Here is a 51,331-nt window from a genome sequence, read left to right as displayed (position 1 = left end):
AACCAAGAGGGACACCGATGGTTGGGGAGTTGGCCATACGGGGGGGGGGACGGGGGGGAAAGATTTCTGCCGACCCTCTCCGCCCCCCCGCCCCCCGCACACTCGCGCCGACGCTCGGGCTCGGGCTCAGGCTCAGGCTCAGGCTCAGGCGAGCTTGGCGACCTCGGGGTGGTCGGCCAGCCAGGCGCGGACGGCCTGCTGTTCCTTGCCCTTCCCGGATTCCTGGATCTTGGCCTCCAGGCCGGTCAGCTGGGCCTCCGTCATCTTGAAGGAGCTCAGCCACTGGGCGACCTTCGGCTCGTCGGCCGCGAAGCCCTTGCGGGCGACGTTGTGGATGCCGTCGCCCTTGCCCCAGGCGCCCTGGGGATCCTCGAGCTTCGTCAGCTCGTAGGAGGCGTACGCCCAGTGCGGCGACCAGAGGACGACCGCGACGGGCTCCTTCTTCTCGTAGGCCCGCTTGAGCTCGGCGAGCATGCCCGGGGTCGATCCGTCGACGACCTTGTACTCGCCGTCGAGCCCGTACTGCGGCAGCACCTTGTCCTTGAGGAGGCCCATCGCGCCGGCGCTGGGCTCGATGCCGATGATCCGGCCCTTGAACTCCCCCGCTTTGCCCTTCAGGTCGGCGAGGGTCTTCACGTCCTTCATGTAGGAGGGGACGGCCAGCTCGATGGAGGTCGGCCCGTACCAGGTGCCGAGGTCGTCGAGCTTGTTGCCGTACTTCTTCCAGTACTCGGACTGCGTGGTCGGCAGCCAGGCATCGGTCTGGAAGTCGACCTGCCCCCCGGCGAGCCCGGTGAAGAGCGCGCCGAGTTCCAGCTGCTTGGCCTCGACCTGGTACCCGCGGCGCTCCAGGAGCTCCTTCCAGAGGAACGTGGAGGCAATGCCCTCGTCCCACGGGATGTAGCCGATGCTGAGCTTGCGGCCCTTGCCGATGTTCTCGACACCGGCCCCGCCGACGGCGTTGACCTGCGATTTCCCGGAGTCGCCGAAGATTCCGAGGCCGCCGGCGACCAGGGACAGCACCACGGCCGAGGCCACGGCGAAGACGGGCTGCGGGCGGTGGCTCCACACCTTGGCGGTGCCGGTGGCGGCGGAGCGCGCCTTGGCGAGGGCGCGGCGGCCGAGCGGGGAGACCTGGCGGCCCAGGGCTCCGGTCATCCGGTCCAGGTACATGGCGAGGATGACGATGGAGATGCCGGCCTCGAAGCCGAGGCCGATGTCCACGCTGCCGATGGCCCGGTAGACGGCGCCGCCGAGGCCGCCGCCGCCGACCATGCCGGCGATGACCACCATGGACAGGCCCAGCATGATGACCTGGTTGATGCCCGCCATGATGGTGGGCAGCGCCAGCGGGAGCTGGACCCGTACGAGGGTGTTGCGCGGGGTGGTGCCGAAGGCTTCGGCGGCTTCGACGAGTTCGGCGTCGACCTGACGGATGCCGAGCTCGGTCATCCGGACGCCGGGCGCCAGCGAGAAGATGATGGTGGCGATGATGCCGGGCACCACGCCGACCCCGAAGAAGATGATGCCGGGGATGAGGTAGACCATGGCCGGCATGGTCTGCATGAAGTCCAGGACGGGCTTCAGGGTGGCGCTGACCCTGTCGGAGCGCGAGGCCCAGATGCCCATCGGGATCGCGAAGACCAGCGTGACCAGGGTGGCGACCAGGACCAGCGCGAGCGTGGACATGGCTTCGGGCCACAGGGCGACGGAGTCGACGAGGGCGAAGCCGGCGAAGGCGAGCAGGGCGGCGAGCAGACCGCGCAGCCACCAGGCGGCGACGGCGAGGATGCCGGCCAGCAGCAGCGGGTTCGGCGCGTTCAGGACGGCTTCGATGCCGTCGTAGAGCCCGGTGACGAGCGCGGCGATGGCGTCGAACAGCCAGGACAGGTGGCTCTGGAGGAAGTCGACACCGCTGTCGACCCAGGATCCGAGGTTCAGGCGGGGCATCAGGCAGCCACCTCCGCGCAGTCCAGCACGGAGCGTCGCTCGTCGCCGATGAAGGCGACGAGGCGGCCCTGCGGGACGGAGCCGACGACGGTGCCGTCCTCGGCGGTGACGGCGACGGCGTGCGGGACGCGGGCGCTGACGGCGCACACGTCGGCGAGCGGGGTGCCGGCGGAGACGGTGGGGCAGCCGCAGTCGGGCCGGCCTCCGGGGTCCCCCGTCATGACGGCGTCGGCCGTCAGCACCCGCGAGCGGTCGACGTCCTGGATGAACGAGGCGACGTAGTCGTCGGCGGGGCGGGTGAGGATGTCCTCGGCCGTGCCCTGCTGGACGATGCGGCCGTCGCGCATGACGGCGATGGAGTCGCCGAGCCGCATGGCCTCGTTGAGGTCGTGGGTGATGAAGACGATGGTCTTGCCCAGGCTCTTCTGGAGTTCGAGCAGCTGGTCCTGCATGTCGCGGCGGATCAGCGGGTCGAGCGCGCTGAAGGACTCGTCCATCAGCAGCAGGTCGGCGTCGGTGGCCAGGGCGCGGGCGAGGCCGACGCGCTGCTGCATGCCGCCGGACAGCTCGTCGGGCCAGGACTTCTCCCAGCCGCCGAGCCCGCAGAGGGCCAGCGCTTCGGCGGCCCGCCGTTCGCGCTCGGCCCGGGGGACACCCTGGACCTCCAGGCCGTAGCCCGCGTTCTCCAGCACGTCGCGGTGCGGGAACAGGGCGAAGTGCTGGAAGACCATGCTGATCTTGGTGGAGCGTACGCGGCGCATCTCGGCCGGCGAGAGTGCGGTGAGGTCCTCCCCGTCGAAGAGGATCCGGCCCGCGGTGGGCTCCAGCAGGCCGTTGAGCATGCGCAGCAAGGTGGACTTGCCCGAGCCCGACAGACCCATCACGACGAAGATCTGGCCGGGCTCGACCCGGAACGAGGCGTCGATCACCGCCGCCGTCGTTCCCTCGGCGCGCAGCTCGTCGCGGTCGGTCTCGCCGCTGTCGAGCGCGAGGACCGCCTTGGCGACGGCCGCGCCGTTGTCGGGTCCCTGACCGAACACCTTGTACACGTGCTCGGCTATGAGCGTGGACACATACACCCCAAGGGTCGTACCGGAGACGGCCCACCGGCGTGCGTGCGGCCGGCGGGCCGTGGAGCGCGACGGGATCCGCCCGTCATCCGCGCCCCGGCCGCTGTCGGCCGGCGGACGGGTCCGCTCCAGACAGCGCTACTGCCCCTGCTTAACCCTTGCAAACGGTGAAGTGAGTCATGTCACTTACGCTGCGTCGCCACCCATATCCGCGGCTGCGCCCGTGCAACCGGATTCCGCTTGCTGCGGTGACCCGGCTCCGGACCGTTCCGGGTCGGCGAGCATCGAGGCCCGCAGATGGTCGAGCACCCGGGTCAGGAGGCGCGAGACCTGCATCTGCGAGATGCCGAGGGCGGCGCCGATCTGGGCCTGGGTGAGCTCCTCGCCGAAGCGCATCGACAGCATGCGGCGCTCGCGGTCGCTGAGGCGTTCCAGCAGCGGCGCCAGGGTCTGGATGTCCTCGACGCGTTCCAGCGCCGGCTCCTCGGCCCCCATCGTCTCGGCGAGGCTGTGGCCCTCGGTGCGGCCGTCGGTCCGTTCGGAGCCCGGGGCGTCGAGGGAGCCGCTGGTGTGGCCGTTGGCGGCGACGAGCCCCTCGATGACCTCTTCGTCGGTGAGCGAGAGGTGGGCGGCGAGGTCCGCGACCGTCGGCGGCCGGTCGAGGAGCGCGGTCAGCTCTTCCTTGGCCTTGGCCAGGTCGATCCGCAGTTCCTGGAGCCGGCGCGGTACGCGGACCGCCCAACTGGTGTCGCGGAAGTGCCGTTTGACCTCGCCGGTGATGTACGGCATGGCGAGGGAGGCGAACTCCACCTCGCGGGCCGGGTCGAACCGGTCGATGGCCTTGATCAGGCCGATGGTGCCGACCTGGAGCAGGTCTTCGAGGTCGCCTCCGTCGCCGCGGGCGCGGAAGGGCCGGATCGCGAACCGGACGAGCGAGATGTTCATCTCGATGAGGGTCTCGCGGACGTACCGGTACTCGGAGGTGCCTTCGTCGAGCTCGTGGAGCCGGCGGAAGAACAGCCGCGTCAGCTCGCGCGCGTCCGCGGGGGCGACCTCGCGGGGCTCCGCGATCCGGGGCGGCAGCACGGTGGGCGCCGGCTCCACGCCGGCTGGGCCGGAGGGTCTGCCGGCGGCGGGGCCCTGCACGGGGCCGACCAGCCGGCCGGCGCAGGGGCCCGGACGGCGACCGGTCCGGGGACTCGGGAGGGAGCCCGGAAGGGAGCCCGGAAGGGACTCTGCGCGGGGGCCGGGAAGGGGGCCGGCGGTATGGGAGAACGGGGCGGGTATCGGCACGGGGTCGCTCCTTGGGCTGGTCGGCTTGCGGCGCATGACCTTGATGGGCGTTCACCCTAGCCGGTTCCGCATCCGTTCCCCAGTTCCCTTCTTCCTAGATCAACCGGGCGGATCCCGGCCGTATTTGCGGCAGGGATCCGTTCCGGTCGCACATCGGCCGTCCGGCCGCAGTTCCCTCGGCCGTCCGGTCAATTCCCTTCGGCGGCGGGCCCGGTTGCCGCGCCGGAGGGGGCTTCGGGGGCGGCTCGGGCCGTGGCGCCCGAGGTGGTGCGGAGCGCCCGGATCAGGGCCTCGACGCCTGCCTCCGCCTTGGAGCGCGGGCATCCCACGTTGAGGCGTACGAAGCCCGGGCCCTCGGGCCCGTAGGCGGTTCCCGGCATGATCGCCACCTTCTCGGTATGAATCAGCTCACGTTGGAGCACCTCGTCGGGGACCGCGAGGGGCCGGAGGTCGATCCAGGCGAGGTAGCCGGCCTTCGGGGGCTGCCAGTCGAGCGCGGGGAAGGCCCGTACGAGGCGCTCCCGCACCATGTCCAGGTTCTGCGCGACGTATGCGTTGAGCGCGTCGAGCCACGCTCCGCCCTCGCGGTAGGCGGCGATGTGTCCGGCCACGGAGAGGACGGCCGGGGAGGACAGTCCGTCGGCGTCCTTGAGGAGGGTGAGGTAGCGCTCGCAGGACTCCGTGTCGCCGAAGATGCCGTAACTGCCGGTCAGTGCCGGGATGTTGAAGGACTTCGAGGCGGAGGTGACGAGGGCCCAGCGGGCGCCGGGGCGGCCGTGGAGCGCCCAGGGGCGGTGCCGGTGGGGGGCGTGCGCGAGGTCGGAGTGAATCTCGTCACTGATCACCGCGACCCCGTGGCGTTCGCACAGCTCCGCCATCCGCTCCAGCTCGGCCGCGCTCCATACGTGGCCGGTCGGGTTGTGCGGGGAGCAGAGCAGCAGGACGGTGGTGTCGGGGCGGGCCAACTCCCGCTCCAGGGCGTCCTCGTCGTGGAGCGGGACTCCGCGCATCTCCCGGTCCCGGGCCGCGAGCAGCCGCGGGAAGGCGTCGTAGGCCGGGGTGTGGACGACGACCCCGTCGCCGGGCGAGGACCAGAGGTCCAGGATCCGGCCGAGCTGGTAGAGGACGGCGGGGGCGTAGGCGATGCGCTCTGCGGCGATCGGGGTGTCGTAGCGGACGGCGTACCAGTGCCGGACGGCTTCGAGGAACTCCTCGTGGCGCCAGCGGGAGTAGCCGAGGACCCCGTGCTCCAGGCGGCCGCGCAAGGCGGCGAGCACCTCGGGGGCGGTCTCGAAGTCCATGTCGGAGATCGTGAAGGGAAGCAGGTCCGGGGCGCCGAAGCGGTCCTCGACGTAGTCCCACTGGGTGCACCAGGTGCCGTGCCGGTCGACCGGCGCGTCGAACTCGTACGGGGCGGGGGCGTGGATGTCGGCCATGGGTCAGCCGACCGGGGTGAGCTTGGCGAGGGCGTCCTTCACGGACTGCACCTGGGGACCGATGACGACCTGCACGTTGTGCTCGTCGAGCCGGACCACGGCGATGGCTCCGAGCTTCTTCAGCCGGACGTCGTCCAGCAGGGCGGCGTCGCCGACCGTCATGCGCAGGCGCGTGATGCAGTTGTCGAGGGCGTGGATGTTGGCCGGTCCGCCGAGGGCTTCCAGGATGGCCACCGGGTCGTACTTGCCTGCGACCAGCTCGGTCTTCGGGGCGTCCGCGTCGAGAGCGGCGTCCGCCGCACCGGAGTCCGGGGAGCGGGTGGCCGAGGAGCCCGAGGGGTCCGAGGGCTCGTCCTCGCGTCCGGGGGTCTTCAGGTCGAACCGGGTGATCGCCCAGCGGAAGAGGAAGTAGTACACGGCGAACCAGATCGCGGCGATCACCGGGACCAGGTACCACTTGGTGGTCGTGCCCTGGAGGACTCCGAAGACCAGCAGGTCGATGATGTTGCCGTCGGTGTTGCCGATGTACACGCCGAGGACGGCGGAGACCAGGAAGCCGAGGCCCACCAGGACCGCGTGGATCAGGTACAGCCACGGGGCGATGAAGAGGAAGAGGAATTCGAGCGGCTCGGTGACTCCGCCGACCACGCACGCGACGACACCGGAGACGAGCAGCGCCTTGATCTCCGGGCGCATGGTGCGCTTGGCGCAGTGGTACATGGCCAGCGCCGCGCCCGGCAGGCCGCCCAGGTACGCGGCCATCTTGCCCTGGGACAGGAACTGCGTCGCGGTGTGCGCCGCGCCGGAGGGGGTGGGGCAGGAGAGCTGCGCGTAGAAGAGGTTCAGGGCTCCGCTGACGTTCTCCCCGCAGACCACCCCGGCGCCGCCGGCGTCCGTGAAGCGGAACAGCGCGACGAGGATGTGGTGCAGTCCGATGGGGCGCAGCAGTACCTCGCCCATGCCGAAGAAGAAGGGGCCGAAGACTCCGGCGTGCGCAATGCCCGTGCCGACGGAGGCGATCCAGCTTCCCAGGGTGGGCCAGACGAGCGGGACGAGCAGTCCGACGATGCTCGTGGCCAGGGCGGAGACGATCGGTACGAAGCGCAGACCGCCGAAGAAGGCGAGCGCGTCGGGCATCTGCTTGGTGCGGTAGCGCTTGTGCAGCAGGGCCACGATCACACCGACGGCGACCGCGCCGAGCAGTCCGGTGTCGATGGACTTCACGCCGAGCACGTCGGCGATGCCGTAGTGCGCGATCTCGCCCTTGTCCTCGAGGTCCACGCCGCGCGTGGTGAGGAAGAAGTTGACGGCGAGGTTCATGGAGGCGAAGCCCACGAAACCGGAGAAGGCGGCGACGCCCTTGTCCTCCCGTGCGAGGCCGAGCGGAATCGCCATCGCGAAGAGGACCGGAAGGAACTTGAAGGCGACCAGACCGGTGTTGGACATCCAGGTGAAAGCCAGCTGGAGGGGTTCGTTGTCCAGGAAGGAGAGGTTCTGCAGGACGGCCGGGCTGGAGAGCGAGGAGCCGACGCCCAGCATGATGCCGCAGAAGGCCAGGAGCGCCACGGGCAGCATGAAGGTCTTCCCCAGTCCCTGGAGGAATTCCCAGAGCGCTGCCTTCGTCTTCTTCATGGTGGATCTTTCGTCCGGAATCGGCGGGGGTCTCGCATAAAGATTCCGTTCTGTAAACGGACGGCGCTAAGAGGAGAAGGGCCCCAATCCATAAGGCCCGATGCCTCCCGCGCGGGCCTTTGTGCGGCCGCTCGTACGGGTGCCCGTACGGGTGCCCGTACGGGCCTCTTGTGCAGAGCTTGTGAACGCAGCACTCTGAGCGGACGACTCAGGGGGGTCATATTTCATGATCATGCGATCGCACTTACTGCGGCGGTACGGAGCCGTGTTCGCACTCGCCTCGGCACTCGCGCTCGGGGTGGACACCGGCGCTTCGGCCGCCTCGCCGCCGGAGGGGGAGGTCCTGTACGCCGGAGAGCCCGGAACCGTCGGCGACAGCTACCTCGTCCTGCTGGACCCGGCGCGCGCGCAATCCCGTACGGAGCAGGGCCGGGCGGTGGTCGAACGGTTCGGCGGCGCGGTCGGCCGGACGTACGAATCGGCCGTCAACGGGTTCTCCGTCAAGATGACGGAACGTCAGGCACGGCGGCTCGCCGCCGATCCGGCGGTGACCACGGTGGCGCAGAACCGGAAGATGCGCCTGGACTCCACCCAGCCGAGCCCGCCGTCCTGGGGTGTGGACCGGATCGACCAGCGCAGGCTGCCGCTCAACGATTCCTTCACCTACGCGACCTCGGCCGGCCTGGGCGTGACCGCCTACGTCATCGACACCGGGGTCAACATCGACCACCAGGACTTCGGCGGGCGCGCCCGGTACGGCTACGACGCCATCGACAACGACTTCGTGGCCGACGATCTGCACGGGCACGGTACGCACGTGGCCGGGACGGTCGCGGGCAAGACCTTCGGCGTGGCCAAGAACGCGAAGGTGGTGGCCGTCCGCGTCCTGGACTGGAACGGCGAGGGCACGACGGAGCAGGTGGTCGCCGGGATCGACTGGGTCACCCGCAACGCCGTGAAGCCGGCCGTGGCGAACATGAGCCTGGGCGGGGACGCGAACACCGTGCTGGACGCGGCCGTCCGCGGCTCCATCGCGTCCGGGATCACCTATGCGGTGGCCGCCGGCAACCAGAACAAGGACGCCTCCACGCACTCGCCGGCCCGGGTCTCCCAGGCGCTGACGGTCGGGGCGACGAGCGTCCACGACGCGCGCTCCTCGTACTCCAACTACGGTCCGCTGGTGGACCTCTTCGCCCCGGGCGACTCCATCACCTCGGCGGCCTACTGGAGCAACGAGTGGGACGCCGTGATGTCGGGCACCTCGATGGCCAGCCCGCACGTGGCGGGCGCGGCGGCGGTCTACCTGGCACTCCATCCGACCTACACCCCGGCCCAGGTGGCCTACTACCTGAAGGCCAAGGCCACCACGGGAGCCGTGCTCTCGCCCGGCAAGGGCTCCCCGGTGCTCTCCCTCTACATGGGGAACGCGCCGAACAAGGCGCCCGGCAAGCGCTTCGCCAACGGCACGAACTACAACGTCGGGGACCTCAAGACCATCCAGGCCCCGATCACGGTCAGCGGGGTACCGGGCGCCGCTCCGACCCAGTTGGACGTGGAGGTGTACGTCAAGCACCCGGACTCCGGGACCCTGCGGATCGACCTGATCGCGCCCGACGGGTCGGTGTACCCCATCAAGGACGAGTACACGGACTGGGGCGAGACCAACCTCACCGGCCTGTACGGGGTGAACGCCTCGTCCGAGACGGCCAACGGGGTGTGGAAACTGCGCGTGTTCGACGCCTTCTCCGGGAACACCGGTTACCTGGACGGTTGGGCGCTGCGCTTCTGAACAGCGCTTGAGTACGGAACGGGCGGCGCGCTCCGGGGCTGAGGGCCCCGGAGCGCGCCGCCGTTCGCGGTGGCCGGATCAGCCGTTGGGGACCGTGTCCACGAAGGCCGTGCCCGCGGTGCGGTAGCCGCCGACCTTGGCGGCGACCTGGGCCGGGGTGAGGACCTGGTCCTTGACGTGCAGGACGTAGTCGACCTTCTGGTCGTAGGCGCGCGGGGTCGAGCCCGGCTGCCCGTTGAGGTCGATCAGCCACTGGTTGAAGTTGATCGACATGCCCCGCTCGGGCAGGTACTTGGCGTCGTGCGTGCCGAAGACCTGGCCGTCGATGTAGTAGGTGATGGCGTTGTTGTCGATGGTGAGCACCAGGTCGTGCCAGCCCGCGTAGCTCGTCCGGGACTCGGTGTGCTGGTTGACGGCCACCCACGGGTCGGCCTGGTACGTCTCCCACGACGTGGTGTAGAGGATGTTCGAGGGCTCGCCCCAGCCGCCGTTGGGGAGGTACTCGAAGTCGTACTCCGAGTAGTCGTCGGCCAGCGGGGCCTTGAGGTCGTTGATGGGGAAGAACGTCTGCACGAGGTGGTCCCCGTCCGGGCCGTACTTCGGGGCGTCGGAGAACTTCACCCGCGCCGCGTACGTGCCGTTCTTGAACTTCATCGTCTTGGTGAGGATCTCGGTGTGCTTGGTGCTCTCGCCGGTGCCGGCCGTCGAGGTCTCCAGGTTCATGATGGTGTTGCCGCCCTCGGCCGCGAAGGTGACGTTCTCCGGTGCCCAGGTGGCGCCCGGGACGCCGGGGCCGCCCGCGTTGGAGCGCACGCTCCAGCCGTGGGCCCCTATCGCCGGGTCGGTGGAGGAGGTGTAGGTGAAATCGTCGAAGAGGGTGGCTCCGGACGGTCCCGGGTCGGTCGGGGTGGGCGTGGGAGTGGGGTCGGTCGGAGTCGGGGTCGGCGTCGGGTCCGGGACGTTGCCCCCGGGCGCCGTGCCCCAGACGGTGCCGGTGCCCAGCTTGGCGGTCACCTTGTCCCAGTCGGCGTACGCCGTGCGGGTTCCGTCGAAGGAGTAGTCGTCGGACTGGCGCAGCGTCTGCCAGTCGGCGCGGTAGAAGCGCAGCTGCATGTCGCCCGTGTCGGCTCCCGGGGCGAGGCTGCCGGCGCCGCCGGTGAAGGCGATCTCCAGGTAGCGGTCGGCGGTTGCCGTCGGGGTGGCCATGGTGTGGAAGGTGCCGGTGATGTTGGCGCAGCCCTTGACCGCCCAGGAACAGGCGTACCGGTACTGGGTGTCCGGGCCGTCGGCCTTGAAGTAGTAGCGGAAGGTGACCTGGTTCAGGGAGACGGTGCCGGAGCCGTTGTTGACCACCTTGAACCAGGGCTCCACCTGGTCGGCGGTGGCCCCGGTCGCGCTGGTGCGGTACTGGACCTTGACGGAGTCGGCCGCGGCGTTGGCGGGCAGGGCCGTCAGCGCGGCCGAGCCGAGACCGGCGGTCAGGGCGATGGCCAGGGCCATGGCCATACGGCGCTTGCGGAAGGGGGTCCGGCCGGGGGCGTGGCTCGGGGCGGCGGTCGGTTCGTGGCTCGGGGTGTTCATACGGCGTTCCTCTCGGGGTGGGGGGAGGGAAGGGATCGGCCGCGCACGCCGAGGGCGGCGAGCCGGGTCTGGTGGTGGCCTTGGCGGCGCAGGAAGTCCGGCCAGTCGCGGTGCGCCGACCAGGCGGTGTCGGCCAGGGCGCACAGCCTCGGGAAGGCCAGGTATTCGAGCTCGGCCGGGGTGCGCGCGTACTCGGTCCACAGCTGCGCCTGGGTGCCGAGGACACGGCGCGCGGCCTCGGGCTCCCAGTGCGCGGGGGCCGGGTCGTTGTCGTAGACGCCGCGCAGGTCGAGCACGCCGCCGTCCTGGCCGCGCGGTTCGCCGGGGTCGGCGGACTGCGGGTAGTCGAGGTAGGTGGAGCGGTAGGGGGTCATGATCACGTCGTGGCCGCGCAGTGCGGCGGCCCGCCCGTGGTCCGCGTCGAGCCAGGCCAGGGCCGTGAAGGGGGCGGGCAGTTCCGTGCCGGTCCCGGTCCAGCCGAGCGGGCGGCGGCCGAGCCCGGCCAGGTGCGCCGCGACCTCGCCGAGGAACCAGCCGTGGAGGGCGCCCGGGCCGGCCAGCCCCTCGGCGGCGATCCGGGCGCGGGCGGCCGAGGAGGCCTCCCATTCCGTGCGGGGGCATTCGTCGCCGCCGAGGTGCACGTAGGGCCCGGGGAACACGTCGGCGACCTCGTCCAGCACGCCCCGGCAGAAGTCGAGGACGGGGTCGTGTACCCCGAAGACGTTCTCGCAGACGCCCCATCGGGTCCACGTGTCCAGCCGGACGCCGGGCCGGTTGCCGAGTTCGGGGTAGGCGGCGAGGGCGGCGCGGGCGTGGCCGGGCATCTCGATCTCGGGAACGACGCTGACCCCGCGCCGGGCCGCGTAGGCGACGAGCCCGGCCAGTTCCGCGCGGGTGTAGGCGCCCTCGTGCGGGATCCCGTCGCCCGCGGTCTCGGCGCGGCGGCCGCCGATCTCGGTGAGCCGGGGGTAGGCCGGGACCGGCATCCGCCAGCCCTGGTCGTCGGTGAGGTGGAGGTGCAGGACGTTGAGCTTGTGCAGCGCGAGCAGGTCCACGAAGCGGCGTACGTAGGCCACGGGCTGGAAGTGACGGGCCACGTCCAGCAGGGCCCCGCGCCAGGCGAACCGCGGCCGGTCGATGATCCGTACGCAGGGCAGCGACCAGCCGGAGGCGGGCGTACGGGGCTGCGTGCCCCCGGCGGCCGGCGCCCCGTCCGTCGGCTCCCCGGCGGCCAGCGCCTCGGGGGGCAGCAGCTGGCGCAGGGTCTGGACCCCGTGGAGCAGCCCCTCGGGGCGTGCGGCGCGCAGCAGGACGGAGTCGGGGCGGACGGTGAGGACGTACCCCTCGGCGCCGAGCGGCTCCTCTCCGAGGCCCCCGGGGGCGGGGTCCCCCGGGGTCAGGAGGAAGGTGATCCGGCCGTCGGGGTCCGGGGCCAGCGGCAACCCGGTGGCGGGGGTGAGCAGTTCGCGCAGCAGGCCGGCCGCCGCCTCGGCGCCGGGGCCGGCGCGCAGGCCGGTACGGCGGTCCAGGGTGAAACGGCCGGGCAGGGCGGTGACCGAGTCGGGGCGCGGGACGAGCCCGAGGTCGGGGTGGAGGGAAGCGGCGGCGGCGGTCACGGTCTCGGAGATTCCTCACCTGGCTGTTCCGTCAACTCCGTCAACTCATCCGAAGAGGAGTCGAGTTGACCAACTGACCAATTGGTTAGCTGAGTGGCTAGAAGGTGACACGGCCCGAGTGCGCCGTCAACCCCGTACGGGCGGAAAATTTTCCGCGGACTCCTCGCATCCCCCCTCCCCGAGTGGTTAGATGCACATGACCAGTTGGACAGGTGAGCAGAGAGAAGTGGGGGCGGGCCATGACGAAGGACGCAACCGACTCGTCGGGATCCGTACTCAAGCGCGAACGGGTCCGCGAGCACCTGCTGGGGCTCATCGACATCCGGCGGCCCGGCGACGCGATCCCCTCCGAACGCACCCTGTGCGCCACCCTGGAGGTCTCCCGTCCCACCCTGCGCGCGGCGGTGGACGAGCTCGTGGCCACGGGACTGCTCGTGCGCGAGCACGGCCGCGGGATGTTCGTCGCGCCCGCCAAGATCACCCAGGAACTGTCCGCCGACGAGGCCGCCTTCGCGATGCGGCAGGCGGCCGGCCACTGGTCCAGCCGGATCCTGGAGCACTCCACCGTCCAGGCGGGCGCCCGGATCGGCCGCCGCCTGCGCATCTCCCCCGGCGCGAGCCTGCTCTACATCGCCCGGCTGCGCCTGGTGGACGGGGCTCCGATGGCCATCGAGCACCTGCACATCCCGGCCGATCTGGTGCCGGCCCTGACCCCGGAGGAACTGGAGGCCGGGGACCTCTACGAGCATCTGCGCGACCACCACGGCGTGTACGTCCACGAGGCGCAGCAGTCCATCGAGCCGACGGTGGTCAACGAGGGGGAGGCGGGCCTGCTCGACGTGCCGCTGCTCTCTCCCGCCCTGCTCATCGAGCGGCTCACCACCGACTCCACCGGCCGGCCCGTGGAGTACGTGCACTCCGTGTACCGGGGCGACCGCTACCGGATCGTCTCCCGCCTGGCCCTCGGGGTGTCCCCGGGGGCGGGCCGGCCGGGAGGCCACCACCCGGGGATCCCGCCGGGCGACCTCGGCCGCCGGGCGGTCATCACCTCCACCACCACCGGGGACGTGCACACGAGCACGTGACCGTCCCGCGCGGGTCCCTCTTCCCTCAGATGCGGACGAAGACCGCCTTGAGGTCGTGGGCCCGGTCCATCGTGACGTTGACCTGGTTCACGGTGATCGCGTAGCGCCGCCCGTCCAGCTCCCACGCGGCGGCCGGGTGCGCGGGCGCGGCGGCCGGGTGCGCGGGCGTGGCGGCCAGGGCCGGCGGGAGGCCGAGGGGGGTGGCGGAGAGGGCGGCGAGCAGCCCGGTGGCCAGGCCGAGGCGAGAGATGATCATGGGCGTACGAACGCACGTCCGCACCGGCCCGTCCACGCCGACACCCGCTCCCGCCACCGCGTCACCCGGCCACCCCGCCCGGCCTCACCCTGACGGTCCCGGTCCGGCCCCGGCCGGACCTGCCCGCCGGGCCCTCAGCGCCCGCCGGGCCTGCTAGGGCGCTTCTTTCGGATCATCACTGACCAGACTATGAGGCCTGTGTGAGTGGCTTCGAGACGGCCTGGTTCGTCTCGTACGGGTCCGCTGTCGGGTGCTTGGGGAATTTGTCCTGTCTCCGGGGAACCCAGTCGCTATGGTCGTCATGATCACGCAGACCATGATCAGGGGGAGCGATGAGCCGGACAGGCAGAACGAGACGATGGGCTGCTACTGCTGTGGGACTGACGCTGGCGACAACGGCGTTGGCCGCCTGTGGAGGCGGCGGCTCATCGGATGCGAAGGCGCCTGGCAAGTCCCCGGAGCAGTCCCAGGCTGCGTCCGGGAAGCCGAGCCGTCCGGTGTTCGACCCGCCCGTGCGCTTCGAAGGGTCCGCGGTCGAATTCCCTGATGCCGAGCAGCCAAGTACGGCGAGCGGGGACGCGACACGGCCCGCGGTCACGCTTGCTGACGGGGTTGCCTACGTCACCGCCGAGGAGGGACTGGAGGCGATCGACACCGAGACCGGTGAACCGCGGTGGGAGGCGACGACGAAGCACCCCGCGGAAAAGGGCGGTTTCGGAAGCAACCGTGCTGCTCCCCTCGTGTCGGCTGACGGTAAAACCGTGTACGCGGCTTGGGGCAGGAATGTGAAGGGCGAAGGCACAACGCCCGACCGGGTCGTGATCGAGGTGCTGGCCGTCGAGACGGCTACCGGCAAGACGGCGTGGTCGGCCGAGGTCGCCGTCGATGCCACCTCGGTCAGCGCGCCGCGGATCATCGGAGTCGATGCGACCACAGCGCTCGTCACCGGGGCCGGCACCACGTATGCCGTTGACCCCTCCACGGGCACCGTGCGCTGGAAGAAGTCCAAGTTCAGCGCGGTGACCCTGGCCGACGGTGTCGTTGCCGGTGGCGAGAGTACGGGGTTGGGCGAAGGCAGGCTGCTGGGACTTGCAGCGGCCACGGGCGAACAGCGGTGGACCGTGGCAGAGGCGCGGGAGCCGGCCGCAGCCGCGCCGCGGCTGCTCAGCGCAACCGTCGGATTCAAGACACTCGTCGTGGATGCGGTCACCGGTGAGCAGCGAGCGGCACTCGACGGCAAGGGCTGGCGGTGCCGCCACGACGGACAGTCCCTGGTCTTGTGCTCCAAGTACGGGTACGGGGAGGCCGACCGCGGGATCACCGTGTTCGACGCCTCTTCTGTGCAGCAGCGCTGGACGTTGCCCGGCGGCTCCGGACGGAAGGTGCCGAAGGTCAGCGGATTCTGGCACGGCGCCGTGTACGGGGAGGTCGACGACGAGCCGATCGTCCTGGACGGCACGACGGGACAGGACCGACAGACGTCTGCCGGCGCGGCACCGTACGAGATCGATCGGTACGGCGGTGTGGTGGGAACGAAGTTCTATCGCGCCGCAGGCTGACGATGGCGGATCCCGGTAGCTTCATGACCGCCGGAACCCTGCCGTGCGCCTGAAGCGGCGCTGGGCCGTTCCTTTCGGATCACCTCGCTGACCAGATGAAGATGGCGGCGAGGTGGAGTCCGGCGAGGTAGATGGTGGCGGTCTTGTCGTAGCGAGTGGCCAGGCCGCGCCACTGCTTGAGCTTGTTGATGCACCGCTCAACGGTGTTCCGTTGCTTGTAGGCCTCGCGGTCGAAGGCCGGCTCGCAGCGGCTCCCATCTCTCCGGTAGTGCCGGCCGGAGTCGGGCCGGGACGCTGACCCAGGGTGGTCGGTGCCAAGCCTTCCCTACTAATCAGAGGATGCGAGCGGCACGACGAGCCCCTGCATCACGTTTACCGTATGGGTGCGGTGAAGGGACTTGAGGAGGGATTCTTCGATTTCTGCCTCCATCGTCAGAGTCTTCTCGTCGCCAACCGGCTTGATCATGAGATCGGGGTCCAGAGGCCGTCCCACGGCGACAATGTTTCCCGAGAAGTCGTACCAGATGTGAGCGGTTACCTCAGCCACTGCGCTACTCCTACCTCAGCTGCTGGTGACGGTGTCGTACAGTGCGTGCACTTCGGCTACCGCCCAGGCCCTTGGATGGATATTGGTCACCCCTACGGACCGTCCTAGAGGCCCCTCCGTGCCGGCGCGCCAGACGCCGCCTTGGTCGACGACGAGCGCCGCCCCTTCTGTCCCCATGGAGGTGTCCGGCCAGCCGATCACGCTCCACACCACGGCCTGATTGTCTGCCCAGCCGTAGCTGGTGATATAGCGGTAGGCCTTTGGACCGCCTCCGGGATTAATTCCGAACCACATGTAGACCATTTTTGCGGGCATCTCAGCCTCCTTGTCCCCCTTGTCGTCTAGTCGAGATTCCCGGAATGCGAGAGCCGTCAGCCTCACCCCCACGTCTTTCACGCGATTAGGTGTATGCGCCATAGGCCTGAATGGCCGGACGGCAGGGGCCGGCGGGTTTTCGAAGCACCTTCCGCCGCGTTGCTCCCGGACTGAGACTTCTTACGCGTCGGTCAGGCCGAAGTCCCTTGCTTACGGGGCAGACACCGCAGGCCTCGACCTGCTGGTGGCGGGGAACCATCGCGGCTAGTTCAGAGAAGTGACCAGGCCGAAGCTGATCGCGCCGGACCAGATGGGACGCATCGAGGAACCTCCGCTCACCCACCCCCTTCCTTTCCAGCGTCGCACCACACCCGCAGGCCCGCCCCCGCCCACGTCTCGCCAGGTGGCCCGGCCGCCGGTCGGTACCGGCGGCCGGACGAGGGCTAGGGCGTTTCTTTTTGGGAGCAGCGGGCGGTCCACATGAAGATGCCGGCAACGTGCAGTCCGGCTTGGAAGACGATCGAGGTCTTCTCGTAGCGGGTGGCCAAGCCGCGCCAGTTCTTCAGGCGGTTGATGCACCGTTCGACGGTGTTGCGCTGCTTGTACGCATCACGGCTGAACGTGGGCGGGCGTCCGCCCTGCCGGCCTCGTCGTCTGCGGTTGGCGACCTGGTCGGCGGGCTGCGGGATCACGGCACGGATACCCCGTCGACTCAGGTGGGCGCGAATGGCACGGGATGAGTAGGCACGGTCGGCAAGGACAGCGTCGGGCCGCGTGCGCGGGCGGCCGACGGGCCTCGGCACGCGGATGCCGGCCATGACATGCTCGAAGCCCGGTGCGTCTCCTGCCTGCCCTGGAGTCAGGTGGAAGGCGAGTGGCCGACAACGTCCATCTGCGGCAAGGTGGATCTTCGTAGTCAGACCGCCACGGGAACGTCCGATGGCATGATCAGCCGGTTCCCCGTGGGGTGTGCCCTGTCTGCGGGCACCCGCCGCGTGCTGGTGGGCGTACGACGGTGGAGTCGACCGAGATTACCCAGCCCAGGTCACCCTCGGCGTCGACCTGGGCGATCAGGGCGGTGAACAGCCGGTGCCAGGTTCCGTCCAACGCCCAGTTCCGCAGCCGGGTGTAGACGCCTTTCCACGAGCCGAACCGGGTGGGCAGGTGGGACCACGGGGCTCCGGTCGAGAACCTCCACGCGATCGCGTCGATCACCTGACGGTGGTCCCTCCAGCGGCCGCCACGTCGAGGTGAGCGGTCCGGAAGCAGGGGCCTGATACACGCCCACTGGGCATCGGTCAACGGCACAACCAGGTCAACGAGTCCGTTCACAGTGAAGAGCCTGTGCCCACCCCGGAGACCGGCGTACGACGGTGTCGGGCACGCGGCCGCTGTTCGGCGCGTGCCCGGACCCGGGCCTACGCCTTCGGCGTGTACGCGGCCATCTCCTTGGTGTAGCGGGCCTTGTCCGCCTCGGCCTGCTTCACGTAGGGGGCCTTGCCAGCATCGTTCAGCCTGTTCCAGGCGGCGCCCATCTCCTTGCCGATCTCGCCGATGCTCGCATTGGGGTTCGCCTTGACGATTTCCGCCCGCGCCACCTTGGTGAAGAACATGTAGGCGCTCAGCGCCCCCCTGGGCGCGTTGGGGTCCCTCTTGCCCCTGGTCAGCTTCCTGGTCGGCTTCGTGTCTGCCACGGGGATTCTCCGTTCCTTGAGAGTGAGCTGGGTCAGGCGGTCGCGGTGCCGTTGGCGGCCGTAATGTCCTCGGCGCAGTACAGGACGCTGTCCAGGACGTCGTCGACCGTCGTCCAGTCCGCGACCTCGTCGATCAGTCCGTCGACACCGAGCTCCAACTCCAGCGCGCTGGCGATGTTCGTCACCGCCATGTCGTCCGCGTCCAGGTCCTCGGCCAGCCGGCTGTCCAGCTCCAGGTCGTCGCCGTCGCGTCCCAGGACAGCCGCGATCACGTCCCACGCCTGGTCGACCAGCCGCTCCTCCTCCGGGGTCAGGGGCTCACCCTCGTCCGACGCGTCAGTTGCCTGCGTCTCCTCCACAGAAGCCATCTCGCCTCCAGCGATACACGTGAACATGGCATGGCAGCCGACCACGACGGATCGACCGTCACCAACCCGGAATGATCACCAGGCGGCGCCGGTGCCTACCCATCTCCGCTGCCAGGTACACCACCTTCAGTGCCACCAGGCCAGCCGTACGAGGCCGGAGCCCTCCCATCACCGCTGCCTTGCCTCTATCGAAAGGCCCGGCCTGGTCGGCGCCCGCAATCCCATGGTCAATGCCAAGAACAGCTTGATCCCTAAGAAACGCCCTAGGCCTGCTACGTCACCCGGAAGCCGATGGCGGCCGGGGACCGGTCGAAGGTCAGCCGGTCCCAGGTGGGGAAGGCGAGATCGGTGACGGCGAGCAGCCGGCCGGAGGCGTCGTGCAGGGTGCGGCGTACGGTGAGGCCGCCGGCCGGAGTGGCGGCCTGGGGCGAGTTGGTCCGGGTCATGGTGATGGTCTCGGCGACCCGGCCGGCCCGCGCGGCCCCCTCCAGCCAGTGGTGCAGGGGACCCAGGTCCTCGTCCCGGACGCCCGCCACCAAGCGGTCCCGGTAGCGGGACAGTTCGGGGGTCCGCACGACGGTGCGGGGACAGAGGTACGTCACCGCGTGCCGCCGGGTCTGGCCCGTCGGGCCGCTTTCGCGGTGGTGGTGCACCAGGGTCTGCTCCCCGCCGCGCATGCCGAGCTGCTCGGCGAGCGCCGGAGCCAGGGTGACGAGGGTCAGCCACGCCTGGGCCTGGACCCCCGAGGGCGTCGGTGCGGCCGCCGGTGCGGGGTCCGCCTCGGCCGCCGGCACGGAGGCCGGGGTGGAGGCGGGAGCCACGGCCCGGGCGGAGCCCGGGGCCGGACGACCGGCCGGGAACGCCGCCGGGGGACGCTGCGGCGGCACCGGGAACGCCGGCCGGGTGCCACGGCGCCCGGTGACGACGAGGCCGTCCTCCCTCAGGTGCTGGAGGGCGGCCCGGATGGTCTGCCGGTTGACCTCGTAGCGGGCCGCGAGGCTGCGTTCGGAGGGCAGCTTGGCGCCGGGGGTCAGTGCGGTGAGGTCGAGCTCGCGCCGCAACGCTGCGGCGATCCGCTGGTACTTGGGCATGGCGGCCGGGCCGCCGCCCCGCGAAGGGGAGGGCATGGCTTCTCCTCTGACGGGAGGTCAAGGACTGCGCGGTCTGCTCGACCAACGTAGCATTGGTCTATACCTGTCGGTGAGGGGGGATCCGGTATCCGGACCCCGATTGGCCGGAACCGCACGCTCCCTCAGGGCCGCAGCGGGTTGGGAAGCGGCAGGTAGCGGGAGTCGGCACCGTCCGCGCGGGTCCAGCGCAGCAACAGGTTGGTCTTGGCCGGGAGGCTCGGGGCGGCGAGCAGCGCAGCGACCTCGGGCAGGTCGTGCGCGGCGCCGTAGCGCCGGAACTCCGCGCGGGCGGCGGGCCACAACTCCCCGGCCGCCTCCGGGTGGCTCTCCGCGAGCGCGCCCGCCACCTCGGTCAGGTGGTTGACCACCAGGCAGTAGACGAGGCGCTGCCAGGCGGCGGCCCGGTCCAGGTCCGGGAGGAGTTTGACGCCCTCCGCGTCCCGGAAGAGGGCCTGCGCGGGCATGCCCCGGGCGTCGACGCCGACCAGGGTGTTCTGGAGGTGCGCTTCGAGGACCACCCCGTGCCGGGCGAAGAGGTGCAGCACGGGCGGTACCACCTGGCGCAGGTACGCCCGCCACCACGCGGCGGGGTCGGCCGTTCCCGCCAGCGGGCTGCCCGGGAACCCCTCCGCCAGCGCGGCCGCCAGCAAGGGGGTGACGCCGGGCTCCGCGTGCGCCGCGAGGCCGTCACGAACGAGTACGGCGAGCTCCTCGAAGGCGAAGGCGGCCGTCCGGTACCCCCGGTCGGGCAGCCAGGCCGCGACCGACCCGGACCGGCGCAGTTCCGCGAAGCCCGCCTCGACCGCCGCGTCCGTGCGGCGCAGTTTCAGCAGGTCGTGCCGCCACAGCCGGCGCACGTCGTTGGTGATCCGCACGTCGAGGCTGAACTTCACGAACAGATCGCCGGCCGCGCAGCTCCCCGGGCCGCTCCCCGGCCCCGTCCCCGCGCCGCCGGGAACGTACAGGGTCCGGATCGAGGCGGTCGGCCAGACCGGCACCCTCCCGGTGCCCAGCGACAGCAGCCTCCCGTCCGCGAGGGCCTCGCGGACGGCGGGCCTGCCCGCGACCAGGTCGAGCTGCCAGGGGTGGGCGGGCAGCAGCCGGTAGCCGGCCGGCGGACGCGGCCCGCCGAGCGCCTCCGCGAGCGAGTCGACGGCGGCCGCCGCGGCCGGCCCGCCCTCTTCCGCCACCTGGTCCTCGCGCACGGCCAGGAAGGCCAGCGGGAAACGGGCGTACGCCTCGGGGGCGTACGGCAGCCAGCCGTTGGCCGGCCCGCCGCCCCGGGCCTTGGGGGCCGGGTGGTGGGGGTGCCCCATGACCAGGGACTGTTCGGAGCGGACGTACGCGTCCGCCGGCGGCTGCGTGGCCGCGCGGGCGGCGAGCAGCGCGGCGATGGTCTCGCGGCTGTCGGCGATCTCGACCGGGAGCTCGTCGTTGGACACCCCGGTGTACTGGCGCAGCTCGTCGGAGACGAGTTTGACCAGCTCGGTGTGGGACAGCGGATGCCAGCCGGCCCCGGTCCCCAGCTCGGGCCGCTCGGGCCTGCGCCCGGCACGCACCCGCACCAGCCGCCCGCTGCCCGACAGCCGGTACGCGCACCAGCCGTCCTCCGCGGAACCTGTGGACCCCCCTGCTCCCCCGGCTCTTCCTGCTCCCCCGGCTTCGGCGAGCGGGACCGGCTGGGCGGCCTCCCGCAGGAGGCAGTTCAGGAGCGGGGCCGCAGCATAGGTGTCGGCGGCGTTGTCGGTGGCGTTGAGGTCCACGGATTCCATTCGGTCCATCCGGAGCGCCGGAGGTGCGCGGGGCGTACCACCGGCCGTGATCTTCAGTATCCGCGATGATGAAGTGATCATCACGTCATCCGAGAGGACCGGGGCCCTGGATCCCAGCATGCACCTCCCCGCCACCGCAGCCGAAGTGGCCGTAGCCGCCGAACTGGCCGGGCTGTCCGAAATCGACCCCGCCGGATCGGTCGGCCCGGTCGGATCGGCCGGCCCGGTCGGATCGGCCGGCCCGGTCGGATCGGCCGGCCCGGTCGGATCGGCCGGCCCGGTCGGCGCGCACCCCGACGGCCTCGCGTACGCCGCCGCCCTCCCCGGCGCGCGCGCCGCCGTGCTCACCCGGCTGTGGCGGGCGTTCGCCTTCGAGCCACTGCCGTGGATCACCCGTCGGGAGCGGGGTTCCGGCGTGCTCGCGCTCCGGCTCGCCTCGGGCTCCCGGCTGGAGGGCCCCCTCCCCGACCCGTACGCGACGACCTTCTCCGCGGTCCGCGCGAGCGCGCCCCCCGTGACCGAGCTGCTGCTCGACGGCCGTCCCTACCGGCGGGCTTCCCTCCTGGTGGCGGCGCTCGGGCTGCCGTACGGGGAGGAGTTCGCCGCCGAGCTCGACGAGAGCACGGCCTCCCTCGCCCTGTCCCGCGCCGGTCAGCCGGCCGGTCCGGACGCCGGGGACCTCGCCGCCTGGGAGTGGGAACAGCGGGTGGTGGACGGCCATCCGTACCACCCCAACTGCCGCTCCCGGCCCGGTTTCACGGTGGCCGAGCAGCTCGCGTACGCACCCGAGCACCGGCCCGTGGTCACCCTCGGGCTGGCCGCCGTACGGGCCTCGGAGTGCCGGGTGACCGGGGAGTGGCCGGACCGGTGGCGGGAGGCCGGGCGGATCCTCGTACCGGTCCATCCCTGGCAGGCCGAGCACGTGGTCAAGCAGGAGGACGGGCACGAGGTGCGGCCCGGGCCCGCCGCGCACCCGTTGATGGCCCTGCGCACCCTCTCTCCGGCGGACGGCGGCCCGCACGTCAAGACCGCCCTCAGCACCCGCCTCACCTCCTCCGTGCGGGACATCTCCGTCTACTCCATCGAGACGGCCGCAGCGGTCTCCGCCTTCGCCCAGAGCCTGTCGGAGCGGCTCGACGGCCGCCTGCACATCACCCGCACCCTGGGCGCCGTCACCGCCGGCACCCCGGACCTGGCCGCCGTGCTCCGCGAGGCGCCCGAGGCGTACGCGGACCGGGGCGCGGGAGAGCGCGTCCTGCCCGTGGCCGCCCTGGCGCTGACCCCGTACGCGCGCTCCGACGCCTGGCGGGCCGGTTTCGCCCGCCTCGCGCTGTCGGTGTGCCTGCGCGTCCTGGATCTCGGGGTGGCCCTGGAGGCCCACGGCCAGAACCTGCTGGTCGTCCTGTCCGCCGACGGCACCCCGCAGCGGCTCGTGTACCGCGACCTCGCCGACATCCGGATCAGCCCGGCCCGCCTCGCCCGGCACGGGCTGGCGGCGCCGGCGCTGTCGGGGCGGCTGATCACCGACGACGTGGCCCTGCTGCGCCGCAAGCTCTTCGGTTCGCTGGTGGCGGGGGCGCTCGGCTCCACGGCCGGTTCGGCCGCCGCGCTCGCGGCGGACCTGGCGGCGGCCGCGCCCGGGCTGCCGTCCACCGGGGACACCCGGGCGCTGCTGACCGGGCCGCTGCCGACCAAGGCGCTGACGCTGATGCGGCTGAGCCCGGGGGTGCCGGGCGATCAGTGGGCCGAGCTGGACAATCCGCTGACCGGGGGCTGAGTTCGGGGCGCGAGCGGGCTACTGTCCGGGGGCATGGCATCGACTTCGCACCTGAACTCCGTCCGGTCGTCCTACGACGCCGTCGCCGCCGACTACGCCGCGCTGCTGACCGGAGAGCTGGACGGCAAACCGCTGGACCGGGCCATGCTGGCGGCCTTCGCGGAGTACGTGCGCGGGGACGGGCCCGGCGGCGGCCGGGCGGTCGCCGACCTGGGCTGCGGCCCGGGCCGGGTGACGGCGCACCTGGACGGCCTGGGGGTACGGGCCTTCGGAGTCGACCTGTCCCCCGCGATGGTGGCGGTGGCCCGCCGGACGTATCCGGGGCTGCGGTTCGAGGTCGGCTCGATGGCCGCGCTGGACATCGCCGACGGGGTCCTCGGCGGGGTGCTGGCCTGGTACTCCACCGTGCACACCCCACCCTCCGGGCTTCCCGCGCTGTTCGCCGAGTTCGCCCGGGTGCTGGCTCCGGGCGGGTACCTGCTCATCGCGTTCAAGGCCGGCGACCGGCAACTCCGGCTGGAACACGCGTACGGGCATCCGGTCGACCTCGACGTGTACTGGACCCCGCCCGAGCTGATCAGCGAGCTGCTGGCCGGAGCGGGCCTGACCGAGACGGCCCGCCTGGTCCGGGAACCGGACGCCGCGGAGAAGTCCCCGCAGGGCTTCCTGCTGGCCCGCCGGGCGAGCTGACCCGGCCGTCGGGCATGGGCCGTTCGGGGGGCAAGCAGGCCCCCGTGGGCCCGCCTTCGCTCCGAACGGGCAAGGCGGTGGCAGGAAGGAGGGATGACCCTCCACCGCCGCCAGGTCCTCGCGGGAGCCGCCACGGGCGTCCTCGCCTCGATCGGCGCGACGGCCCGCGCGACGGCCCGCCGCGCGGACCCGGACTACGGGGCGCTGGCCCGGAGCCTCGACGGCCGGGTGGTGACGGCGGCCGACCGGGACTACGACGAGGCCCGGCAGCTGTTCCAGCCCCGCTACGACACGGTCCGGCCCGGCGCGGTGGCCTACCCCGCGCACCCCGGGGACGTGGCCGCCTGTCTGGACTTCGCCCGCCGCTCGGCCGTCCCCGTGGTGCCGCGCGGCGGCGGCCACGGCTACGCGGGCTGGTCCACGCGCGAGGCCGGACTCGTCATCGACACGGGCGCCATGGCGGAGGTGGCCGCGGAGTCCGGAACGGGGGTCCGGATCGGCGCGGGCGCCCGGCTCGGGGAGGTGAACGCCGTCCTCGCCGCGCGGGGCCTGGCCGTCCCGACGGGACTGTGTCCCTCCGTCGGCATCGCCGGTCTCACCCTCGGCGGCGGGCTGGGCCTGTCCTCCCGCACCTGGGGCGCCACCTCCGACCGGCTCACGGGGGTGACCCTGGTGACCCCCGACGGGACGGTCCGCGAGGTCGCCGCCGACCGGGAGCCCGACCTGTTCTGGGCCCTGCGCGGCGGCGGGGGCGGCAACTTCGGGGTGGTCACCGGGTTCCGCTTGCGCACCCACCCGGTCTCCGACTGCGCCTTCGCGGAACTGCGCTGGTCCACCGGCGACTCCCCCGCCGTCCTGCGCGGCTGGCAGCGCTGGCTGGAGGCGCTGCCCGATCCGTTCTGGAGCCAGGTGGAGTTCACCGTCGACGGCGGCCCGGTCGGCGCCCCGGCCGTGCGGGTGCTCTGCCTGGACGGCGGTCGCGCGGAACTGGAGCGGCAGCTGACCCGGCTGTCCGACCTGGTGGGCGAGCCGCCCCGGGAGAGCTGGACCGTCGTACGCGGCTACGGGGACACCGTGCGGGCCATGGCGGGCTGCCTCGACCGGAGCCCCGCCGCATGCCGCCTCCCGGGCAGCCTGCCGGGGCACGATCCCCAGGGGCGGCTCGGCCGCGACTCCTACGCCGCCCGGTCGGATTTCTGGGCCCCGGGCGGGCTCACCGAAGCGGCCGCCGCCGCGGCACTGGCCGCCCTGCGGCGCTACGCCGGGAGCGTGCCGCGCGGCGGGTTCGGCGTGGTGCAGTTCGACGGGGTCTGCGGCGGGGCCCTGAACCGGATCCCGGCGCGGGCCACCGCCTTCGGGCACCGCTCGGCCGGGTTCCTCGCCCAGTACCTCGTCTACTGGCCCGGCGCGGCTCCGGCCGCCGACGTCGGCCGGCACCAGGGCTGGCTGGACGGGCTCTGGCAGGACCTGCGGCCCTGGGCGAGCGGAGCCGCGTACCAGAACTACGCCGACCCGAAACTGACCGGCTGGCGCGAGGCCTACTACGGGCCGAACCTGGCCCGCCTCGAAGAAGTCCGGCGCCGCTACGACCCGGACCGGCTGTTCCGCTTCCCCCAAGCCGTATAGCCCCCAGCCCCTTCCCCCTAGCACCCAGCCCCTCGCCCTCCCTGCCCATCCCCGAAGAAGGAGACGGACATGCGACGTACGTTGACGGTGGCGGCGGCCACGGCCGCCCTGCTGCTGCCCGGCGGGCCCCAGCCCGAGGCCGAGGCCGGCACCGCCCCGGCCAAGGCCCCGGCGACCGACCGGTGGTCGGCCCGGGAGGCGGAGTCGTTCTGGACTGCCGACCGGATGGCGTCCGCGGTGCCGATCAGCCGCGGCGGCGCCCCCGCGGCGGTGGACGGGACCGGCCGCGACTTCGACGGCATCCCGGTGGTCGGCCGGATGTTCGTCATGAAGGGCGGCGGCGCGTACTTCTGCACCGCGAGCGTGGTCGCCTCCCCCGGCCGCGATCTGGTGCTCAGCGCGGCGCACTGCCTGCTGGGGACGGACGCCCGCCAGGTGGCCTTCGTACCGCAGTACACGGCCCAGAACCCCCAGCCGTACGGGATGTTCCCGGTCCTGCGCGATGCGGCCGGCCGCTCCAAGGTGTGGATCGACCCGCGCTACCGGGAGCTCGGCGCCGACAAGGGCGCCGCCCTCGACGTGGCCTTCGCCCAGGTCGGCCCGGACGCCGACGGCTACCCCGTGGAGGACGTGGTGGGCGGGAACCGGCTGGTCACCGGCGCCCCGTACGCGCACAAGCAGGTCTCGCTGATCGGCTATCCGGCCTCCGCCGCCCGGCCCCGGCTGTGCGTGAACCGGACGACGAAGTTCACCAGCACCGATCCGGGGATCCCCGGATCGTTCCTGCGGATCGACTGCACCGGCTATCCGGGCGGCACCAGCGGCGGACCGTTCCTGACCGGCTTCGACGAGCGGACCGAGACCGGCGACGTGGTCGGGGTGATCGGCGGCTGGAAGACGGGCGGGGACACCCCCGACACCTCCTACAGCTCCTACTTCGGCGCCGACGTCAGGAAGTTGTACGAGAAGGCTCTTGCCGGGGCGCGGGTGGCGTGAGCACCCGCACCCAGCGGGTGCGGCGCGGGTTCCCCACCGTGCGCGGGGTCGCCGGCAGCCCCTCCGCGGTCAGCGCTTCGGCGGGCGCGAGGCCGAGCTGCCGGCGCAGGTCCGCGAGGGCGGTGTGCACGGGTCCGAGGATGACCTCGGCCCGCGGATGGGCGTACGCGAGGGCGTGCGCGGCCGTCTCGATGGCCTCGGCGGCGTCCTCGGCGGCGCCCCGGCTCCACCCTCCGGGGGCGGCGGCGCCCCACGGCGCGAGGGTGTCGTAGAGGTGGCAGGCGGCATCGGCCACGGCGTCGGCCTGTTCACCGACGCCGGGCGCCGCGATCGACGGGAGCTCCATACCCGCTCAACGAGCGGAGTCCGCCCGGGGAACGGAGGCCACCGCGGTCACGGAGAGGGGGCGGACAGCTGGAACAGCGGGGACAGCGCAGTCACATGGACACCGCCTGCAGCCAGAGCGGCAGCAGCAGGAGGGAGACCAGGGAACTCTTGATCACGACGGCGGCGGAGAGGTTCACGCCCACGTCGTAGCGCTGGGCGAAGATGAACAGGTTCTGGGGCGTCGGCATCGCGGCGATCAGCACGAGGTACGTGAGCCACTCGCCCCGGACCCCGAACAGCCCCCCGCACACCGCCCACGCCAGCAGCGGGAAGGCCACGCACTTGAAGCCGATGAGCGCCAACTCCTCGCGGGTGGTGCCCCGGACGTCGAGGCCGATGCCGCCGAGGTGCAGTCCGAGGGCGAAGAGGGCCACCGGGGATGCGCTGTCCCCGACGAAGGCGGCCCCGTCGAGGATCACCTCCGGGACGTGCACGGAGAGCAGGTTGAGCAGGATCCCGGCGTTGCAGGCGAGGACCAGCGGGGTGACGAGCGAGGCGCTGACGGCGCGGGACAGGCGCCGGGCGGGGCCGCCCGAGCCGGGGCCGGCCCGTCCCAGTTCCATGATGGCGATGACGACGAGCGACAGCACGCAGACCTGGAAGAGCAGCACCGGGAAGATCGGCGCCGCCGTCCCGAAGAAGGTGATGAAGACGGGGACGGCGAAGTAGGCGGTGTTGACCTGGACCCCGGCCATCACGCGCAGCGCCACGGCCCGCGGGTCGCGCAGTCCGGCCGCCGCGGAGGCGGCCGCGACGGCCGCGACCGCGAGGGCGGCGGCCGCCGCGTACCCGCCGATGGCCCGCCAGTCGAAGAGGGCGGAGAGGTCCGCGGCGTAGATGTTGCCGAACAGGTAGCAGGGGACCGCGAAGAGGAAGGCGTAGTCGGCGAAGGCCTTGGAGGCCTCGGCGGGGACCACCTTGCGGCGCGCGAGGAGCACGCCGACGCCGAAGGCCAGTGCGACCGGTATCAGTTTCTCCAGCGCGGCAGCCCCGCCCATGCCTACCCGCTCCCCGCCGTTCACCGATATCCGTGCAGGGCGCAGTCTATGCCGAACAGTTGCGGCGGCCGGGGCGGGCTTGACCCTGACGTGCGGGTCAGGGTTTAGCGTCGGCGCACCCACCCGCCCCGGCCCGGTGGCGGCCGTCCGGGCCGTCGCCGGCCGCGCCCTGCCGAGGAGCCCCGATGGCCACGGACCTGCCCCGTACCGCACGCGAGATCCGGCTCGCCGCCCGCCCCGAAGGGCTGCCCGAGCGGGCGGACTTCGCCGCCGTCGAGGTACCGGTGCCGGAGCCCGGTCCGGGCCGGGTGCTCGTCCGCAACCGCCACTTCCTGGTGTTCCCGGGCCTGGTCACCCTGATCGGCGGTCCGGTCGAGGGGCTGCCGCTGCCCCCGCTGCACGCCGGTGACACGCTGTTCGGTCCGGCCGTCGGCGAGGTGGTGGCCGCCCCGGCCGGCAGCCCGCTGCGGCCGGGCACGCTCGTCACGCACCTGCACGGATGGCGGGAGTACGCCCTCGTGGACGCCGCCGACTGCACCCCGCTGGACGACACCCTGCCCGACCCTGTGGCGTACCTCGCCCAGGGCTCGGCCCCGTACGGCGCGCTGACCCGGCTGGCCGGGGTGCGGCCCGGGGACACCGTGCTGGTCACCGGGGCGGCCGGCGCGGTCGGGACCCTCGCCGGTCAGACGGCTCGGCTGCTGGGCGCGGGCCGGGTCATCGGCACCACCGGCTCTCCGGAGAAGGCCGAGCGGCTGGTGGCGGAGCTGGGCTACGACGCGGTCCTGCTCCGGGGCACCGGGCGGCCCTTCGCGGAGCAGCTCGCCGGGGCGGCGCCCGAGGGGATCGACGTACTGGTGGACACGGTGGGCGGCGAACAGCTGTCCGCGGCCCTCGGCGCCGCCCGGCACGGCGCCCGCTTCGCTCTGGTCGGCGCGCTCGCGGGCCAGCTGGCGCCGGGGCCGGCCGGGGGCGGCGCGCCGGTGGGGCCTGTGGAGGTCGACTCGTTCCGGCTGGTCGTCCGGGGCGTCTCGGTGCGCGGGTACCTCGGTACGGAGCATCCGGGCGTGGAGGAGGAGTGGACCGCGCGCTTCGGGGCCTGGCTGCGCTCCGGGGAGATCCGCTTCCCGCACGTCCGGCTCCCGGGCATCGATCGGGCCCCGCAGGCGTTGCGTGAGTTGACGGAAGGTCGGCACTTCGGCGCCGTGGTGGTGGAGTTGCCGTAGTAGTCCGGACCGCGAGCGGGCGGCTCGGTGGTGCGGGGACACGGGGGTAGCACGGGATGCGGATCGGTGACGCGGCGGCAGCAGCGGGGACCACGCCCAGGGCGCTGCGGTTCTACGAGCAGCGCGGACTGCTCGCCCCGCAGGGCCGCAGCCCCTCCGGCCAGCGGGAGTACGGGCCCGGGGACGTGGCCAGGATCCGGATCATCCGCGATCTGCTGGCCCACGGGTTCACCGTCGAGGACCTGCGCGGCGTGGCCGACCGGCTCCACCTGCTCGCGGCGGACCCGCCGCCGAGCTGCGGCTCCGGCGGCGGGGTCGTCGGACACCGGCTCTCCGTACTGGACGCGGAGATCGACCGCCTCACCCGCCTGCGCGAGGCCCTGGCCCGCCGCGCGGGCCTCCCCTCCCCCGCCGCTCCTACGACGGCCCCGGGCTCGGCGCCGGACCAGGTCCCGGTGCCGGACCCAGCCCCGGTGCCGGACCCGCTGCCAGATCCGGTGTCAGTGCCGGAGCCCCGCCCGGTGCCGGGCCCCAGCCCGGTGCCGGACCCAGCCACTGTGCTGGTGCGGAACCCAGTGCCGGCCCCCAGCCCGGTACCGGACCCTACGGCGGTAACGGACCCGGTGCCCGACCACGTGCCCGGCCCGGACCACGTGCCCGGCGCGAGCCCGGTGTCGGGCCCCGTGGCGGTGACGGCCCCGGGCCCGGTGCCGGACCCCCGCCGGGGCAGGGCGGGGAGACCCGGGCGGGCGGTGAGCCTCGACCGCGGCTCGGGCGGGCCGCGGGCGCATACGCTGGGCCGATCATGAGCAAGCGAGCCCGATCCCGATTCCGATCCGTCTTCCGAGCCCGGCCCGGGTCCCCGTCGTCCCCGTCCGGTTCACCGCATGGGTCCCAGCCGGAATCCGCGTCCGGGCCCCAGCCGGGATCCGGGTCCGGGCCGGTCGGCCCGGGCGCCTCCCCGTCCCCCGCCCGGCCAGGGCAATTCGCGGTGGCGTTGCGCACGCCCGCCCGGGCGGCCGAGCCCCTGCTCGCGCAGGCGCCCGAGGCCTGGCAGCGGATGCTGCCGTACGCGGTGACCGCCGTGTGCGTGATGGCGCTGCTGCCGGTGACGATCGCGGTGCTGACCAACGACTACAAGGCGGGCGGCGGCTGGGCCGGGGCGCTGGGCGTGGCCCAGACCCTGCCCCTGCTGCTCGCCGTGACCCGGCCGCGCACCGCGTGGGGCCTGGTGCTGGCGGCCGACACGGTGGGGGCCGTCGTACTGACCCAGGCCGACGGGGTGGCCGGGCACGCCTGGCCCTGGACCCCGATGGTGATCATCGGCTACCTGGTGCTGATGGCCTGCCTGGGGCTGCGCGAGTCCATCCGGACCCTGGTCGGGGTGTGGCTGGTGACCGGGGTGACCGGGGCTCTGCTGAACGCCTTCAAACCGGACGGGGTGACCAACACGGTCGCCCTGCTGTTCGTCCTGGCCGGGGTGATGCTCGCGCTGACGGGAGCACTGCGCGGGCTCGGCGACGCACGCCAGAAGGTCGCCGAGCAGGAGAGCATCAGCGAGGCGGAGCGCGCCCGCCGCACCTTGCTCGAAGAACGGGCCCGCATCGCGCGGGAGTTGCACGACGTGGTGGCCCACCACATGTCGGTGATCACGGTGCAGGCGGATTCGGCGCCGTACCGCCTCCCCGGCATGGCGGAGCCGGTGCGCGAGGAGTTCGCCGCCATCGCGTCGAGCGCGCGCGAATCGCTGGGCGAGATGCGGCGGCTGCTGACGGTGCTGCGCGGCGACGAGGCGAACGGCGCCGACCGGACCCCGCAGCCGGGGCTCGGCCGGTTGCAGCAGCTGGTGGAGGCGACCGTACGGGCCGGGCAGCCGGTGGAGTTGGCGCTGGCCAAGGGCGCGGCCGGGGCGGCGCCGCCGGCCGTGGACCTGTCGGCGTACCGGATCGTCCAGGAGGCGCTGGCCAACGTGGTGCGGCACGCGCCGGGGGCTCCGACGCACATCTCGGTGACCTTCGACGAGGAGGAGCTCCTCGTACTGGTGGTCAACGGCCCGGCACGGGACGCGGTGGTGGCGCTGGAGACCTCGGGCACCGGGCACGGGCTGGTGGGGATGCGGGAGCGCGTACGGTTGACGGGCGGGACGCTGGACACCGGTCCGCTGCCCGACGGCGGCTTCCGGGTCGCCGCCCGCATGCCCATCAACACCGCACCCGAGGAACCAAGTTGACCATCCGCGTGATCATCGTCGACGACCAGGCCATGGTGCGGGCGGGTTTCGCCGCGCTGTTGTCGGCGCAGGCCGACATCGACGTGGTGGGCGAGGCGCCCGACGGACGCCAGGGGATCCAGGTCTCCCGCACCGTCCACCCCGACGTGGTGCTGATGGACGTCCGGATGCCGGAGATGGACGGGCTCAGCGCCGCCCGCGAGCTCCTCGATCCCCCGCCGGGGGTGGTGCACCGGCCGAAGGTGCTGATGCTGACCACCTTCGACATCGACGACTACGTGTACGAGGCCCTGCGCGCGGGGGCCTCCGGCTTCCTGCTGAAGGACGCCCCGCCGGCCGATCTGATCGCCGCGGTGCGGGTGGTCGCCTCGGGCGAGGCGCTGCTGGCTCCGTCGGTGACCCGGCGCCTGATCGCGGACTTCGTCGAGCGGCGGCCCGCGCCGCGCCGCAATCCCGCACTGCGGCTGAACGGGCTGACCCCGCGGGAGACCGAGGTGCTGGAACTGATCGCGCGCGGCCTGTCGAACCAGGAGATCGCCGGCCATCTGGTGCTGGCCGAACAGACGGTCAAGACGCACATCGGGCGGGTGCTGGGCAAGCTGGACCTGCGGGACCGGGCGCAGGCCGTGATCTTCGCCTACGAGGCGGGGCTGGTGCGGCCGGGCGACGGCGGCTGATCCGCCTCCCACCTGCCTCCTCCACCGGCCTCCTCCACCGACGTCCTCCACCGGCCGGTCTCCTCCACCCCCTACCGGGGTATGACATCCGACTTGGCTCCACGGTGCGACGCCCGTTGCGGCACCTCCTTCTTACCTTCCTCCTCGTCACGAGGAGAGGAGAAGGGGCATGCGCCGCTTCGCAAGGACACTGGTCACGGCCGCACTGGCGGCGGCGGTCGTCGCCGGCACCGCGGGATGGGCCTCCGCGGACGCCCAGACGGCGGTCACCGGCCCGCTGCCGGGCACCGCCGCCTGGCAGGCCGACACGGTGTCCGGGCGGCCGCTGCCGGATCCGGCGCGGGCGACGCCGGCCGAGGTCGCGCGGTTCTTCGCCGGGCTGGACGCGACCCGGGCACGGGACCTCGTACGGGCCCACCCGCTCGTGGTGGGGAATCTGGACGGGGCTCCGCTCCCCCTGCGGTACGAGGCCAACCGGCTGGCCGTACGGGCGACCGGCGAGCCGCGCTTCGCCTCCCTGGCCGCGCCCGACCGGCAGATCCTGGCCTTCGACCCGCGCGGACGGGGCACCGTCGCCGAGGTCTTCGGGGACCTGGAGCGGTCCGCGCACGTATCGGTGATCGTGCCGGGCTCGGACAACGACGCCACCACCTACGACCGCCCGCGGGCCGCGTACACCGGCCCGGCGGGCATGGCCCGCTCCCTGCGGTCCGCGACCGGGGAGACGGCCGCCGTCATCGCGTGGACCGGCTACACCACGCCCGTGGGTTTGGGGGGGCGGGGGCTGGACACCGCCCGCGGGCGGCTGGCGGAGGCGGGCGCGGTCCGGCTCGCCCGGTTCACCGAGGGGCTCGCAGCGGTCGGCGCGCCCGACCCGGTGCTGTTCTGCCACAGCTACGGCTCGGTGGTCTGCGGGCTGGCGGCCCGGCACACGGACGTCACCGACATCGTCGCCTTCGGCTCCCCCGGCATGCGGGCCGACAGCGTCGCCGGACTGCGCACCGAGGCCCGGGTCTGGGCGGCACGCGGTCCCTCCGACTGGATCTCCGACGTGCCCAACGTGGAGTTCGCCGGGCTCGGCCACGGAGCCGATCCCACCTCGGCGGCCTTCGGCGCCCGCCGGATCGACGCCGCCGACGTGGCCGGCCACACCGGCTACTTCACCCCCGGCACCCGGTCCCTGAAGGCCTTCGCCGCGATCGCTACGGGAGCGGGCCGATGAGCACGCCGGGCGTCCTCACCCAGGTACGGGCGGCCGCCGGCCGGATCGACGCGAAGACCCCCGCCCACCGGGACCGGGCGATCGACGGACTGCGGGCACTGGCCCTGCTGGCCGTGCCGACCGGGCACTGGCTGCTCGGCGGGTTCACCCTCGACTCCGACGGGGCCCTGCACAACGCGAGCCCCCTCTCCGCCTTCGGCGGCCTGGCCCCGGCCAGTTGGGTGCTGCAGATGCTCGGCATCTTCTTCCTGGTCGGCGGCTACGCCTCGGCGCTCTCCTTCCGCCGGCACACCGGATCGGCCGGGGCCTGGCTGAAAGGCCGGATCGCCCGGCTGGGGCGGCCGGTGCTCGGGGTCACGGCGGTGTGGGCGCTGGCCGCGCCGGTGCTGTACGCGGCCGGGGTGCCCGAGGCCACCCTGCGGACCGGGGCGAAGCTGGTGATCCAGCCGCTGTGGTTCGTCGGGGTGTACGTGGTGGTCACCGCGCTGACCCCGTACTGCGTGCGCGCCGCGCACCGGTTCGGCGGCTGGGCGGCGGCCCCGCTGCTCGCCTCGGTCGCAGTGGTGGACTTCCTGCGCTACGGGCCCTTCGCGGACTCGGTGCCCGGGTGGGTGGCACTGGTGAACATCCTGCCGGGCTGGCTGTTCGCGTACCAGCTCGGCGTGGACTGGGGCGAGGGCCGGATCGGGCGGCGCGGGGGACGGCTGCTGCTGGCGGGCGGGAGCGTCCTGTTCGCGGCCCTGCTGGTGGTCTTCCACTACCCGGCCTCGATGGTCGGCGTCCCGGGCGAGGCCCGGACCAACTCCCATCCGCCGTCGCTGCTGGTACTGGCCCTGGCCGCGGCCCAGTCGGGGGCCGCGATCCTGGTGCGGGATCGGCTGGCGCGGCTGCTGGCCCGGCCGATGCTGTGGGCGCCGGTGGTCGTGATCAACCTGTGCGCCATGACGATCCTGTGCTGGCACCAGACGGCGATGCTGGCGGCCGCGGTGCCGGGGTCCTTCGCGGGCGGGCTGGCCGGGCTGACGACGGCGCCGGACAGTGTCGGGTGGATCGTGGCGCGGCTGGCGTGGATGCCGGTGTTCGCGGCGCTGCTGGTGGGCATCGCCCGGTACGCGCGCCGGTTCGAGCGGCCTGCGGCGGGGCTGCCTCGGGCCACGGCGGTGCGCCGGACCGTGGCGGGCCTGCTGGCGGCCGGGTTCGCGGTGTTCGCGCTGGGGTTGGCGTAGGGGCGCGGCCGGAGCACCCGTACGAAACGAGAGCGCCGCTCCCCGAAGGGAGCGGCGCTCTCGTGCGATCTCGGTGTGTGTGGGCGTCGGCAAGCCTCAGGCGATGGATGCGGCGACGATCGCGGCGACCGCGAGGTTGCAGGAGGCCGTCACCCACACCGCGGGGTGCGGCTCGGGGTCGACCACGATGGCGCCGAGCTTGCCCGGGGTCACCAGGTCCAGCACCAGGAAGGCCACGGCCATCAGGACCAGGCCGAGGAGGCCGAACGCGGCCGTGGAGAGCAGGCCCTTGCCGAAGTTGTCGTACGTGGTCCAGATCGAGGTGAAGACGATGCCGCCGATGCCGAGCAGCGCCGAGGACAGCAGCACGGAGGCGTTGCGGTTGCGCTCTTCCCAGATCTGCTTCGGCAGCTTGCCGGGGGTCAGCACGTCCACCAGGACGATGCCGAGGATGAGCAGCACCAGGCCGACGCCGCCGAATGCGGTGGTGCGGCCAAGTCCGTTGATGATGTCGCTCATTGGGAAGCCGTCTCCGGGGTGGGGTAGGTGGGGTAGGAAGTACGTCGCGTGCCTGTCGTCGCGGTGGCCGAATCTATCGCACGGCATGGCACCCGACCATGGGGAGGTCAGGAAATGGCGGAGCTCAGGGCCGCGCGGGCCGGGGAGGCCGGGGAGCTGACGAGGCTGGTCATGCGGTCCAAGGCCCACTGGGGGTACGGGGCGCAGTTCCTCGCCGCGTGCGCCCCGGAGTTGCGGATCGGGGCCGGGGACGAGGTGCGGCGGCGGATCGTGGTCGCCGAGGGCCCGGCCGGGGCGGCCGGCTCCCGGTCCGGCGACGGCCCGGCGGTCGTGCTCGGGCTCGCCTCCCTGGAAGGGGAGCCGCCGATCGGGCGGCTGGGTCTGCTCTTCGTCGAACCGGCCGCCATCGGCGGGGGTGTGGGGCGCCTGCTGTACCGGGACGTGCTGCGGCGCGCGGCCGGACTCGGCTTCCGCCGGCTCCTGATCGACGCCGATCCGCACGCCGCCGGCTTCTACCGGGCGATGGGGGCGGTGGCTGCGAGCCCTGAATCGCATGCGGAATCGGAAGCGGAATGGGGATCGGAAGCGGGATCGGAAGCGGGGCCGGGAGCTGATCCGGACGCCACCGGCCGGCTGGTGCGGTTCGAGGTGGCGCCCGTGCCGCTGGCCGGCTGGGCGCGGGCCTGGACGGGCGGCGGGGCGGCCGTGCACGTGGGCAACGTCGCCGAGTACAACGCACAGTTCGCGGACGCCTCCCTGGACCGGGAGCAGCGGGCCGCCCACCACTACGCCTGCCTGGCCGCCTTCTACAGTCCGCTGCCGGCCGCGCTGGTGCTGCCGCGCCCGGTGCCGCCGGGCTGGATCTCCCTGCTCGGGCGCCAACTGGACTGGCCCGCCGGTATGGAGGTGTACGACGGGCTCGCCGAGCGGGATCCGGGCCTGTCGCAGGCCGTACGGGCCCGGCCGGCGCTGGCCGCGCGGCTGACCGGGACCGGGGCGCCCCTCGTACCGTGGGGCCTGACCGCCCCCTTCGCGCGGCTGGCGCGGCGGCCCTGGGGGCCGGACGTGCTGCGGTACGAGTCGAAGTCTGCGGCGCACGGACTGTTCGGGCGGATCCTCGCGGAGGGCGGGCACCCCGCGATCACGCTGCCCGCGCAATGGCGGGCGGCCACCCGGTGGGCCGCGGTGCGGCTGCTGGCGTCCCGGACCAGGGCGGGCGAGAGCACCGTTCTCAAATCGGAGCACGGCGTCGGCGGCTCGGGCACCACGGTGCTGACCCCCGAGCGGGTCCGTGCCGCGGGCGGGGCCCGGGCGGTGGTCCGGGCGCTGCCGCGCGGGCCGCTGCTGGTGGAGGAGTACGTACGCGGTCCGGCGGATCCGGCCGAGCCGCGCGACCTCACGTACGACGGGTTCGTGGACGCGGGGGGCCGGGTCCACGAGGTCGGCGGGGCGGTGATGGACGTGGCGGACGGCGGGTACCGCGGAGCCACGGTGGGGCCGGGGGTGGTCCCCGGATGGGCGGAGGAACCCCTGCTGGCCTTCGGCCGGGCGGTGGGCACGGAGCTGTCGGCGGCGGGCTACCGGGGCTGGTTCGACGTGGACTTCGTCGCCGACGGTGCGGGTCGGCTCGCCCCGACGGAGACGAACCTGCGCCTGACCGGGCCGTCCGTCGCCTTCGTGGTGGCGGCCCGGCTCGACGAACTGCGGGGCGCGGGGCACTTCGTACGGATCGCCGACCGGGTGGAGCTGGGAGCCCGGCTGCCGGAGGCGGCCTTCGGCGAACTGTGCGAGCGGCTGTCCAGCCGGTGCGCCGCGATGGGCGCGGTGTTCCTCCCCGCCATCCCCACCGGAGCCTTCGAACCGGCGCCCTGGATGGGCGCCCTGGTGGCCGCGACCGGCAGGGAACTGCTGGACGCGGCCGAGCGTGTGGTGCGGGCGGAAGCGCTGTCGGTCGGGGCGATGTTCGAGCAGGCCGACGGGGCTCAGCCGGCCGGATCGACGGTCCGGGCCCCGTCCCGGTCCGATGCCGACGCCTGCGCCGGAACCGATGCCGATGCCGATGCCGATGCCGCTACCGCCGCCGGGTCCCGGTCCTCGTCGAAGACGCTGAGCGGCGGACGGGAGACGTAGACCGCCACGATCCCGGCGCAGATCATCAGCGGGATGTTGAAGGCGTAGACGAGCGCGGCCTGTTGGGGCCAGTCCTGCTTGGCCGCGAGCCGGTAGAAGTTGTCCTGCGGCCACCAGGCGGCCAGCAGGTAGACGATCGCCAGATGGGCGGCTGCGGTGATGCGGGGGCCGCGGCGCCCGTGGCGGCGCATCCGGGACCGGCCGGCGAACAGGAACCACACACCGGCCGCGAACGCCCAGCATTCGCACATGTAGAGGAGGAAGAAGAGCGTCGCGTACGGGTTCGGAACGCCGACGAGGTTCGTGGAACCGGGCCAGAAGATCATGGTCAGGATCATGGTGAATCCCGCCACCATGACCAGCCCGACCGCGATGAAGAAGATGAGGCCGGCCCATCCGGCGATATTGGGCCCCGAGTCCCCTCCGGCGTACTTGCCGCCGTACTTGCTCCCGCCCCCGCTGTGCTCGCCCCCGGTCCGTCCCGGCGGCAGCGGGAGCGCGCCGCGCTGCTCGCGGCCGGCCCTGTCCCGGGGGATCCTGCGCAGCCGGAACACGGCGCCCGGCATCATGGCCCCCGGGAGCCTGCCCGCCAGGTGGCGCCGGAGCTCCCCGCTGTCGGGGAGGTCGGAGCCCGGGGGCCAGGTGTCGTTCTCCGCGGCCGGGGCGAGGAAGGCGACGAGCACCGGCCGCGCGTTGACGCCCGTACCGGCGCCCTTGACCTCGGCCAGGAGTGCGGAGCCGACCGCTTCGTGGCTGCGGATCGCGGCCTCGACGGGATGCGGGTCGAGGGCCTTGCCGTCCACCGTGAGCCGGTCGCGGATCCGGCCGCGGAACGCCAGCAGTCCGTCGGGGCGCAGCACTCCGAGGTCCCCGGTCGGGATCGGTTCGCCGCCACCGGGCACGGTGAGGTGGATCTCCCCGTCCCGTACGTCCAGTCGGCAGCCGGGGAAGGCGGTTCCGATGAGCGAGAGTTCCTCGGCCCCGTCCAAGGGGGCCGCGAGCTGCGGGAGTTCGAAGCGGGCGCCGATGCCGGCCGCTTCGGTGGGTCCGTAGACGTTGAGCAGCCGGGCGCCGGGCCGCAGCCGGGCGAGCAGGGCGGCCTGCTCGTCGAGGTAGAGGCGGTCGCCGGCGACCGTGACCATGCGCAGGGACCGCAGCCCCTCGTCGGGGCGGTGCAAGGTCCGCGACAGGGAGGCCTCCCCGTCCCGCAGGAGGAGCTGGGTGGCGGCGCCCGGGTCGGTGTGCAGGACGGTGACCCGCTCGGCGTCGACGGCGCGGCGCAGCGACTCCGGGGTCCAGCGCGGGCCTTCGGGCAGGACGAGGGCGCCGCCCTCGCACAGGGCCCGCGTCCATCCCGCGGCGAAGCCGGTGAGGTCCGGGGCGGCGGTGATCAGGTGCCGGTCCTCGGGTACCGGCCCCGCAACGCGGGCCCACCCTTCGTGGGCGGCGAGGAACCGTTCGTGGGAGAGCGGGACGGCCCGCCGGTCCGTACCCCCGGTGAACAGCACGGCGGCCGTGTCCCCCCGCGGTGCCCGGTCCGGCGTGTCGGTGGACAGCCCGGCGGTGGCGACCGCGTGCTGCCCGCCGGTGCGGATCACCCGCAGGTCCCCGCCGTCGTCGAGGCGGGCCTGGTCCGCGGCGTCGGCGAGCAGCGCGAAGGGGCGGGCTGCGGCGAGCTGGCGCTGCCCGGTGCGCGGGTTCTCGACGTCGATGACGGTGTAGGCGGCGCCGGCCTTGAGGATGCCGAGGAGGAGGACGACGAGCTCGGCCCGCGGGGCGGAGCACACGGCGACGACGGCCCGTTCGGGCAGCCCGCAGTCGAGCAGGTGGCGGGCCGACTGGTTGGCGCGTGCGTCGAGTTGTCCGTAGGTGAGGCTCTCGGCGCCCGCGGCCACGGCCGGGGCTCCCGGGGTGTCGCGGGCCCAGCGTTCGAAGCGGGAGAGAACGGTGTCGCCGGTGTGTCGGCCGGAGTGCGTGAAGGGCTCTGATCCCTGCGTCATGGGCCGATTCTGGCACCGGGCACCGACACGGACGAGGGCTGCGAAAATCCCTCGTACGAGCGACGGTTGATCCACTATCGTCCTGCGCTGGTGCCAACTGGTACCGGTGGACAGGTTTCGAATGGTCGGAGGCCACATGGCCAAGGAAATCCAGGTCGCGTACGACTGCGCCGATCCGGGCGCGCAGGCGGAGTTCTGGGCCCAGGCGCTGGGCTACCGCGTCCAGCCGACGGGGGGCTCCGCCGACTGGGCGGCCATCTCGGATCCGGACGGCAAGGGACCGCGGCTGTACTTCCAGAGGGTCCCGGAGGCCAGGACGGAGGCGAAGAACCGCCTGCACCTGGACGTGCGCTCGGCACCCGGCTTGAAGGGGGACGAGCGCATGGCCGTACTGGAGGTGGAGGCCGCCAGGCTGGAGAAGCTGGGCGCGAAGCGGCTGTACCGCCTGGAGTCCGACGAGGAGAACGAAGGGATCATCGTGATGAACGATCCCGAGGACAACATCTTCTGCCTCGACTGACGGGGACCGGCGGAACGACCCGCACCTGCGAGCAGGTAATCTGATCATGACCTTTTGCAATGGTGAACAGTTCAGATTTGGGGGGCCGGTGTTCCGTCACCGTGTCATGATCTCCGCCGCCGTCGTCGCGGCGACCGTCGGCTTCGTACCCGTCACCGCCCAGGCCGCGCCGTCGGCCGGCGCTGCTTCCGCGAAGCCGACGCCTACGCCCGCGCCGGCCGCGAAGGGCCCGTCGGACGGGATCGCCGCCGCGAAGGAAGCGGCCGGGAAGGCCGCCGCGCAGGAGATAGCGGCGAAGACCGCGGCCGCGAAGGCCCGCGCCTCGTCCGCGTCCGGCCCGGCGGCGCGCGCCCAGGAAAACCCGTACTTCGACGTGTCCATGGGCGCGTCCACCAGGGGTGCGCTCTCCGCAGGGCTGGCCACCGGCGTCAGCACGGACCTGCCGTACGGCGTCGTCCGCTACGACATCGACTGGGGCGACGGCATCGTCGCCACGGAGTTCGGCCTGGTCGCCGACCTCGTGTACGCCGATCACACCTACGCCCACGCCGGTGCCCACACGATCACGATCAAGGCGACGGGCCCGGGCGGCGAGACCGCCGTCACCACCAAGGAGATGGTGGTGGAGGGCTCCGAGTTCACCCCGCACGCCCCCACCCGACTGCTGGACACCCGTGACGGGACCGGTACCGGGACCCCCGGCGGCCGCCCCGTCGGAGCCAACGGCACGACCCGCGTGAAGATCGCCGGCAGCGGTTCCATCCCGGCCGGGGTGACCGCCGTGGCCCTCAACATCACGGTGACCAACGCCGCGACGGCCGGGCACGTCATCGCGTACGCCTCCGGCACGAAGCGGCCGGAGACCTCGAACGTCAACTTCGTGAAGGGCCAGACCGTACCGAACCTGGCGATCGTGCCGGTCGGCGAGGACGGGTACGTGGAGCTGGCCAACCGCAGCCTGGGCTCGGTGGACCTGATCGCCGACGTGACGGGCTACTTCAGCCGGACCGCCGCCGACGGCTTCACCTCCGTGGAGCCGACCCGGCTCGTCGACACCCGCCAGGGGCTGGGTGCGTCCACGGTCGCGCCCGGTCCCCAGAAGACCTTCGGCGTCCAGGTCACCGGAGCGGCCGGGCTGCCGGCCACCGGCGTGACGGCCGTGTCCCTCAACGTCACCGTGGTCAACCCGGACCAGGCCGGCCACCTCACCGTCTTCCCGGGCGGCGGGCAGGCTCCGTCCACCTCCAGCGTGAACTTCACCGCCGGGCAGACCGTCGCCAACGCCGTGATCGTCCCGGTCGGACCGGACGGCAGGATCAGCATCCGCCACGCCTCCTTCGGCTACTCCGGCGTGATCGTGGACGTCACCGGCTACTACGGCGCCGACGGCAAGGCCGCCTACCTGCCGGGGAAGCCCGAGCGCCTGGAGGACACCCGGACCTACGGCTGGCCCCTCAAAGCCCTGGACTACCACGAAGAGATCCGGTGGATCGAGAGCGGGCTCGAAGCCCTCGTCCTGAACACCACGGTGACCAACACGGGGAGCGCCGGTCACCTCACGGTGGCCCCCGACCCGAACACCAAGGACGACTACCTCAACGGCACGGCGAAGCGCCCCACCCCGCCGAACACCTCCGTCCTGAACTGGACGAAGGCCACGACCGTCGCGAACCTGGTCCAGGCGGGCACCGGCAACAACGACATCGTCGACTTCTGGAACCGCGGCTGGGAGCCGACCGACCTGATCATCGACCTGTTCGGCTCGTACTACAGGAAGTGACGCGCACGACAGTTCGCGTACGGGACCTCCTCCTCCGGCGGCGCAGGGACCCGCTCCCTGCGCCCCTTGACCTCAAGTTTGGTTGAGGTCATACGGTTCGGCTCATGGATATGGAAGTCACCGCCTGGACCTCGCTCCACAGCGCGATCAACGCCCAGCAGGACCGGCGGCCGCTCTCGCGGGCCGGGCTGCGCCGGATCGCCGCCTTCGCCCGCCCGCACCGGCGCGGGCTGACGTTCTTCCTGCTGCTCAGCGTGGTGACCGCGCTGCTCGCGGTCGCCACCCCGGTGCTCGCGAGCCGCGTGGTCACCGCGATCGTCGAAGGACGCGAAGGCGGTACGGTCACCCGCCTCGCCCTGCTCATCGCGCTGATCGCGGTCGCGGAGGCGGGCCTGGGGCTGGTCCTGCGCCGGCTGTCGTCCACCCTCGGTGAGGGGCTGATCCTGGATCTGCGGACGGCGGTCTTCGACCACGTGCAGCGGATGCCGGTGGCGTTCTTCACCCGGACCCGCACCGGGGCGCTGGTCAGCCGGCTCAACAACGACGTGATCGGTGCGCAGCGGGCGTTCAGCAACACCCTGTCGGGGGTGGTGTCCAACACCGTGACGCTGCTGCTGACGCTGACCGTGATGCTGGGGATCTCCTGGCAGATCACCTTGCTGGCCCTCGTGCTCCTGCCGGTGTTCGTGCTGCCCGCCCGCCGGATGGGCGTGCGGATGGCGGCCCTGCAGCGGGAGGCTTCGGCGCTCAACGCCTCGATGGGCACGCAGATGACCGAGCGCTTCTCGGCGCCGGGCGCCACGCTCGTCAAACTGTTCGGACGGCCCGACGAGGAGTCGGCCGAGTTCGCGGCGCGCGCCGCCCGGGTGCGTGACATCGGGATCCGGACGGCGATGGCCCAGTCGGCCTTCATCACCGCCCTCACCCTGGTCTCCGCGCTGGCCCTGGCGCTCGTGTACGGGCTCGGCGGCCACTACGCACTGGCCGGCACCCTGGACGCGGGCTCGGTGGTCGCCCTCGCCCTGCTCCTGACCCGGCTGTACGCGCCGCTGACCGCGCTCGCCGGGGCGCGGGTGGAGGTGATGAGCGCGATGGTCAGCTTCGAGCGGGTCTTCGAGATCCTCGACCTGAAGCCGCTGATCTCCGAGAAGCCGGACGCCCGCCGGGTGCCCGAGGGGCCGGTGGCGGTCGAGTTCGACAAGGTCTCCTTCGGCTACCCCTCCCCCGACAAGGTGTCCCTCGCCTCCCTGGAGGAGGTCGCGACCCTCGACGCGCGGGGCGGCACCGAGGTGCTGCACGAGGTGTCCTTCCGCGCCGAGCCCGGGCAGATGATCGCCCTGGTCGGCTCCTCGGGCGCCGGCAAGTCGACGATCGCGCAGCTGCTGCCCCGGCTGTACGACACGGACGAGGGCGCGGTCCGCGTCGGCGGGATCGACGTACGGGACCTCACCGCGGACTCCCTGCGCGCGACGCTGGGCATGGTCACGCAGGACGGCCACCTCTTCCACGAGTCGGTACGGGCCAACCTGCTGCTGGCCCGCCCGGAGGCGGGCGAGGACGAGATCTGGGAGGCCCTGCGCCGGTCCCGTCTCGACGGGCTCGTGGCCTCGCTGCCGGACGGGCTGGACACGGTCGTCGGCGAGCGCGGCTACCGGCTCTCGGGCGGGGAGCGCCAGCGGCTGACCATCGCCCGGCTGCTGCTGGCCGGCCAGCGGGTGGTGATCCTGGACGAGGCCACCGCCCATCTGGACTCCACCTCGGAGGCGGCCGTCCAGGAGGCCCTGGCCGAGGCCCTGTCGGGCCGGACCGCCGTGGTGATCGCGCACCGGCTGTCGACGGTGCAGGCGGCCGACCTGATCCTGGTGGTGGAGGACGGCCGGATCGTGGAACGCGGCACCCACGCCGAGCTGCTGGCGGTGGGCGGACGGTACGAGGAGCTGTACCGCACCCAGTTCGCGGCGGCCGGCCCGGACGGGGACACGCCGGCGGCGCAGGCCGTCCCGGGCGGCGCGGCGGCGGTCTCCGGCGGATGATGGCCAACGGGGCGGCCGAACCCGGCCCCCGGAAGCACGGAGACACCGGAGTCAGGAGAAGCCGATGGACATCAAGCTGGAACTGGTCGCCGTACCGGTCACCGACATCGACCGGGCCAAGGCCTTCTACGAACGCATCGGCTTCCACGCCGACCACGACATCACGGTCAGCGAGGAGATCCGCTTCGTCCAGCTGACCCCGCCCGGCTCGGCCTGTTCGATCGCCATCGGCAAGGGCCTGACCCGGATGACACCGGGTTCACTGGACAACATGCAGGTCGTGGTCGCGGACATCGAGGAGGCCTTCGCCGACCTCAAGGGCCGGGGCATCGAGGTGACGGAGATCGAAGACATGCCCTGGGGCTCCTTCGTCTACTTCTCCGACCCCGACGGCAACGGCTGGGCGGTCCAGCAGACCACCCCGCGCACGGCCTCGACGGGCTGAGGGGGACGGCTGCGTGGACGGTCCGGGGTTCGCCGCCCCCGGTTCAGGTGCCGTTCACGCCGGGCTTCCCCGGCCTGCCTAGCCTCCCTCTGTCCTCCCCCCTCAACCTGAAGGGAATCCGGTGTCCTTCACCGTCTCCGCCCGTCGAGCAGTGCTCCCCGCCGCCGTCCTGGCCGCCCTGGCCATCCCGGCCGCGCCCGCGCAGGCGGCCTCCTTCTCCGTCACCGCGACGGTGGAGACCGCCCCCGTCTCGCACGGCGGCGACGCCGCCGACGACCCGGCGATCTGGGTCCACCCCACGGATCCCGCCAAGTCCGTCGTCGTGGGCACCGACAAGAAGGGCGCGCTGGAGGTCTACGACATGACCGGTGCCCGGATCCAGCGGATCAGCGGCGACTACGGCAACAACGTCGACCTGCGCGGCAACATCGTCGTCACCGCCGACGACGAGGCCGCAGGCGGCAACGGCGCGATGCACGTCTACCGCATCGACCCCGCGACCCGGCAGCTCAAGCGGCTGAAGGACGTGCCCACCGAGGTCACCGCCCACGGCATCTGCCTCTACACCTCCCCGGCCTCCGGGAAGCTGTACGCCTTCCCCAACTCCACCTCCGGGCGCGTCGAGCAGTGGGAGCTCGCGGTCAGCGGCGACTCGGTGACCGCGACCTCCGTGCGCCTGTGGGACGCGGGCTCCGCCGTCGAGGGCTGCTACGCCGACGACACCACCGGCAAGCTCTACCTCGGCGAGGAGGACGTCGGCGTCTGGATCTACGGCGCCGAGCCCACCGCCGGAACCACCCGCACGAAGCTCGACTCCACCGGCTCCGCCGGCCACATCACCGCCGACACCGAGGGCATCACCGCGGCCGGCAACCGGATCTACGTCTCCTCCCAGGGCAGCAACGACTTCACGGTCTACGACCGCACCACCCACGCCTACCTGGGCCGCTTCTCCGTCGTGGGCGGCACCGCGGCCGACGACTGCGAGGACACCGACGGCATCGACGCCTCGGCGGCCAACCTCGGCCCGGCCTTCCCGCAGGGCGTCTTCATCTGCCAGGACGGCTCCAACGGCGCCCCGGGCACGAGCGGCAACCAGAACTTCAAGCTCGTCCCGCTCCAGCGCATCACGGCGAACTTCGCCTGAACCCGCGACCCCGCAAGGGGCCGGGCTCAACTCTCGTACGGACGGGGCCGGGTGCGCAGGACATGGCCGTGCCGCAGGCCCTCGCGGAAGGCCGCCTCGTACGCCTGGTCGCCGAGCGCTCCGCGCGCCGTGCGCTCGAACTCCTCGCGCACGGAGGCCAGTTCGGGAGTGCCGCGCTGCGGGTGGCCGACGGCCTGCCAGTAGGCGTGGCCGGTGCCGTACGCGCGCGCCGCGCCGGCCCCGTCTCCGGTCGCCGCGCGGGCCGCGGCGAGCAGGTCGAGGCCCAGGGCCGTCCCGAAGCTGTCGCCCAGCTCGCGCTTGCTCTCCAGCATGGCGCGGGCGTGGACGGCGGACTCGGCGGGGCGGCCCTCGAAGAGGCAGATCAGGGCCAGTTGGTAGTCGGCGTAGGCGCGGGTCCAGTGTTCGCCCCGCTCGGTGCAGCCGGCGCGCAGCAGTTCCGCCTCGTCCCGGGCGTCGGTGAACAGGCCCGTGCCGGTGAGCGCGAAGACCCGTACGAGGTGGCAGCGGATCCGGGGCCCCGAGTCGAAGGGCGCGCCGGGAAAGGCCTCCAGGGCGTTGTCGGAGACGATCCGCGCCGCCAGCGGCCGCCCGGCCAGCAGGTGGCTCAGGCCCAGCAGGTACGCGGCGTCCAGCGCCGGGCCCGCATCCCCCTCCGGCCCCTCGTCGAGCCCCGCGGCCAGCGCCTCGCAGCCGACGGCGATCCGGTGGGCCTGCTCCTGTTCGCCCTGGAGCAGCAGGGTCACCCCGAGGGCCCACAGGGCGCGCACCCGGATCCGCGGGGCCACCTCCTCGGGCCGCGCGGCGGCCAGCGCCCGCTCCAGATAGCCGCGCGCGGCGTGCAGGTGGCCGCAGCAGGCCCAGTAGAAGCCGGCCCGGGCGGCCAGGTCCAGGGCCCGCTCCGGGGCGGTGGCCAGGTAGTGGTCGAGGGCCGCGCACAGGTCTCCGTGCACCGCCTCGACGCGCCGGTACCCGATCCGCTGGGCGGGACCGAGCCAGTCCCGCTCGGCGGCGCGCACGAGCTCGGTGAAGTACGCGGCGTGGGCCTCCCGCAGCGCCTCGCGCTCCCCCGCCCCGTCGCGCCACATGGCCCCGTACTCCCGGATCGTGTCCAGCATCCGGTACGAGCCGTCCGCGCCCCGGCGTACGACGGACTTGGCGACCAGGGCGTCGAGCAGCGGGGGGACGTCCGTCTCCGTGAGCGGGTCTGCGGAGCAGACCGCGCGTGCGGCCGCCAGATCGAAGGCTCCGCCGAACACGGACAGCCGGAGCCAGAGCAGCCGTTCGCGCGGTGCGCACCACTCGTGGCTCCAGCCGATGGCGGTGCGCAGCGCGCGGTGGCGCGGCGGCCGAACGGGGGCGGGGCCGAATGCGTGGCCGGGTGCGGGGCGGGGTGCGGACAGCGGGCCGATCCTGCGGGCCAGCCGTACGGCCAGCTCCTCGATGGTGTGGTCGGTCAACTGCGCGGCGGCCAGTTCCAGCGCGAGGGGGATCCCTTCGAGACGGGCGCACACGGAGCGGGCGGCCGCGAGCCGGGCCTCGGTCCAGGGCGGCGCCTGCCCGGGGGCGGCAGCGGCGGCCCGCCGGGTGAACAGGGCGAGGGCCTCCTCGGCGCCGAACGGGTCGATGGCATGCGGCAACGGGCCGATGTCCAGGACCCGTTCCTCCGCGAGCCCGAGCGGCTGCCTGCTGGTGACGAGCAGGACGAGGTGCGGGGCCGCGTCGAGCAGCTCCCGTACGAGGCTCCGTACGGCGGTCACCAGGTGCTCGCAGCAGTCCAGTACGAGGAGCAGCCGGCGCCCGCCGATCCATTGCCGCACCGCTGCGGCCGGGGTGCGCGCGGTGTGGTCGGCGAGGTCCAGCGCGTCGGCCACGGTGGCCACCAGCAGCCGCCCGTCGGGCAGCGGGGAGAGATCGGCCCAGTGGACCCCGTCGGGGAAGGGGCCGGAGGGGGCGTCGGCGTTGGCGTCGGCGGGCTCCGTCGCGCCGGTGCCTTCGGCCGTACCTGATGCCCCCGCGAGGCCGGCCGCGCGGCGGGCCAGGCGGGTCTTGCCGACGCCGCCCGGCCCGGTCAGGGTGATCAGCCGATCCTCACGCAAAGCCCGTTCGAGCAGGGCCAGTTCACCGGTCCGCCCCACGAAGGAGGCGGAGCCCGCGGCCTCGTACCCGTCGCCATGTCCCAGCACCCGCCCAGTGTGGCGCACGGGACGGGTGCCTGAAGGCGGTCACTCCGGGACGGTCACTCCGGGACGGGGTCCCGGATCAGGGCGCCGGAGGCGGGGGCGGGACCGTTCCGGGCTGTGGATGCACGGGCGCCCAGGGTGCGTCGCAGGTGACGGCACGCCCGTTGGTCCCGCAGTGGGTGTGGTAAAGCGTGCCCGTCTTGGTGATGGCCTTGACCTTCACGTCGTTGCCGTTGATGGCCAGGGCCACCGTGCAGACGTCGGCGGGGTAGCCGGTGACCGGTGCCACGGTGAGGTCGGTCCAGCTGAAGTCGCCCCACTGGCCCGCCATATCGCGGGTGCGGCGGCCGAGGTAGGTCTTGCCGTCCTTGAGGACGAGCGCGAACTCCTCGGAGTTGTTGGGCATCTGGTTGTCCACCGAGGCGCAGGGCCCGAACGGGCCGGGCACCCCCTGCGGCCCCGCCGGGCCCAGTGGGCCGAGCGGCCCGGTGGCTCCGGTCGGGCCCGGGGCGCCCTGCCGCCCGGGCGGTCCCGCGAACCCCTGCGGGCCCGCGGTGCCGGGAAGCCCGGGCAGCCCCTGCGTGCCCGCCGGCCCGGCCGGACCCGCGGGCCCCTGCTGCCCTTGCGGCCCGGCCGCCCCGACGTCTCCGTTCCGCCCGACGTCCCCCTTGGGGCCCGGATCCCCCTTCCGCCCGACGGCCCCCCGGTCCCCCTTGGGCCCGGCGACCCCCTTCTCACCCTGCTCCCCGCGGGCCCCCGGCAGCCCGGCATCACCCTTGGGTCCGGCGGGCCCCTTCTCGCCCTGCTCTCCGCGGGCCCCCGGCAGCCCCGCATCACCCTTGGGCCCGGCGTTCCCCTTCTCGCCCTGCTCTCCGCGGGCCCCCGGCAGCCCCGCATCACCCTTGGGCCCGGCGTTCCCCTTCTCGCCCGGTTCCCCCTTGAGCCCGGGAGGCCCGGCATCGCCCTTGGCGCCCGTGTTCCCCTTCCCGCCCGGCTCGCCCCTGGGACCCGGCGGGCCCGCATCGCCCTTGGGTCCGGAGCCGCCCTTCTCGCCCTTCGCACCCTTCGGCCCCCGTGGACCTTGCGCCCCGGCCGGAGCCGGGCAGGGGTGCCCGCCCTCGGGGACCGCCTCGGCGCGCTGCCGCGCACAGTTGGCGTCGGGCCCGCCGGGGCCCGCCCCCGGGGCACCGACGGCCCGCAGCGACTGCGGAGCGTTCACCGCACCCTCCGCCGGGGCCGCGCCACCACCCGAAGGCGGCGCACCACCCTCGACGGCCGACACCACACCACCGCCGGGGGCCAGCGCACCACCGCCGGAGGCCACCACATCACCGCCGGAGGCCACCGCCGGGACCGTGAATCCGCCCAGTGCCACGGCCATCGGCAGTACCAGGCCGCCGGCCAGCCGGGCCCTTCGTCCGGTTCTTGCTGTGGAAGACATGCGAGTACCCCTTCGCCGCACGGAAATGGTCGTCTGCTCCGGCCGAAGCGAGGGGGAGCATCTCCCGGAAGGGGGTCCGACGAAGATCAAAAACGCTCATGCCGCCGCAGCGTCAACGAGTTGGTCCAACGACACGCGGTACCCGTACGCCGGACGGCGGGGGCACCCGTACCGCCACCCCGGCCGGCCGGGCCTGCCCGTCCGGTCCCCCGCGGCCGGCGGTCACCGCACGTGCAGCCCGAAGCCCCCGCGCCCCACGGGCTCCAGCCCCTCCTTCAGCTGCAGCGAGGGGATCTCGTAATCGCCGAAGTTCTGCCGCCGGAAGGCGATGGGCTCGGTCGACTCGAGGGTGAGCAGGCGTTCCACCCATGCCTTGGCCACGTCCGCGTAGTCCTCGCCGCTCATCCGGTCGGTGCCGTACAGCACGAACGGCGGCAGCGGCTCGATGCCGGGGTAGTAGAGGATCCCGTGGTGGATGGGGAACAGCAGGTCGTCGATGGGGCCGTTGATCCCGCGCGCCGCGTAGTGCGACTCCGGGCCGCCGGCGGTCACCGACAGCAGGGCCCTGCGGCCCGCGAGGGTGCCTTGGCCGAAGCGCTCCCCGTACTTGGTGTCACTGTGCTCGCCGACTCCGTACGCGAAGCGGTAGGTGAACACCCGGTCCACCCAGCCCTTGAGGATCGCGGGCATCGAGTACCACCACAGCGGGAACTGGAAGATGATCGTGTCGGCCCACAGCAGGTTCTCCTGCTCGGCGAGCACGTCCCGGGTGAGCGCCCCGGCATCGAAGGCCCTGCCCGAGTCCAGGGCGACCTTCAGCGGGCTCGATGCGTGCGGGCCGTAGTCCTCGGCGTCCACGACCGCCTTCCAGTTCATGGCGTAGAGATCGCTCACCCGCACCTCGTGCCCGGCGCCCTCCAAGGTGGACACCGCCAGGTCCTTCAGCGAGCTGTTGAGCGACTTCGGCTCGGGGTGGGCGTGGACGATCAGCGTCTTCACGGGAACTCCTCGGGATCGGATGCCTTGATCCTGGGCTCCGCGGCGCCCGCTGTTCAGGGGCGCGCCTTCCGTCGGACCGGACTTCCTGGTACCGGCAGGGCCACCCTCGCGGACGCCGCCGCGGCCATACTGGGCCCATGGACGATCTTGCGGGCTTCCTGCGGACCCGGCGCGCACGGGTCGACCCGGCGGCCGTCGGCATACCCACCGACAGCCGCCGCCGGGTCGAAGGCCTGCGCCGCGAAGAGGTCGCTCACCTGTCGGGTGTCAGCGTCGACTACTACGTGCGCCTGGAGCAGGGCCGCGCGACCCAGCCCTCCGAGCAGGTCCTCGACGCGCTCGCCCGCGTCCTCGGCCTCGACGAGACCGAGCGGGAGCACCTCTACCGGCTCGCGCGGCAGCGCCGCCGCCGGGCGAAGGCGCCGGGCGGGAGGATCCGCCCGGAGGTGCTGCGCGTCCTCGACCTCGTCGCCGGCGCACCCGCGCTGATCATGGACCACCGCCTGAACGTGCTCGCCGGGAACGGCCTCGCCGGGCTCCTCTTCGGCCGTCCGGTGCCGGGCTTGAACATCGCCCGGCACCTCTTCCTGGAGGAAGGCGAGCACGGCCTCTACGCGGAGTGGGAGCACTGCACCCTCGACGTGGTCGGGCACCTGCGGCTGGCCGCCGGCCAGTACCCCGAGGACCCCGGCCTGGCCTCGCTGATCGGCGAACTGGCCATGGGCAGCGAGCGCTTCCGCCGGCTGTGGGCCCGCGCGGACGTGCGGGCCCGCACCCACGGACGCAAGGCGTACCGGCACCCGCTGGTCGGGCTGCTGGAACTGCACCAGGAGAACTTCGCGCTGCCGGGCGAATCGGGCATGGAGCTGCTGGTGCTGTCCGCGGCCCCCGGCAGCCCCGCCGAGGACGGACTGCGCCTGCTCGCGGGCCTGGGAGCGGACGGCCCCGTCGGCACGGACGGCGCGGTCGGCTCCGGCGCGCATCCCCCGGCGAACGCCCGGGTGCGCGACTAGGCCGTCCCTTTCCGATCGTCTGGGCAGGGCGGCCAGGCGCTCGGCGGCGAGGAGATCGACTTGGATGCCGTCGGCCCAGGTGGGCGAAGAGCGTCATCAACTCGACCGTGTTCCGGGTGTCAGAGCGAAAGCCGCGCGGAACAGGCCAGTAGCTTCTGCCCCATGAACAAAAAGGACACGACCTTCGTCGACAAGGCTCTCGAGGACAAGGCCTTCGCAGACCGGCTCATGGGCGACAAGGCTCTCGCCGACGAGCTCATCGCCGCACTCATCGCCGATGAATCCCTCAGTGACCAGGACTTTGCCCAACTCGTGATGACCCTCTGGGACAAGAGGGGAACCTTTCACGAGGGCATGATGGGTCTGACGGACAGAGCGACCCGCAACAAGGACCTCGCCGATTTCATGCAACTCGTCTTGGACCTCCAGGTATCGACCGTGCCTTGGCCGAAGCCCGCCGCAGAGGACATCCTCAGCCCCACCAGCGGGGTGTATGTCTTCACCGATCGGAACTGCCAGGGCAAGCACGCAGGGTTTGGCGGCGGCCGGCACGACATGGCCGACGTCGCGAGGCAGATCGGCAACGATGCGATCTCCAGCCTCTCCATCGCCAAGGGGTGGGGCATCACCCTCTTCACGGCTGCGGGATTCTCCGGCGACAAGACGACCATTGCCCCTCGGCGCGACGGAGTCGGAGGGGATCGGTACAACCTGACCGACGGGTTCGACAACGCAGTCTCCTCCTTCATCATCACCGGCGTCCCCAGGGACCCCTCCCGCAAGAACCAGGTCACGTCCACGTACCACGGCTCAGCCACCGGATACACCCCAGCGGAGGGGCAGAAGGGCTACTCCGACTAGGAGGTTTCCTTCGGCGCCCGCCTTCACTGAGCTTCTTCAGGTTGGCCACCGATCGGGTGACGGCCGTGAAGCACCGGCGCCACGGAGTGAACGT

General features: G+C 72.8%; 42 protein-coding genes and 2 pseudogenes. 21 read left to right on the top strand and 23 right to left on the bottom strand.

The window, feature by feature from the left end; genetic code table 11:
* Positions 1-144 precede the first annotated feature (144 nt).
* The 5 genes from ACFRU2_RS02260 to malX all read right to left on the bottom strand — a co-directional run bounded on the left by ACFRU2_RS02260 (position 145) and on the right by malX (position 7,381).
* Positions 145-1,950 carry an ABC transporter permease/substrate binding protein gene (locus ACFRU2_RS02260; RefSeq protein ID WP_382966683.1) on the bottom strand — a complete coding sequence of 602 codons (1,806 nt, stop codon included), beginning with the start codon at positions 1,948-1,950 and terminating at the stop codon, positions 145-147.
* A complete protein-coding gene (locus ACFRU2_RS02255) occupies positions 1,950-3,023 on the bottom strand; it encodes a glycine betaine/L-proline ABC transporter ATP-binding protein (RefSeq protein ID WP_382966682.1) in 1,074 nt (357 codons plus the stop codon). Before ACFRU2_RS02255 ends, ACFRU2_RS02260 begins: the two co-directional genes overlap by 1 nt.
* 183 nt (positions 3,024-3,206) lie before the next feature.
* Positions 3,207-4,178 (bottom strand): SigB/SigF/SigG family RNA polymerase sigma factor, encoded by a 972-nt coding sequence (locus tag ACFRU2_RS02250; protein ID WP_382967806.1) that lies wholly within the window; start codon positions 4,176-4,178, stop codon positions 3,207-3,209.
* 323 nt (positions 4,179-4,501) lie between these two features.
* Complete coding sequence (locus ACFRU2_RS02245) at positions 4,502-5,749, bottom strand: MalY/PatB family protein (protein ID WP_382966681.1); 1,248 nt, start codon at positions 5,747-5,749, stop codon at positions 4,502-4,504.
* A 3-nt stretch (positions 5,750-5,752) separates the two neighbouring features.
* Positions 5,753-7,381, bottom strand: coding sequence for a maltose/glucose-specific PTS transporter subunit IIBC (gene malX, locus ACFRU2_RS02240; protein ID WP_382966680.1), 1,629 nt, complete (start codon positions 7,379-7,381; stop codon positions 5,753-5,755).
* A 226-nt stretch (positions 7,382-7,607) separates the two neighbouring features.
* Here malX and ACFRU2_RS02235 point away from each other — a divergent pair, with 226 nt between their 5' ends.
* Positions 7,608-9,170 carry a S8 family serine peptidase gene (locus ACFRU2_RS02235; protein WP_382966679.1) on the top strand — a complete coding sequence of 521 codons (1,563 nt, stop codon included), beginning with the start codon at positions 7,608-7,610 and terminating at the stop codon, positions 9,168-9,170.
* A gap of 78 nt (positions 9,171-9,248) precedes the next feature.
* Here ACFRU2_RS02235 and ACFRU2_RS02230 read toward each other — a convergent pair whose 3' ends face one another.
* Together ACFRU2_RS02230 and ACFRU2_RS02225 are read right to left on the bottom strand one after the other, a co-directional pair.
* Positions 9,249-10,676, bottom strand: a complete 1,428-nt coding sequence (locus ACFRU2_RS02230; protein ID WP_382967804.1) for a cellulose binding domain-containing protein — start codon at positions 10,674-10,676, stop codon at positions 9,249-9,251.
* Between the two features lie 71 nt (positions 10,677-10,747).
* Positions 10,748-12,367, bottom strand: a complete 1,620-nt coding sequence (locus tag ACFRU2_RS02225) for a beta-N-acetylhexosaminidase (protein ID WP_382966678.1) — start codon at positions 12,365-12,367, stop codon at positions 10,748-10,750.
* Between the two features lie 239 nt (positions 12,368-12,606).
* Between ACFRU2_RS02225 and ACFRU2_RS02220 the strand changes: the two genes are divergently transcribed.
* Positions 12,607-13,452 carry a GntR family transcriptional regulator gene (locus ACFRU2_RS02220; protein ID WP_382966677.1) on the top strand — a complete coding sequence of 282 codons (846 nt, stop codon included), beginning with the start codon at positions 12,607-12,609 and terminating at the stop codon, positions 13,450-13,452.
* A gap of 25 nt (positions 13,453-13,477) precedes the next feature.
* On the opposite strand, the gene ACFRU2_RS02215 is transcribed toward ACFRU2_RS02220, so the two are convergent.
* Positions 13,478-13,708: a hypothetical protein gene (locus tag ACFRU2_RS02215; protein WP_382966676.1), complete on the bottom strand. Its 231-nt coding sequence runs from the start codon at positions 13,706-13,708 to the stop codon at positions 13,478-13,480.
* Positions 13,709-14,082: 374 nt separating this feature from the next.
* Between ACFRU2_RS02215 and ACFRU2_RS02210 the strand changes: the two genes are divergently transcribed.
* Positions 14,083-15,267: a PQQ-binding-like beta-propeller repeat protein gene (locus tag ACFRU2_RS02210; protein WP_382966675.1), complete on the top strand. Its 1,185-nt coding sequence runs from the start codon at positions 14,083-14,085 to the stop codon at positions 15,265-15,267.
* Positions 15,268-15,346: 79 nt separating this feature from the next.
* Here ACFRU2_RS02210 and ACFRU2_RS02205 read toward each other — a convergent pair.
* The 8 genes and pseudogenes from ACFRU2_RS02205 to ACFRU2_RS02170 all read right to left on the bottom strand — a co-directional run.
* Positions 15,347-15,499, bottom strand: a pseudogene (locus ACFRU2_RS02205) (IS5/IS1182 family transposase); the annotation flags it as partial.
* A gap of 96 nt (positions 15,500-15,595) precedes the next feature.
* Positions 15,596-15,814 carry a hypothetical protein gene (locus ACFRU2_RS02200; RefSeq protein WP_382966674.1) on the bottom strand — a complete coding sequence of 73 codons (219 nt, stop codon included), beginning with the start codon at positions 15,812-15,814 and terminating at the stop codon, positions 15,596-15,598.
* Between the two features lie 15 nt (positions 15,815-15,829).
* A complete protein-coding gene (locus tag ACFRU2_RS02195; protein ID WP_382966673.1) occupies positions 15,830-16,129 on the bottom strand; it encodes a hypothetical protein in 300 nt (99 codons plus the stop codon).
* A 443-nt stretch (positions 16,130-16,572) separates the two neighbouring features.
* Positions 16,573-17,443, bottom strand: a protein-coding gene (locus ACFRU2_RS02190; protein ID WP_382967802.1) for an IS5 family transposase whose coding sequence is annotated in 2 segments (ribosomal slippage) — positions 16,573-17,140 and positions 17,139-17,443 — 873 coding nt in all. Because the reading frame shifts where the segments join, the coding sequence is not laid out codon by codon here.
* 104 nt (positions 17,444-17,547) lie between these two features.
* Positions 17,548-17,823, bottom strand: coding sequence for a hypothetical protein (locus ACFRU2_RS02185; protein WP_382966672.1), 276 nt, complete (start codon positions 17,821-17,823; stop codon positions 17,548-17,550).
* Between the two features lie 32 nt (positions 17,824-17,855).
* Complete coding sequence (locus ACFRU2_RS02180; protein WP_382966671.1) at positions 17,856-18,191, bottom strand: acyl carrier protein; 336 nt, start codon at positions 18,189-18,191, stop codon at positions 17,856-17,858.
* Positions 18,192-18,463: 272 nt separating this feature from the next.
* Positions 18,464-19,318, bottom strand: a complete 855-nt coding sequence (locus tag ACFRU2_RS02175) for a GntR family transcriptional regulator (protein ID WP_382966670.1) — start codon at positions 19,316-19,318, stop codon at positions 18,464-18,466.
* Positions 19,319-19,443: 125 nt separating this feature from the next.
* Entirely contained in the window at positions 19,444-21,102 is a 1,659-nt protein-coding gene (locus ACFRU2_RS02170) for an IucA/IucC family protein (protein WP_382966669.1), read from the bottom strand.
* Between the two features lie 109 nt (positions 21,103-21,211).
* On the opposite strand from ACFRU2_RS02170, the gene ACFRU2_RS02165 reads away from it, so the two are divergent.
* The 4 genes from ACFRU2_RS02165 to ACFRU2_RS02150 all read left to right on the top strand — a co-directional run bounded on the left by ACFRU2_RS02165 (position 21,212) and on the right by ACFRU2_RS02150 (position 26,182).
* The gene (locus ACFRU2_RS02165) at positions 21,212-22,870 is read left to right on the top strand and encodes an IucA/IucC family protein (RefSeq protein ID WP_382966668.1); all 1,659 of its coding nucleotides are present in this window, start codon (positions 21,212-21,214) and stop codon (positions 22,868-22,870) included.
* 33 nt (positions 22,871-22,903) lie between these two features.
* On the top strand, positions 22,904-23,560 hold the full coding sequence (locus tag ACFRU2_RS02160) for a class I SAM-dependent methyltransferase (protein WP_382966667.1): 657 nt from the start codon (positions 22,904-22,906) through the stop codon (positions 23,558-23,560).
* A gap of 93 nt (positions 23,561-23,653) precedes the next feature.
* Positions 23,654-25,186, top strand: a complete 1,533-nt coding sequence (locus ACFRU2_RS02155) for an FAD-binding oxidoreductase (protein ID WP_382966666.1) — start codon at positions 23,654-23,656, stop codon at positions 25,184-25,186.
* A 69-nt stretch (positions 25,187-25,255) separates the two neighbouring features.
* Complete coding sequence (locus ACFRU2_RS02150) at positions 25,256-26,182, top strand: serine protease (RefSeq protein ID WP_382966665.1); 927 nt, start codon at positions 25,256-25,258, stop codon at positions 26,180-26,182.
* Here ACFRU2_RS02150 and ACFRU2_RS02145 read toward each other — a convergent pair.
* Both ACFRU2_RS02145 and ACFRU2_RS02140 read right to left on the bottom strand, forming a co-directional pair.
* Positions 26,136-26,528 carry a hypothetical protein gene (locus ACFRU2_RS02145; RefSeq protein WP_250741622.1) on the bottom strand — a complete coding sequence of 131 codons (393 nt, stop codon included), beginning with the start codon at positions 26,526-26,528 and terminating at the stop codon, positions 26,136-26,138. The genes ACFRU2_RS02150 and ACFRU2_RS02145 overlap by 47 nt on opposite strands.
* Positions 26,529-26,619: 91 nt before the next feature.
* Complete coding sequence (locus ACFRU2_RS02140; RefSeq protein WP_382966664.1) at positions 26,620-27,567, bottom strand: AEC family transporter; 948 nt, start codon at positions 27,565-27,567, stop codon at positions 26,620-26,622.
* 185 nt (positions 27,568-27,752) lie between these two features.
* On the opposite strand from ACFRU2_RS02140, the gene ACFRU2_RS02135 reads away from it, so the two are divergent.
* The 6 genes from ACFRU2_RS02135 to ACFRU2_RS02110 all read left to right on the top strand — a co-directional run bounded on the left by ACFRU2_RS02135 (position 27,753) and on the right by ACFRU2_RS02110 (position 34,148).
* The gene (locus ACFRU2_RS02135) at positions 27,753-28,793 is read left to right on the top strand and encodes an MDR family NADP-dependent oxidoreductase (RefSeq protein ID WP_382966663.1); all 1,041 of its coding nucleotides are present in this window, start codon (positions 27,753-27,755) and stop codon (positions 28,791-28,793) included.
* A 56-nt stretch (positions 28,794-28,849) separates the two neighbouring features.
* Positions 28,850-29,602, top strand: a complete 753-nt coding sequence (locus ACFRU2_RS02130; RefSeq protein WP_382966662.1) for a MerR family transcriptional regulator — start codon at positions 28,850-28,852, stop codon at positions 29,600-29,602.
* Positions 29,599-31,023 carry a sensor histidine kinase gene (locus tag ACFRU2_RS02125; protein ID WP_382966661.1) on the top strand — a complete coding sequence of 475 codons (1,425 nt, stop codon included), beginning with the start codon at positions 29,599-29,601 and terminating at the stop codon, positions 31,021-31,023. The genes ACFRU2_RS02130 and ACFRU2_RS02125 overlap by 4 nt, the downstream gene beginning before the upstream one ends.
* Positions 31,020-31,700: a response regulator transcription factor gene (locus ACFRU2_RS02120; RefSeq protein ID WP_250741626.1), complete on the top strand. Its 681-nt coding sequence runs from the start codon at positions 31,020-31,022 to the stop codon at positions 31,698-31,700. The genes ACFRU2_RS02125 and ACFRU2_RS02120 overlap by 4 nt, the downstream gene beginning before the upstream one ends.
* 169 nt (positions 31,701-31,869) lie before the next feature.
* Entirely contained in the window at positions 31,870-32,922 is a 1,053-nt protein-coding gene (locus ACFRU2_RS02115; RefSeq protein ID WP_382966660.1) for an alpha/beta hydrolase, read from the top strand.
* Positions 32,919-34,148, top strand: a complete 1,230-nt coding sequence (locus ACFRU2_RS02110) for an acyltransferase (RefSeq protein WP_382966659.1) — start codon at positions 32,919-32,921, stop codon at positions 34,146-34,148. The genes ACFRU2_RS02115 and ACFRU2_RS02110 overlap by 4 nt, the downstream gene beginning before the upstream one ends.
* Before the next feature lie 96 nt (positions 34,149-34,244).
* Here ACFRU2_RS02110 and ACFRU2_RS02105 read toward each other — a convergent pair whose 3' ends face one another.
* On the bottom strand, positions 34,245-34,667 hold the full coding sequence (locus tag ACFRU2_RS02105) for a DUF350 domain-containing protein (protein ID WP_382966658.1): 423 nt from the start codon (positions 34,665-34,667) through the stop codon (positions 34,245-34,247).
* 114 nt (positions 34,668-34,781) lie between these two features.
* On the opposite strand from ACFRU2_RS02105, the pseudogene ACFRU2_RS02100 reads away from it, so the two are divergent.
* Positions 34,782-35,207, top strand: a pseudogene (locus ACFRU2_RS02100) (GNAT family N-acetyltransferase); the annotation flags it as partial.
* Positions 35,208-36,649: 1,442 nt separating this feature from the next.
* On the opposite strand, the gene ACFRU2_RS02095 reads toward ACFRU2_RS02100, so the two are convergent.
* Entirely contained in the window at positions 36,650-38,797 is a 2,148-nt protein-coding gene (locus ACFRU2_RS02095) for an AMP-binding protein (RefSeq protein ID WP_382966657.1), read from the bottom strand.
* Between the two features lie 136 nt (positions 38,798-38,933).
* Between ACFRU2_RS02095 and ACFRU2_RS02090 the strand changes: the two genes are divergently transcribed.
* The 5 genes from ACFRU2_RS02090 (at position 38,934) to ACFRU2_RS02070 (ending at position 44,722) form a co-directional block, all read left to right on the top strand.
* Complete coding sequence (locus ACFRU2_RS02090) at positions 38,934-39,317, top strand: VOC family protein (RefSeq protein ID WP_382966656.1); 384 nt, start codon at positions 38,934-38,936, stop codon at positions 39,315-39,317.
* Between the two features lie 88 nt (positions 39,318-39,405).
* On the top strand, positions 39,406-41,097 hold the full coding sequence (locus tag ACFRU2_RS02085) for a hypothetical protein (RefSeq protein WP_382966655.1): 1,692 nt from the start codon (positions 39,406-39,408) through the stop codon (positions 41,095-41,097).
* Positions 41,098-41,201: 104 nt separating this feature from the next.
* Positions 41,202-43,130: an ABC transporter ATP-binding protein gene (locus tag ACFRU2_RS02080; RefSeq protein ID WP_382966654.1), complete on the top strand. Its 1,929-nt coding sequence runs from the start codon at positions 41,202-41,204 to the stop codon at positions 43,128-43,130.
* 64 nt (positions 43,131-43,194) lie between these two features.
* Positions 43,195-43,575 carry a VOC family protein gene (locus ACFRU2_RS02075; RefSeq protein WP_267040513.1) on the top strand — a complete coding sequence of 127 codons (381 nt, stop codon included), beginning with the start codon at positions 43,195-43,197 and terminating at the stop codon, positions 43,573-43,575.
* Between the two features lie 121 nt (positions 43,576-43,696).
* Entirely contained in the window at positions 43,697-44,722 is a 1,026-nt protein-coding gene (locus ACFRU2_RS02070) for a phytase (RefSeq protein ID WP_382966653.1), read from the top strand.
* 26 nt (positions 44,723-44,748) lie between these two features.
* On the opposite strand, the gene ACFRU2_RS02065 is transcribed toward ACFRU2_RS02070, so the two are convergent.
* From ACFRU2_RS02065 to ACFRU2_RS02055, 3 genes are all read right to left on the bottom strand, one after another.
* Entirely contained in the window at positions 44,749-46,926 is a 2,178-nt protein-coding gene (locus ACFRU2_RS02065; RefSeq protein ID WP_382966652.1) for an ATP-binding protein, read from the bottom strand.
* Positions 46,927-47,002: 76 nt separating this feature from the next.
* Positions 47,003-48,364, bottom strand: coding sequence for a hypothetical protein (locus tag ACFRU2_RS02060; protein ID WP_382966651.1), 1,362 nt, complete (start codon positions 48,362-48,364; stop codon positions 47,003-47,005).
* A 222-nt stretch (positions 48,365-48,586) separates the two neighbouring features.
* Positions 48,587-49,363 carry an NAD(P)H-dependent oxidoreductase gene (locus ACFRU2_RS02055; protein ID WP_382966650.1) on the bottom strand — a complete coding sequence of 259 codons (777 nt, stop codon included), beginning with the start codon at positions 49,361-49,363 and terminating at the stop codon, positions 48,587-48,589.
* A 137-nt stretch (positions 49,364-49,500) separates the two neighbouring features.
* On the opposite strand from ACFRU2_RS02055, the gene ACFRU2_RS02050 reads away from it, so the two are divergent.
* Together ACFRU2_RS02050 and ACFRU2_RS02045 are read left to right on the top strand one after the other, a co-directional pair.
* Positions 49,501-50,376, top strand: coding sequence for a helix-turn-helix transcriptional regulator (locus ACFRU2_RS02050; RefSeq protein WP_382966649.1), 876 nt, complete (start codon positions 49,501-49,503; stop codon positions 50,374-50,376).
* Between the two features lie 162 nt (positions 50,377-50,538).
* Positions 50,539-51,237, top strand: coding sequence for a hypothetical protein (locus tag ACFRU2_RS02045; RefSeq protein WP_382966648.1), 699 nt, complete (start codon positions 50,539-50,541; stop codon positions 51,235-51,237).
* Positions 51,238-51,331 lie beyond the last annotated feature (94 nt).

This window comes from Streptomyces sp. NPDC056883 (assembly GCF_042788835.1).
Taxonomy (GTDB): Bacteria; Actinomycetota; Actinomycetes; order Streptomycetales; family Streptomycetaceae; genus Streptomyces; species Streptomyces stoeckheimensis.
Note: the sequence above shows the minus strand (reverse complement) of the source record. Positions and strands in the feature narration are given on the sequence as shown.

Excerpts from the sequence above, each read along its gene's own strand:
- ACFRU2_RS02260 (WP_382966683.1), bottom strand. The coding sequence starts at position 1,950 with ATGCCCCGCCTGAACCTCGGATCCTGGGTCGACAGCGGTGTCGACTTC.
- ACFRU2_RS02245 (WP_382966681.1), bottom strand. The coding sequence starts at position 5,749 with ATGGCCGACATCCACGCCCCCGCCCCGTACGAGTTCGACGCGCCGGTC.
- malX (WP_382966680.1), bottom strand. The coding sequence starts at position 7,381 with ATGAAGAAGACGAAGGCAGCGCTCTGGGAATTCCTCCAGGGACTGGGG.
- ACFRU2_RS02235 (WP_382966679.1), top strand. The coding sequence starts at position 7,608 with ATGATCATGCGATCGCACTTACTGCGGCGGTACGGAGCCGTGTTCGCA.
- ACFRU2_RS02230 (WP_382967804.1), bottom strand. The coding sequence starts at position 10,676 with ATGGCCATGGCCCTGGCCATCGCCCTGACCGCCGGTCTCGGCTCGGCC.
- ACFRU2_RS02220 (WP_382966677.1), top strand. The coding sequence starts at position 12,607 with ATGACGAAGGACGCAACCGACTCGTCGGGATCCGTACTCAAGCGCGAA.
- ACFRU2_RS02215 (WP_382966676.1), bottom strand. The coding sequence starts at position 13,708 with ATGATCATCTCTCGCCTCGGCCTGGCCACCGGGCTGCTCGCCGCCCTC.
- ACFRU2_RS02195 (WP_382966673.1), bottom strand. The coding sequence starts at position 16,129 with ATGCCCGCAAAAATGGTCTACATGTGGTTCGGAATTAATCCCGGAGGC.
- ACFRU2_RS02180 (WP_382966671.1), bottom strand. The coding sequence starts at position 18,191 with ATGGCTTCTGTGGAGGAGACGCAGGCAACTGACGCGTCGGACGAGGGT.
- ACFRU2_RS02175 (WP_382966670.1), bottom strand. The coding sequence starts at position 19,318 with ATGCCCTCCCCTTCGCGGGGCGGCGGCCCGGCCGCCATGCCCAAGTAC.
- ACFRU2_RS02170 (WP_382966669.1), bottom strand. The coding sequence starts at position 21,102 with ATGGACCGAATGGAATCCGTGGACCTCAACGCCACCGACAACGCCGCC.
- ACFRU2_RS02165 (WP_382966668.1), top strand. The coding sequence starts at position 21,212 with ATGCACCTCCCCGCCACCGCAGCCGAAGTGGCCGTAGCCGCCGAACTG.
- ACFRU2_RS02160 (WP_382966667.1), top strand. The coding sequence starts at position 22,904 with ATGGCATCGACTTCGCACCTGAACTCCGTCCGGTCGTCCTACGACGCC.
- ACFRU2_RS02155 (WP_382966666.1), top strand. The coding sequence starts at position 23,654 with ATGACCCTCCACCGCCGCCAGGTCCTCGCGGGAGCCGCCACGGGCGTC.
- ACFRU2_RS02150 (WP_382966665.1), top strand. The coding sequence starts at position 25,256 with ATGCGACGTACGTTGACGGTGGCGGCGGCCACGGCCGCCCTGCTGCTG.
- ACFRU2_RS02145 (WP_250741622.1), bottom strand. The coding sequence starts at position 26,528 with ATGGAGCTCCCGTCGATCGCGGCGCCCGGCGTCGGTGAACAGGCCGAC.
- ACFRU2_RS02140 (WP_382966664.1), bottom strand. The coding sequence starts at position 27,567 with ATGGGCGGGGCTGCCGCGCTGGAGAAACTGATACCGGTCGCACTGGCC.
- ACFRU2_RS02135 (WP_382966663.1), top strand. The coding sequence starts at position 27,753 with ATGGCCACGGACCTGCCCCGTACCGCACGCGAGATCCGGCTCGCCGCC.
- ACFRU2_RS02130 (WP_382966662.1), top strand. The coding sequence starts at position 28,850 with ATGCGGATCGGTGACGCGGCGGCAGCAGCGGGGACCACGCCCAGGGCG.
- ACFRU2_RS02125 (WP_382966661.1), top strand. The coding sequence starts at position 29,599 with ATGAGCAAGCGAGCCCGATCCCGATTCCGATCCGTCTTCCGAGCCCGG.
- ACFRU2_RS02115 (WP_382966660.1), top strand. The coding sequence starts at position 31,870 with ATGCGCCGCTTCGCAAGGACACTGGTCACGGCCGCACTGGCGGCGGCG.
- ACFRU2_RS02110 (WP_382966659.1), top strand. The coding sequence starts at position 32,919 with ATGAGCACGCCGGGCGTCCTCACCCAGGTACGGGCGGCCGCCGGCCGG.
- ACFRU2_RS02105 (WP_382966658.1), bottom strand. The coding sequence starts at position 34,667 with ATGAGCGACATCATCAACGGACTTGGCCGCACCACCGCATTCGGCGGC.
- ACFRU2_RS02095 (WP_382966657.1), bottom strand. The coding sequence starts at position 38,797 with ATGACGCAGGGATCAGAGCCCTTCACGCACTCCGGCCGACACACCGGC.
- ACFRU2_RS02090 (WP_382966656.1), top strand. The coding sequence starts at position 38,934 with ATGGCCAAGGAAATCCAGGTCGCGTACGACTGCGCCGATCCGGGCGCG.
- ACFRU2_RS02080 (WP_382966654.1), top strand. The coding sequence starts at position 41,202 with ATGGATATGGAAGTCACCGCCTGGACCTCGCTCCACAGCGCGATCAAC.
- ACFRU2_RS02075 (WP_267040513.1), top strand. The coding sequence starts at position 43,195 with ATGGACATCAAGCTGGAACTGGTCGCCGTACCGGTCACCGACATCGAC.
- ACFRU2_RS02060 (WP_382966651.1), bottom strand. The coding sequence starts at position 48,364 with ATGTCTTCCACAGCAAGAACCGGACGAAGGGCCCGGCTGGCCGGCGGC.
- ACFRU2_RS02050 (WP_382966649.1), top strand. The coding sequence starts at position 49,501 with ATGGACGATCTTGCGGGCTTCCTGCGGACCCGGCGCGCACGGGTCGAC.
- ACFRU2_RS02045 (WP_382966648.1), top strand. The coding sequence starts at position 50,539 with ATGAACAAAAAGGACACGACCTTCGTCGACAAGGCTCTCGAGGACAAG.